The sequence below is a fragment of the Pseudomonas frederiksbergensis genome (genome assembly GCF_000802155.2).
Classification (GTDB): Bacteria; Pseudomonadota; Gammaproteobacteria; order Pseudomonadales; family Pseudomonadaceae; genus Aquipseudomonas; species Aquipseudomonas frederiksbergensis_A.
The window spans coordinates 57,672-104,044 of sequence record NZ_JQGJ02000019.1; the positions used below are offsets into that span (position 1 = coordinate 57,672).

Here is a 46,373-nt window from a genome sequence, read left to right on the forward strand (position 1 = left end):
AGGGCATGCCAAAGGAGTTGATCGATGATCGGTGCCGAGTTGCTCTCGCCGCAAACCCTGGCGGTTGGCTGGCTGATCTATGTGCCGGCGATAGCCTGGGCGGTGGCGCGCGCGCCGTGGGTCGAGCTGTTTACCGACAGCCGCCGTCAGCACCTGCTGTTTGGTACGGTGTTCGCCCTGTTCATGTTGTGGCTGGTACGACGCGACTTCGACACTGGCGTCTCGTATCACTTCATCGGCCTGACCGCCGTCACCTTGCTGCTGGACTGGCCGCTGGCGATTCTTGGCGGGCTTATCGCCCAGCTTGCGCTGGTGCTGTTGGGGCGCCAGGACTTGATAGCCGTTGGCATCAATGGCGCGCTGTTGATTCTCTTGCCGGTGCTGATCACCGAATGCTGCGCAATCCTGGTGGAGCGTGCCCAACCGCGCAATTTGTTTGTGTATATCTTCTGTTCCGGTTTCCTGGCGGCCGCGCTTTCGGCGCTGGTGTGCCTGCTGCTGGGGCTGGGCCTGCTCTGGCATGACGGCATTTTCGTCATGCCTTACTGGCTGGAGGATTTCATTGGCTACCTCTGGCTGATCATCTTCCCCGAGGCCTTCATCAACGGCATGGTGGTCAGCGCATTGGTGGTGTTCAGCCCAGAATGGCTCGAGACTTTCAACCGCACGCGCTATCTGTCGGCGCCCTGGAACGATGACGACAAGCCTTGATTCACGTCAAGGCTGCGCCGCCTGCCGCCCTTCATGCTTTGGAAAACTTTCAGGAGTGCCAACATGAGTGTTTATGAGTGGGCGAGGCAGGAAATCCGGCGTAGCCACGATGCAGCGATGGAAATCGGATTCGATCCGGGCTTGAGCCTGCGGGCCTTGCTCAGTGCCATCGTGCAGCAGAGCAAGACCGTCCGCAGTGTGGATGACCTGGCCGATGAGCTGAGTTTCCTGGCGGAGAATCTCGACGATAACCAGGATTACGGTTTCATGCGGCCCTGAGGAATCAATGGTGGGAGCGAGGATTGAAGTCTTCGCTGAACAACTCATCCTCGGCATCCGTGGCCACGGGAATCTTGTGTTCTTCCGACGCCCAGGCGCCCAGGTCGATCAGCTTGCAGCGATCTGAACAGAACGGCCGGAATTTGTTCTCAGGGGTCCATTCAACCGGGGCGCCACAGGTTGGGCAATCGACGATTGGGGGTTGGCTCATGGTTGGCCTCCACGCAAGGTAAGGTAAAAGTGATGCAGGCGTTCGACCTCGCTGTGCAGCCAGGCAAGGTCGCGGTCGTTGACCAGCACATCGTCGGCATGGCTCAGGCGGTCCTGGCGGCTGGATTGGGCCTTGAGGATTGCCTGGACCTGCTGTTCGCTGGTCTGGTCGCGCTGCAAGGTGCGTTCGACCTGCAGTCGTTCAGGCGCGTCGATCACCAGGATCCTCTGGGTCATCGCGTATTGTCCCGACTCGATCAACAGCGGTGATACCAGGATCGCATAGGGTGATTTTGCCTGGCCCAGGTGATGGGCGATTTCGTCGGCGATCAGCGGATGCAGCAGCGTTTCGAGCCAACGGCGCTCATCGGCATCCTCGAAGATCAGCGTGCGCAGCGCCGACCGATCCAGCGTGCCGTCTGCCTGCAACACGCCAGGACCGAAGTGCTCGGCAATCTTTTCCAGTGCCGGACGTCCAGGTTCGACCACCCAGCGCGCCGCATGGTCGGCATCGACCGTGTGCACGCCCAGGTCGATAAAGTGCTGGGCTGCCGCGCTCTTGCCGCTGCCGATGCCACCGGTCAGGCCGAGAATCCAGGGTTTTTTCAAAGGGCTGCTCATTAGAAACCGACTGACTGCCAATAGAAGTCGGTTATTTGACCACCCCAGAGCAACGCAATCCAGCCGGCAATCGCCAGATAGGGGCCGAAGGGGATCTGTGTCGATGTCGGGGCGTCCCGCATGCGCAGCACAATGACGCCGACGACAGCGCCCACCAGCGAAGACAGCAGCAGTGTCAGCGGCAGGATTTGCCAGCCACCCCAGGCGCCCAGCATCGCCAGCAGCTTGAAATCGCCGTAGCCCATGCCTTCCTTGCCGGTGATCAGCTTGAACACCCAGAACACCGACCACAGCGCCAGATAACCCGCCACCGCGCCCCACAATGCCTGGTGCAGCGAGACGAACAGCTCGAAGCTGTTGACGATCAGCCCCAGCCACAACAACGGCAAGACCAGGGAGTCGGGCAGCAGTTGGTGCTCGGCGTCGATCAGGCTCATGGACAGCAGGCCCCAACTCAGCACCATCGCCATCGCGGCGTGCCAGCCGAAGCCGAAATGCCAGGCAAGGAACGCCGACAGCGCGCCGCAGGCCAGTTCGGTCAGGGGGTAACGCTTGCCGATGGGCGCGGCGCAACTTGAACAGCGGCCGCGCAGCATCAGGTAGCTCAACAGCGGGATATTTTCCCAGGCCCGGATACGGTGACCGCAATGGGGACATTGGGAATGGGGCAGCATCAGGTTGTAGACCGGACCAGGGGCTTGCGCCGGCAGGCCCAGCAGGTCCTGGGCTTGCAGGCGCCATTCGCGGTCGAGCATCTTCGGCAGGCGCCACACCAACACATTCAGGAAACTGCCGATGATCAGCCCAAGCAGCAGTGCGGTGAGCACGAACGCCAAGGGGTAAAGCACGAAGAATTCGCTCAAGGGCATGTCAGATCGCAGAGCCGAGTTGGAAGATGGGCATGTACATGGCAACCACCAGGCCGCCGACGACCACCCCCAGGATGACCATGATGAAGGGTTCCATCAGGCTGGTGAGGTTGTCCACCAGATTATCCACTTCGGCTTCATAAAAACTTGCCACCTTGTCGAGCATGTCGTCCAGCGCGCCGGATTCTTCGCCGATGGCGGTCATCTGGATTGCCAGGTTCGGGAAAATGCCGGACGTACGCATCGAGAAATTCAACTGCATGCCGGTCGAGACATCCTGTCGAATGCGTTGCACGGCACGCTTGAACACCACGTTGCCAGTGGCGCCCGACACAGAGTCGAGGGCTTCGACCAGTGGCACGCCGGCGGCGAACGTCGTCGACAGCGTACGGGCGTAGCGAGCCACGGCGGACTTGTACATCAAGGCGCCGACCAAGGGCAGCTTGAGCAGCCATTTGTCTCGCCAATCACGAAAGGCCTGGGAGCGCTTGAGCGCCTGCTTGACACCGAAAAATCCCCCCACCAGCCCGCCCAGCAATACCCACCACCATTCTTGCAGGAACTCCGACAGGCCGATGACCATCAGCGTGAAAGCCGGTAGTTTTGCGCCAAAGCCTGAGAAGACCGACTCGAACTGCGGCACGACCTTGATCAGCAGGATGCTCGTGACCACCGCCGCGACAGCGATCACCGCGGCAGGATAGGTCATGGCTTTCTTGATCTTGGCCTTGAGGGCTTCGCTTTTTTCCTTGTAGGTCGCGACGCGGTCCAGCAGCGTGTCCAGGGCGCCGGCTTGCTCGCCGGCGTCCACCAGGTTGCAATACAACTCATCGAAATACTGTGGGCATTTGCGCAGGGAGGCGGCGAAGCTGTTGCCGGCGGCGACTTCCTGTTTCACCTCGTCCACCAATTTGCGCATATTCGGATTGTCGAAGCCCTCGCCAATGATGTCGAACGCCTGCAACAGCGGCACGCCCGCCTTGAGCATCGTCGCCATCTGGCGGGTGAACAGCGCGATGTCCAGCGGCTTGATGCGCTTGCCCTTGCTGAATATCGACGTGGATTTCTTGCGAACCTTGCCCGGGTTGATGCCTTGTTTACGCAGCTGTGCCTTGACCAGTGCCGGGCTCTGGCCGGTCAGTTCGCCGGACATTTTCGTGCCTTTGCGGTCTTTGCCTTCCCACGTATAGACGTCGGTTTTTACTGCCTTGACCGCCATGTTCAATCCTTGGTGACCCGGTTGATTTCTTCGAGGCTGGTGATGCCTTGCATCACTTTGAACAGCCCCGAGGTGCGCAAGTCGTTGAAGCCGTCCTTGCGCATTTGCAGATCGATTTCCAGGGAGTTGCCTTCGGCCATGATCAGCCGTTGCAGCTCAGGCGTGTTCTTCACCACTTCGTATACCCCCACGCGACCCTTGTAGCCGTTGTTGCACTGTTCGCAACCGACCGGCTCATAGATCGTGAATGAGCCGATGCGTTCCCGGGGGAAACCTTCCTTGAGCAGGGTTTCCTCGGGAATCTCGATGGCTCTTTTGCACTGGGCACACAGCTTGCGCGCCAGGCGCTGGGCAATGATCAAGTGCACCGCCGTGGCGATGTTAAAGCCAGGGATGCCCATGTTCTGCAGGCGGATCAGTGTTTCGGCGGCGCTGTTGGTGTGCAGGGTGGACAACACCAGGTGCCCGGTCTGTGCGGCCTTGATGGCTATCTCGGCAGTTTCCAGGTCGCGGATCTCACCGACCATGATCACGTCCGGGTCCTGGCGCAGGAACGAGCGCAGGGCATGGGCGAAATCCAGGCCCTGGCGCGGATTCACGTTGACCTGGTTGATGCCCTCCATGTTGATCTCCACCGGGTCCTCGGCGGTCGAGATGTTGATATCCACGGTATTGAGGATGTTCAGGCCGGTATAGAGCGACACGGTCTTGCCCGAGCCGGTCGGCCCGGTCACCAGGATCAGCCCTTGCGGTTGCTTGAGGGCCGCCATGTACAGGTCTTTCTGCTCCGGTTCGTAGCCCAGGGCGTCGATGCCCATTTGCGCGCTGGAGGGATCGAGAATCCGGATGACCACTTTTTCGCCCCAGAGCGTGGGCAGGGTATTGACCCGGAAATCGATGGACTTGGTTTTCGACAGGCGCATCTTCAACCGACCGTCCTGGGGCTTGCGTCGCTCGGAAATGTCCAGGCTTGCCATGACTTTCAGGCGCGCGGCAATGCGGTTGGCCAGTTGGATGGGGGGCTTGGCGACCTCCCGCAGCATGCCGTCGGTACGCACCCGCACCCGGTAGGTTTTTTCATAGGGCTCGAAGTGCAAATCGGAAGAGCCGCCCTTGATGGCATCCAACAGCATCTTGTTGACGAAGCGCACCACGGGCGCATCGTCGCCGTCCTGGCCGGCGATGGTGTCCTGCTTGCGGTCGTCGATCGACTCGATGTCCAGGCCGTCGAGATCGACATCCGTCATGCCCTCCAGCCCGGTGCTGCTGGATTCGAAGAATTTCTCGATGGCGTCGCTGAGCTTGTCGTCTTCCACCAGGATGGCTTCGGTGGTGAGGCCGGTGCTGAACTGGATGTCGTTGATGGCTTGATGATTGGTGGGGTCGGAAATACCTACGTACAGCTTGTTGCCGCGCCGCCATAGCGGTAGCGCGTGGTGCTGGCGCACCAGTTTTTCGCTGACCAGGCCGGTGGGCTGGTTGTCCTTGTCGAGGCTGTTGAGGTCCAGCAGGGCGATACCGAAATGCTCCGAGGCAATTTCCGCCACCTGGCGACTCTGGATCATTTTGTTTTGCACCAGGTAACTGACCAGGGGCACTCGATTGCGCTGGGCCTGTTGAAAAGCCTGCTGCGCGCTTTGTTCGGTGATCAGTTCAGCCAACACCAATTGCTTGGCCAGGCCGCTGAGGGCGATGTCATTCATGGGGATACCGGACGCGGACTGTTCTTGATTTATAGCCTAGTCAAGCATCGGTGCCTGACCAGCGCACAGAGGTGACAAAAAGCGTCAGATAGTGCGGTTGTTGGGGTGCCACGTAGGTCTTTTGCAGACAGGAAAGCCTTGATTGGCGGGGCTTCCAGGGTTGGCATGCGCTCTGCAATGGCCGTTTCAGGTCATGAGATTTCGACTCATGCATGGGAGATGTCTATGAGAAAGCAAAAGGGTTTTACGCTGATCGAGCTGCTGATCGTGGTGGCGATCATTGGGATCCTGGCGACGTTTGCGTTGCCGCAGTATTCAAAGTATCAGGCGCGAGCGAAGGTGACGGTCGGGCTGGCGGAGGCTTCTTCGTTGAAGGTGCCGGTTGAAGACTTGCTGAATAAAGGTACAACACCAACCGCTACCAACACGGGCGTACCTGCATCAAGCAATAATTGCACAATGGCTGTCGCAGGTGATGCTGCTGCCGGGACCGCCACCATCACTTGCACCATCAAGGAAGCGCCTTCTTCCATCGTAGGTAAAACGATCACTCTCAGTCGTCTCGGGACGGGTGCCTGGAGTTGTGCTTCTAATGTTGCTGAAGAGTTCTTGCCAGCGGGCGGCTGCACCGTAGCGGCCGGCGGAGCCGGTTGATCGCTTAAGCGAGACCCAACCGAAGCCCCGCATCTGCGGGGCTTCGTCATATTACGGAACGAGCAATTCCCCTTCTTAAAATAAATCTCAGGAATTCATAAGCTTAGCAACCCACCGAAACCCGCAACTTGCATGTACTAAATCCCTCGGTCATGCAATTTGCATGATAATGAAAAAAGCCGCTTCGCTTAACTTACTGATTAATAACGTTTTTTACATTGTTTCAAAACTGGCACAGCCTTCGCACTACTCCTGACAACCTGCCGCGATGCACTTTCGGCAGTTTCTGAGAAAAACAGGAGTTACTCGTATGAAGAAGTTCGCTATCACTGCCGCTGCTGCCACTGCACTGACCCTGACCATGGCTAGCGCTTTCGCCGAGACCACTCAAGCAACTCAGGCCCCGATGATGCTGGCTGCGGGCGAAGTGACAGAGGCTAAGGAAGACGTTTCCGATACCTGGATCACCACCAAGGTCAAAGCCGACCTGGTCACCGAGAAAGGCATTCCAGGCTCCGACATCAAGGTTGAAACCAACAAGGGCGTCGTGTCCCTGTCTTCGACCACTGTCCTGAGCGATGCGCAGAAAGACACCGCCGTCGCGATCACCAAGAAAATCAAAGGCGTCAAAGCCGTATCGGCTGATGGCCTGAAATCCGAGTAAGGAAAGGCTTCTCGCCTGGACGGGAGAAGGCGCGGCAAGCGGGCTGGGTTATACGCTTGCCGTCGCTTTGGAGTTCATGCGAAAGGCCACACGGACGTGGCCATTACAGGCCCCCGGCATTCGTGCCGGGGCCTGTTCTATTCTGGGAAAGAAAAAGTGCGCCAGGCAGGGAAATCGCCGCTCCTTCCGCGAGCAGGTACTGTCAGCAGAGGCCTGCAGGGAATAGCCCAGTCACCGCCCACGGCTGCTGGTAATTTCCACCAGCCGATTCCTCTCGAAGCGCAAGTACTGGTACATCCCGCTATTGGGCCCGTAGGTCCATTCCTCCACCGGGTACTCTTCCCTGCGGTTGACGCTGCGTTTGTAGCCCAGGTCATCCCGCGCCGCCGGCTCGCCACATTTGCGCAACACCTCGCTCGAGCGATCGCCGACGCTGACCAGGTGGCTGCCACAGCGCAGTGTAGTGGCGGCCGAGGCATGGCCGGCGGCAAGCAACAAGCCCAGGCCGAGTCCGTACAGGTACTTCATTTCATTCCGCATCCAAATGCATTGGCGTGATGACGGTGCCGTCTTTTTCGGCCTGGCCGAGGCTGGCGTCGATGAAGTACACGCGGTCATCGGCCAGCTTGCCCTTGTCCACCAGGAAGTCCTTGATGCTGCTCGCCCGCTCCTGGCCCAGTTCGCGCAACAGCACATCACTGCCGCTCCAGAACTTGATGACGCCTTCACGGAGCTTGTCGGTGCGAGCCTTTTTATCCAGTTGCGTCCATTCAGCCGGTGGCTGGGTCTTCAGGCGAGTGCGATAGATGCCTTCCAGCAGCGGGGCCTTTTCATCTTCCGGTACTTGCAGCAAGGAAGCCTTGGCCGGCACTTTATCGCCACGGCGCTGCAGCATCTTGTAGTAGTTGTACTGGTATTCGCGCTCCAGGCGCTGGGCGGCGAGCAGCGGTCCGTCGCTGCTTTCGGCGGCGGTGCCTTCGATTTCCAGACGCAGTTCCGGACGTTTGCCCAAGGCTTCGGACAACTTGAGCAGCACGCTTTGGTTTTCCTGGCTCAGGTCGCTGGACCCCGGGGCGAATGCCACGCTGCCCAAGTCTTCCGAGCCGCCGCCGGCCACCAGCCCGCCGATCAGCTTGAAGGGCGCCTGGGCCGCGCGGACCACCAGGTTGCGCAGGGTTTGCCAGACAATCGGCATGACACTGAACTGCGGGTCATTGAGGTCGCCGGAAACCGGCAGCTCGATGGAAATCCTGCCCTCCGAATCCTTGAGCAGGGCGACGGCCAGTTTCAGCGGCAGGCTCACGGCGTCCGGGCTGTCGACTTTCTCACCCAACTGCAATTGCTCGACCACGACTTTGTTGTCAGCCTGGAGCTGGCCCTTGGTGATCCGGTAGTGCAGGTCGAGATTGAGACGGCCCTTGCGGATGCGATAGCCGGCGAACTTGCCGGAGTAGGGCGTCAGGGTCGTCAACTCGACCCGCTTGAAACTGGTGGCGATATCGAGGCTGGCCATCGGGTCGAAGGGGTTGACCGCGCCCTTGATGGTCACCGGTGCGTAGCGGTCGACCTTGCCTTTGACGTCCACGGTGGCGGGCTTGGCCTGGCGGCTGTCGATGGTGCCGATCTCACCGTTGAGTTGCTGGATGGCCGTGGCGAAGTTCGGCGTCAGGCTGAAGTCGGCGAAGTTGGCCGAGCCGTCGTTGATGGCAATGGCACCGACATGAATGCCCAAGGGCTTTTCCTTCGACGCCGGTTTGGCCGCGGTGTTCTTGGCAGGGCTGTCGGCGGGTTGCGCGATCAACAGGTCATCGACGTTGGTGGTGCGATCGTCATTGATCATGAAGCGCGCGTAGGGCTGGAACAGATTGACCTTGTCGATCGACAGGCTGTCGCCATGCTGGTAGTTGAGGCCTTGGAGTTCCAGGCGTTGCCATTTGAGGAAGTCGCGGGTCTTGAGTGTGTCGAGCGTATGCAACTGATCGACCTGGGCACGACCGGTGACGGCCAGTGCCAACGGCTCGGTGCTCTTGAGGTCCACCACCAGGTCGCTGCCGAGCATCCCGGAGCGAAGCTCCAGGCGAATGAACGGGTTGATGTAGGCCTGGGCGACTCGCAGGTCGATGTCCTGGGTCTTGACGTTGAGCTTCGCGGTGACCGGGTTGAGGTTGACTACGCCGTCGGCGAGGATCTTGCCCTGCTTGCCCAGCCCCGTATCCAGCTTGAGGTTGAAGGGCGAGCCATTGAGAGTGTCGTAGTTCTGCAGGTCGAGGTTCAGCGGGCCGACTTCCAGGGCCAAGGGCGGCTGGGCCTGGCGGTCGGCCAGGTGCACTTGGTAGTTGCGCAACTGCACGTCCTTCAGCAGTACTTGCCAAGGCTTGCTGGGTGCTGTCGGCTCAGGTTTGGGCGAGTCGGCGGCTGCCGGGGCCGAGGCCGGTTCTGCCTTCACTTGCGGTTTGGCTGGCTGGCTGGCGAAGAGCTTTTGCCAGTCCAATTGTCCGTCTGCTTCGCGAGCGGCCCAGGTTTCCAGCTTCTGGCTGCGGATCTTGCCGACGATGACCTGTTGCTTCGCCAGGTCCAACGAGGTTTCGCTCACGTCCAGGCGCTCCAGCCTTGCCAGCGGGCGGCCGTCAGGCGCCTTCATGGCGAAGGGCGCGACGCTGACGGCCGCGTTGCTCAGCAACAGTTCCGTGCCCTTGGCGAGGTTGAGCTTGTAGTCGGTGCTGAGGTCCAGCACGCCGTTTTCCAACACCAGCGGCACCGCGTCGCGTACATAGGGCCAAAAGGCTTTCATCTGGCCGCCTGTGATCTTGAGCGTGCCTTGGGACGATATCGGGGTGAGGCTGAAATTACCGGTCCAGTCGAGCTGACCGCCGTTGGGGCCTGCGGCCACCAAGGTCATGTCGGCGCTGTCATCGGGTAACGTGCTGAGGTTTTTCAGCTCGAAGTCGAGGGCGTCGTAGAGGAATTCAATGGGCTCGCTGGGGCGCAAATCCTGAAAGTGCACGTAGCCGCTGGCGAGCTTGATCCGATCCACTCGCAGGGGAAACGGCTTGGCCTGCGGGTCGGCCGGGGTTGGCTCGCTGGGCGGCAGCTTGAACAGGCCCAGCAGGTTCAACTGGCCGTCCTTGGCGAACACCACTTCGGTCTTGGGCTTGTCCAGTTCGATGTCCGCCAGGTGCAGGGCGCCGGTCCAGAGGCTGTCGGCTTGCAGGTTGGCGTAAAGGCGTTCGAAGCCGACCTGTTCCTTGCCCGGCTCGCCGATCATCAGCCCCCACAAGGTCAATTCAAGGCTGAAAGGGTTGAGTTCGATGCGCTGGATCTGGGCCGGCACCGTGGCATGGGCGGCCAGTTGCTGATTGACGATGCGCAGGGCAATGCCCGGCAAGATCAGGAAACCCAACAGGCTGTAGAGGGCCAGTGCGGTCAACAGGGCGCCGAAAGCGCGAATCAGTCCTTTGGGCATGTGTGGCTTCGTCTGGTATGAATCGGAGTGCCTTGGAGTATGGCATGCGTTTACGGTTCCGAAGCCACTGTGTTTTATCAGATTTGTCCGTTTTTTCCGTGGGATTGCCGAGGCGTGCTCAGAATTGAAGGATCAACGTTTTAAGGGGTGGTTGCTGATCCTGCGACGGGAAATCGTCGCCGGGTGCCAGCACGCTCCACTCGCGGACCGGGCGGCCAGCCTTCTGCGCGCAACGCAATACCTGTTCGCGCCATTCATCCATGGACACTTTCGCCAGGTTGTTGCAGCAGATCAGCACGCCATCGTCGGCGGTGGCAAGCAGCGCCGGCTTGAGCAGGCTTTGATAGTCGCGCAATAGATCGACGGTGCCGAATGCGCTCTTCGCCCATGCGGGTGGATCGAGCAATACCAGATCGTACTGACGCTGTTCCAGGCGTACGTAGCTTGGCAGTTTCTGTCCGCGCCGTTGGCTGATGGGCAAGCCGGCCAACTGGCGAATCGCTGGGAAATAATCCGATTGCACGAACTCCATCGCTGGTAGATCGGGATTGAGCAGGCCATTCTCGCGCCCCACCGCCAGGTTGCCTTCGGCGAAGTCCAGGTTGCAGACCTCCCGCGCGCCACCGGCCGCGGCGCTAAGGCCTACGCCACAGGTGTAGGCGAACAGGTTCAGCACGCTTTTGTCCCGGCTGTGCGCCTTGACCCAGCCGCGGGCGTTGCGCAGGTCGAGGAACAGCAACGGATCCTGGCCGGCATGGCGGCCGCGAACGCGGTAGTTCAAACCCCATTCATGCCCGACGAGGTCTTGCAGGGCGGCTTCGTCGGCCTGATAGACGCTGTCCTGGCGGTCGATACGCGAATTGCCCCGGGCGCGATCGTTGTAGACCAGCAGGGTGTCCAGGCCCAGGTATTCATTGACGATGCCGTGCAGTTGCAGCAAGGGGTCGAGTTCCAGCGACTGATGGAAACTCTGCACCAGCAGTTGCGGACCGTAGCGGTCGACGGTCAGGCCGGGCGCGCCTTCCTGGCTGCCGTGGAACAGGCGATAGCAGTCGGTGCCTTGCTGGTGCAGTTGGCCGAGCAGGGCCTGGCGCTGGTCGAGGGCGGCGCGCAGCGCCAGATTCAAGGAAGACATGCCGGGCGCGCCTTAGAGAAATGAGGCGCGGGAGTTTAGCAGCTATGAAGGATCGGGTTTGAGGTTGCACAAGGTTACGAGTCAGACACCGTCCTGTGGCGAGGGAGCAAGCTCCCTCGCCACAGGTTTTTGCATAGCCTCAGCGATTCAAGCGCTTGTCGATCAAGCCCTCCACCACGCTCGGGTCGGCCAGGGTCGAGGTGTCGCCGAGGCTGTCGAGCTCATTGCAGGCGATCTTGCGCAGGATCCGGCGCATGATCTTGCCCGAGCGGGTCTTCGGCAGGGCCGGCGCCCACTGGATCAGCTCCGGCTTGGCGAAACTGCCGATTTCCTTGCTGACATGGGCCAGCAATTCCTGCTTCAGCGCGTCGTTGGCCTCGACGCCGTCCATAGGCGTTACAAACGCGTAGATGCCCTGGCCCTTGAGGTCATGGGGGTAACCGACAACCGCCGCCTCGGCAATGTTGTCGTGCAGTACCAGCGCGCTTTCCACTTCGGCGGTGCCGATGCGGTGGCCCGAGACGTTGATCACGTCGTCGATGCGGCCGGTGATCCAGTAATCGCCATCTTCGTCGCGGCGGGCGCCGTCGCCGGTGAAGTAATAGCCGGGGTAGGGCTTGAAGTACGTATCGACCATGCGTTGGTGATCACCGTAGACGCTGCGAATCTGCGCCGGCCAACTGGATTTGATCGCCAAGACCCCGCTGCCCGGGCCGCTGATTTCCTTGCCGGCCTCATCCAGCAGCACCGGTTGCACGCCAAACATCGGCCGAGTGGCGCAGCCCGGCTTGAGCCGTGGCGCGCTCACCAAGGGGCTGAGCATGATGCCGCCGGTTTCGGTCTGCCACCAGGTATCGACAATCGGGCAGCGTTGCTCGCCGACGACGTTGAAGTACCATTCCCACGCCTCGGGGTTGATTGGCTCACCGACGCTGCCGAGCAGTCGCAGGCTCTTGCGAGACGTTTCCTGCAGGGGCTTGGCGCCTTCGCGCATCAGGGCGCGCAGAGCCGTCGGCGCGGTATAGAAAATGTTGACCTGGTGTTTGTCGATCACCTGCCAGAAGCGCGAGCTGCTTGGGTAGCTCGGCACGCCTTCGAAGATCAACGTGGTGGCGCCGTTGGCCAGAGGGCCATAGACAATGTAACTGTGGCCGGTGACCCAGCCGACGTCGGCGGTGCACCAGAAGACCTCGTTGTCGCGGTAGTCCAATACGTACTTGAAGGTCATCGCCGCTTGCAGCAAATAACCGCCGGTAGTGTGCAGCACCCCCTTGGGCTTGCCGGTGCTGCCGGAGGTGTAGAGGATGAACAACGGGTCTTCGGCGTCCATCGGCTCGGGCGGGCAGTCGTCGCTCATCTCATGCGTGGCCTGGTGATACCAGAGGTCGCGACCTTCGACCCAATCCACCTCGGCCTGGGTGCGCTCGACGACCAATACGGTGCTGACGTTCGGGCAGCTTTCCAGCGCCTTGTCGACATTGCGCTTGAGCGGTATGAAGCGCCCGCCGCGCACGCCCTCGTCGGCGGTGATGACGGTGCGGCAATCGGCGTCGAGAATCCGGTCGCGCAGCGAATCCGGTGAAAACCCGCCGAATACCACTGAATGCACCGCACCGATGCGGGTGCAGGCGAGCATGGCGTAGGCTGCTTCCGGGATCATCGGCATGTAGATACACACCCGGTCGCCTTTTTTCACCCCACGGCTTTTCAGCACATTGGCCAGTCGGCAAACGTGGTGGTGAAGTTTTTTGTAGGTGATCTGTGCGGATTCGGCGGGGTTGTCGCCTTCCCAGATGATCGCTACCTGGTCGCCGCGGGTCTCCAGGTGACGGTCGATGCAATTGGCGGTGACGTTCAGCTTGGCACCGGCAAACCAGCTGGCCTCGCCATTCTTGAGGTCATAGCGCTGGACGGTCTGCCACGGCGTCATCCAGTCGAGAAAGCGCGTGGCCTGCTCGGCCCAGAAGGCGCTGGGGTGTTCGATGGATTCCTTGTAGAGCCGCTTGTACTCGTCTTGACTCAGTTGCGCAGCCCGGCGGACGGCATCGGCTTGGGGGTACTGGCTGATATCGAACATGACGGTTCCTTATTCTTGTTTTGCGACAAGATATAAAGATGCGCCCAGTGAATATCGAGTTCAAGTTCTACATGGAACCAGTGTGGGAGCGAGCAGGCTCGCTCCCACAGGAGCAGCGGTGAGCTGTGGAGCGGCGATACGATCAGCCGCGATGACGCCCGCGGAAGTAGTTGATCAGGCCTTGGGTCGAGGCGTCTTCGGCCGCGGTTTCTTCGCTGCCCACCAGACGGTTGTAGACACCTTTGCCCAGCTCCTTGCCCAGCTCCACGCCCCACTGGTCAAAGGCGTTGATGCCCCAGACCACGCTTTGTACGAAGACCTTGTGCTCATACAGCGCGACCAGCGCACCGAGGCGGCGCGGGCTGATGCGTTCGACCACCAGGGTGTTGCTCGGACGGTTGCCCGGGATCACCTTGTGAGCGGCCAGTTTCTGGACTTCTGCTTCGCTGGCGCCCTTCTCGCGCAGCTCGGCCTCGGCTTCGGCGCGGGTCTTGCCAAGCATCAGGGCCTGGCTCTGGGACAGGCAGTTGGCGTACAGCCACTGGTGATGGTCGGCAACCGGGTTGAAGCTGACGATCGGTACGATGAAGTCGGCCGGGATCAGTTGGGTGCCTTGGTGGAGCAACTGGTGGTAGGCGTGCTGGCCGTTGCAGCCCACGCCGCCCCAGATGACCGGGCCGGTATCGGTGGAGACCGGCGTGCCGTCCTGGCGAACGCTCTTGCCATTGGACTCCATGTCCAGCTGTTGCAGGTGCTTGGTGATGTTTCGCAGGTAGTGGTCGTACGGCAGGATCGCGTGGCTCTGCGCACCCCAGAAGTTGCCGTACCACACGCCCAGCAATGCCAGCAGCACCGGCATGTTCTGTTCGAACGGCGCGCTCTGGAAATGCTGGTCCATGGAGTAGGCGCCGGACAACAATTCCTTGAAGTTCGACATGCCGATGGCCAGGGCGATCGGCAGGCCGATGGCCGACCACAGCGAGTAGCGCCCGCCGACCCAGTCCCACATCGGGAAGATGTTCTCTTCACGGATGCCGAATGCCACCGCGGCGGCGTTGTTGCTCGACACCGCGATGAAGTGGCGATACAGCTCCGCTTCCGAACCGCCCTGTGCCAGGTACCAGGCGCGTGCAGCCTGGGCGTTTTTCAAGGTCTCGAGGGTGTTGAACGATTTCGACGAGACAATAAACAGCGTGGTTTCAGCGCGCAGTTTCATCGTCAGCTCGTGGAACTCGCTGCCGTCGATGTTCGCCAGGTAATGGCAGCGAACGCCCTTGTGCGTGTAGGACAACAGCGCTTCGGATACCAACTGTGGCCCGAGGAACGAGCCACCGATGCCGATGTTCACCACGTCAGTGATCGGCTTCTCGGTGTAGCCGCGCCACAGGCCGTCGTGGATGCGGCCCACCAGGTCGGTGATCTGGTTCAGCACCTTGTGCACGTCCGGCATCACGTTGACGCCGTTGACCAACAGCTTGTCGCCGACCGGGCGACGCAGGGCGGTGTGCAGGGCGGGGCGGTTTTCCGAAGCGTTGACGATCTCGCCTTCGAACAGCGCCTTGATCGCGCCCTGGAGGTCTACTTCGTTCGCCAGGCCCACCAGCAGGTCGCGGGTCTGGGCGTTGATCAGGTTCTTCGAATAGTCGAGAAACAGGCCGCAGCTCGATAGAGTGAATTGGTTGAAACGCTGCGGATCGGCATTGAACGCTTCGCGCATGCTGAAATCCTGCATGGCTTTGCGGTGGTCATTCAGCGCTTGCCAGGCGGGCAGAGCGGTCACGTCTTGAGGAGTTCGGTAATACGCCATCGCTGCGGGTTTCCTTTTTACTTGAACGACCTTTTGTACACTAAAAATTCCGGCGCGGCTCGAAGCGGGCGTCCGGACAACTGCGTCGACATGATCGCCAGGCACAGGGCGACTACAGTAAACCTCGCGTTGCGATCTGTCTTGACTTTGTCTGACAGTTTCCCGGTACTTTTTTATACAACTTGAGCTGGAAGGGGCCGACAGACGGAGATAATCAACTGTGGGAACGAGCTTGCTCGCCCCCACGGGGGAGAAGGGGGAGCGGGTGTTCCGATCAGGCAACCTGGACCGCAATGGCGTTGCTGGTGTGGCTCAGTTCGTTGCCCGGCGCCATATACAGCATGCGCGGCTTGAAGTTGAGCAGCTCGGCTTCGCTGTAATGAGCGTAGGCGCAGATGATGACGCGATCGCCGACCTTGGCCTTGTGCGCGGCGGCGCCGTTGACGGAAATCATCCGTGAGCCTTCCTCGCCACGGATAGCGTAGGTGGTGAAACGCTCGCCGTTGTCGACGTTATAGATCTGGATCTGTTCGTATTCGCGGATGCCCGACAGGTCCAGCCACTCACCGTCAATGGCGCAGGAGCCTTCGTAATCGAGCACGGCGTGAGTGACTTCGGCGCGGTGCAGCTTGGCCTTGAGCATGATGGCGTGCATGGGTGTTTCCTCTGGTCGGGTCCAAACGGCGGGCAGTTTGCCCGAAGGCAGCCGAAGCGGCAATAACACCGCTTGATCCCTGCGGGAGCGAGCTTGCTCGCAATGGCGGCGCGTCAGTTGGCATGGATGTCGCCTGGCGAATCGCTATCGCGAGCAAGGTTTTGGGATATCAGGCGGGACCGTCGAGATCCAGGTGCAGGTTGTCGATCAACCGTGTCGTGCCCAGGAAAGCGGCGGCCAGGATGACCAGGTCGCGATCCTCGCTCACAGCCGGGCGCAAGGTCTTGGCGTGGCGGATTTCCAGGTAGTCGGGGCGCAGGCCGGCCGCTTCGAGTTGCTTGAGGTGCTCGCCGATCAAGGCCGGATAATCTCGATGACCTTGCTGGATAGCTTCGGCGATCTGGCTCAGGACGCGGTAGACCACTGGCGCGACGGCGCGCTGCTCAGGGCTGAGGAAGCCGTTGCGCGACGACAGCGCCAGGCCGTCTTCGGCGCGAACGGTCGGCTCGCCGATGATCTGGATCGGCATGTTCAGGTCATGGACCAGGGCGCGGATCACCGCCAGTTGCTGGAAGTCTTTCTGGCCGAACACTGCCAGGTCCGGCTGGACCATGTTGAACAACTTGCTGACCACCGTTGCCACACCCTCGAAATGCCCCGGACGGCTGGCGCCGCAGAGGCCTTCGGACAACTGCGGCACGCTGACCCGAGTCTGTCCGGCCATGCCGTCGGGATACATCTCCTCGACACTGGGCGCGAACAGCAGGTGGCACCCGGCCTGGAGCAGTTTTTCCTGGTCGGCGGCGAGGGTACGGGGATATTTGTCCAGGTCTTCGCCCGCGCCGAATTGCAGCGGGTTGACGAAGATACTCGCCACGACGAAATCGGCTCGCTGCGAGGCTTTGGTCACCAGGGCCATGTGCCCGCTGTGCAGGTTGCCCATGGTCGGGACGAAGGCGATGCGCTTGCCCTCGCCGCGGGCGCGGGCCACGGCGGCCCGGAGTTCGCGTACGGTCTTGACGGTGTTCATGCGGAGAATCCGTGTTCTGCGCCCGGGAAGGATGCGGCCTTCACTTCGGCGACATAGGCTTGCAGGGCTGCCTGGATAGAAGGTTGTCCAGCCATGAAGTTTTTCACGAATTTCGGCACGCGACCGGTGATCGACAGCCCGAGCATGTCGTGGAGCACCAGCACTTGGCCGTCGGTGGCGTTGCCGGCGCCGATGCCGATCACCGGGATGTTCACCGCCTGGGTAATTTCCTGGGCCAACTCGCTTGGCACGCATTCGAGCAGCAGCATGGCCGCCCCGGCCTGTTCCAGCGCAATTGCATCGGCACGCATCTGCCGCGCCTGGTTTTCGCTGCGGCCCTGGACTTTGTAGCCCCCGAGGATATTCACCGCCTGGGGAGTAAGGCCCAGGTGCGCGCACACCGGGATACCACGCTCGGCCAGCAGGCGGATCGAGTCGGCCAGCCACAACGCGCCTTCGATCTTGACCATGTGCGCGCCGGCCTGCATCAGCATGGCGCTGTTGGTCATGGTTTGTTCGAGGGTGGCGTAGGCCATGAAGGGCAGGTCGGCGAGGATCAGCGCATCGGTGTTACCGCGTTTGACGGCGGCTACGTGATAGGCCATCTCGGCGGTTGTCACCGGCAAGGTGCTGTCGTGACCTTGCAGCACCATGCCGAGGGAATCGCCCACCAGCAACACTTCGACACCGGCCTCGTTGCAGGCATGGGCGAAGGTGGCGTCATAGCAGGTCAGCATGGTGATTTTTTCACCTTTTTGCTTGAGACCTTGCAGCGTGGTCAGGGTAATAGCTGGCATGAAAAAGTCCTCATTAGGCGCTCGAATACAGGCGCACCTTCTAAGCGTGGTGCTTGTAAGGCCTGGATTGCGCCCATTAGCGCCGCGTTGGCGGCGACGGGACGCCTATAGTCGTGAGGAGTACCGGGGAAGTCAATTGGATGTGTTACCGCCGGGTGTTACCGTGGTTACTGATGCGTTTCAGCGTCGAGGGGCGTTCCGGATCTGACTGCCTGGTCCCGGATCCCATAGGTGGATCTGTGTCAGTTCGGGGCTAGGCGTTCCAGTCCTGCGAATGGGCACGCTGCAAGGAGGTCCCGTAGCAGGCGTCCATCAGCCAGGCGCAGGTCGGCGGGCGCCAACTCTGCCAGGGGATAAAGTACGAAGGCCCGGGCTTGCATGTGGTAGTGCGGGACCTTGAGGCGGGGTTCGTCGATCAGCCGATCACCAAACAGCAGGATATCCAGGTCCAGCGTCCTCGGACCCCAGCGCTCCAGGCGCTCGCGACCCTGTCCGGTTTCGATCGCTTGCAGCGCATCGAGCAGGTCCAGCGGTGCCAGGCGGCTGTCCAGCGCCGCCACCGCGTTGGTGTAGCGCGGCTGGCCGGGCAGTAGGGAATCGCTTTGATAAAACGCCGAAACCCCAACCAGTTGGGTGTCAGGCAATTGCGCCAGTGCCTGGATGGCGCTGCGCAATTGTTCGGTGGGCTCGGCCAGGTTGCTGCCCATGCCGATGTAGATGCGTTCCATCGCTTATTCGCCCGAGGCGCTCGGTACACCGGCACGCTTGCGCTTGGCACCGCTGCTGCGACGGCGCTTGCGCGGGCCACTGGTGCCGTCATCCTTGCCGCTGAGCTCACGGATCATGTCGCGGCGTTCGCTTTCATTGGCGTCCTGGTAATCGGTCCACCACTCGCCCAGGCCATCGGTCTGTTCGCCGGCGCTTTCGCGCAGCAGAAGGAAGTCGTAGCCGGCGCGGAAACGTGGATTGTCCAGCAGCAGGTCGGCACGTTTGCCGCTGCGCCGGGGCAGGCGTTCCTGCATGTCCCAGATCTCGCGGATCGGCATCGTGAAGCGTTTTGGAATGGCAATGCGCTGGCACTGTTCGGCGATCAGCTCGTGAGCGGCTTCCTGCATCGCCGGGATCGGCGGCATGCCGCGTTCCTGCAGCCGCAAAACGCGGGCGGGAAGGGCCGGCCAGAGCAAGGCGGCGAACAGGAACGCCGGGGTTACCGGCTTGTTCTGCTTGATGCGCAGGTCGGTGTTGATCAGTGCTTCGCTGATCAAGGTGTGGGTGTAGGTCGGGTTGTATTCCAGCGCCTCGGCACTGGCCGGGAACAGCGGGTCGAACAGTTGCAGGTCGACGAGCATCTCGAAGGTGTCTGCGGCGTTGCCCGAAAGGAACAGCTTGAGCACTTCTTCGAACAGGCGCGCCGAGGGAATTTCCCTGAGCATGGGGGCCAGGTCGCGAATCGGCAGGGCGCTGTGCTTCTCGATGCCGAAATCCAGCTTGGCGGCAAAGCGCACGGCCCGCAGCATGCGCACTGGGTCTTCCTGGTAGCGCTGCTTGGGGTCGCCGATCAGGCGAATGAGCCGATTCCGGATGTCGTGTACGCCGTTGGCGTAATCGAGGATGCGCTCGCTGACCGGATCGTAATACAAGGCGTTGATGGTGAAGTCACGGCGTTGCGCGTCTTCTTCCAGCGTGCCGTAGACGTTATCGCGCAGGATGCGTCCGCTTTCGTTGCGAGAAGACTGGTTGCTGTCTTCGTCTTCATCACTCTGCGGATGGTTGGCACGGAACGTCGCCACTTCGATGATTTCGCGGCCGAAGTGGATGTGCACCAGCTTGAAGCGGCGCCCGATGATTCGCGCGTTGCGGAATTCGGCGCGTATCTGCTCAGGAGTGGCGCTGGTGGCGACGTCGAAATCCTTGGGGGTGATGTTGAGCAGCATGTCGCGCACGCACCCACCGACCAGATAAGCCTGGTAGCCGGCGTTCTGCAGGCGTTCGACGATGTTCACCGCGTAACGGCTGAATTGTGCCTTTTGCAACGAATGCTGGCCGCTATTGAGCACTTCAGGCGTGCTGCGTATGTGTTGCGTACGACGCAAGGGAGAACGGAATGACTGGAACAGCTTCTTCAGCATGGGATGCACTGTTTGAAGGAATATTCGGCCATAAACGAAGAATGGCCGCATGATGGGCGGGGATTCTAGCATTTAGTCGAGGGATGGTGTAGGACACAGGAGTTTTGAGTTGCAAGCTTCGAGCGACAAGCTTGTAGGACGCGGGGAAGGCGGAACGACAGAAACCACAAGGGGAGCCGAAGCTCCCCCAGAATTAGTTGCGTGCTCTGTTTTTATTATTGGTTTCGGGCTTCTTGTTTTTGTTGAGTGCCCGCGCCACGAGGTTTTCCCTTCGTGACCCTCCCAATCGGGAGCCAAGAGCAAACGGATTGCTTTGGTCGCTGTGTTGCAGTGATCAATCGATCCAACCAGTTCAGGCACCTGTCTTGAGACAGTTTTTATTGTTCTCGGCCTGGTTGTGGGGCAAGCCCCAAATACAACGCCTCTCCAAAAGAATCAGTTAGCTACGCCTCTCGCCGTCTTGTTTTTATTGTGCGTGAGTCGATTCGTCTTATTTTTATTGTCTTGTGCATTGCTTGTTGTTGTTCTTGTACCAAAGCTATAGCAGGGTGCGTGCCAACTTTTGCAAGGCCCCGCGAAACCGGGGGTTCCGTGGTCATGTCGCGTTTTTCGGGGCGAAAAAAAGCCGGGGTTTCGTTACCGTAAACCCCGGCTTTTGTTACGTGAAAAAGCTGAGGTAACAGTTTTTTCACATCCAGCGGTGTTACCTGGGCACCTCAGCTTTCGCTGGTAGCCCCGGTCTTGCGCCGTGGAATCCCCAGGCGCTGACGGCGTTCCCACAGGCATTTTCGGCTTACGCCCAGCTTGCGTGCCAGTTCCGTCTCGGTCATGTGGTCCTGGTGCTCCAGGACGAAATGCTGGAAGTAGTCTTCCAGTGACAGGTCCTCGGTGGGCTCATGGCTGGTGTTGTTCGCGCCGTTCTGTTGCGGCGCCAGCCCGATGAACTCTTCATCGTCCAGGTCGCTCAGCTCGATATCGATGCCCAGCAGGTCGGCAGAGATTTCCGGGCTCTCGCACAGGATCACCGCGCGCTCCACGGCGTTTTCCAGCTCCCGCACGTTACCGGGCCAGGCGTAATGACGAATCGCCTGCTCGGCGTCCGGGGCAAACTTGAGGTCGGTGCGGTTGACCCGCGCGCTCTGGCGGGCAAGGAACGCATTGGCGATTTCATTGACGTCCGCACCACGTTCGCGCAGGGGCGGCAACTTCAGCGCGATGACGTGCAGGCGATAATATAAGTCTTCGCGGAACTGACCGATCTTCGCCAGGTTTTTGAGGTCCCGATGGGTCGCCGCGATCAGGCGCACATCGACCTTCTGCGATTGCACGGAGCCGACTCGACGAATCTCGCCTTCCTGCAGCACGCGTAGCAGCCGCGCCTGGGCTTCCAGGGGGAGCTCGCCGATCTCATCGAGAAACAACGTGCCGCCGTCCGCCGCTTCAACGAGGCCGGCGCGTCCGGCGCTGGCGCCTGTGAACGCACCTTTTTCATGGCCGAACAGCTCGGACTCGATCAGGCTTTCCGGAATGGCTGCGCAGTTCACCGAGATCATCGGGGCCTTGGCTCGGCGGGACAGGTTGTGCAGCGCCCTGGCCACCAGTTCCTTCCCGGTACCGGACTCACCCTGGATCAGCACGTTGGAGTCGGTCGGTGCCACTTTTCGGATCTTGCCGTAGAGGTCCTGCATTGGCGGGCAAGAGCCGATGATGCCGATTTCGCCGTTACTGTTGCTGGCGCCCACTTTACCGGACGCCACGGCTTTGCCGTTCGTCGCGTCCGTAGGTTGGCTGCTCGCCGTCTGTCGGTCTCGCAGTATTCGGGCCACGGCCTGGAGCATCTCGTCGTGATCGAAAGGCTTGGCGATGTAATCCACCGCGCCCATCTTCATCGAATCGACCGCCGAGCGAAGGCTGGCGTAACTGGTCATGATCAGCACGGGCGTGCCCTGGCCGAGCTTGATCAGCTCGGTACCCGGGGCGCCAGGCAGGCGCAAGTCACTGACGATGAGGTCAAACGTCGGAATACTGAAGCGTTCTTGTGCTTCCTGCACGGAACCGGCTTCGCTGACCTGGTACTGGTTGCGTTCCAGCAGGCGGCGCAAGGCGGAGCGGATAATTGTTTCGTCTTCGACGATCAAAATGTGCGGCATTGATTCGATTCTCTCGACGGTCTCAGTTCACAGCGGACGTCGCTTCGACATGACGCGGCAAGGTCACCCGGATACGGGTGCCGCGTTGGCTCTGAACATCGGCCGGGCTGTCGATGGTGATTTGTCCATAATGCTCTTCAACGATGGAATAGACCAGTGCAAGGCCCAGACCGGTGCCTTCGCCAGGATCCTTGGTGGTGAAGAAGGGTTCGAACAATCGGTCCATGATGTTCTGTGGAATACCGCTGCCTTCGTCTTCGACGATCAGATCGACGGTGTGTTCGAAAGCCTCGCTCTTGACCCGTACCGCGCTGCCGGCCGGTGAGGCGTCGCGCGCGTTGGACAGCAGGTTGATCAGCACCTGGGCGAGCCGTTGGGGGTCGCCGTCGACCCAGTGTTCCGGGTCGCACAGGTTGAAGAACTGGACTTCAAAGTTGCGCCGGTTGAGCGCCAGCAGGCCGATGGCGTCCTGGGCCACTTCGGCCAGGCATACCGGCTCGTCGTTGTGCTGGTGACCGCCGGCATGGGCGAAGCTCATCAGCGATTGGACGATGCGCGACACGCGCTTGGTCTGCTCGAGGATCTGGCCGCTGATTTCCGTCAGTTCGCCGTCGTCCTCGCGCTCTTCGCGCAGGTTTTGCGCCAGGCAGGCGATGCCGGTGATCGGGTTGCCGATTTCGTGGGCCACTCCGGCGGCCAGTCGACCGATACTGGCCAGGCGCTCGGAGTGGACCAGCTTGTCTTCGAGCATCTGAGTGTCGGTCAGGTCTTCCACCAGCAGCACCAGGCCGCTGTTGCCTGGTGCCAACGGCTCGTCGATTGCTGCCTTGTGCAGGTTCAGCCAGCGGGTCTGGCCGTCCAGGGCAAGGTGCTGTTTGTGCAGGTGCTCGTCCGGCAGGTCAATGAAACCCTGCAGCAAGCCTTTCCATGGCTCGCCCAGCGTGCTCAGGCGCGAGCCGACCACCCGCTGGGCGGCGATTCCGGTCAGCTCTTCCATGGCCCGGTTCCACATCAGGATCTCCTGATCCTTGGCCAGGGAACACACGCCCATCGGCAGTTCCTGCAAGGTCTGGCGGTGGTAACGGCGCAAGGCGTCCAGTTCGGCGGCCAGGCCGGTGAGGCGCGAGTGGTAATCCTCCAGGCGGCTCTCGATGAAATGAATGTCTTCGGTGACATAGTTCTCGCCGCCGGCCTTGTAGGGCAGGAACGTCTCGACCATGTCCTGGGCCACGCTGGGGCCCATCAGGCCGGACAGGTTGGCTTCGATCCGGTCCCGCAGGCGACGCAAGGCATACGGGCGACGTTCATCGAAGGGCAGGTAGAGATCGCGCAGAGCCTGCTCGACTTCTTTTTGCGCGGCCTTGGCGCCGAGGGGCTTGGCCAGTTGGGTGGCGAATTCCTGGGGCGAGGCCGCGTGCAGTTCGCGGCGTTGCGGGCGTCGCACGTTATCCACCGCGCAGGCTTCGGCGGCGCTGGCTTCTTCGCTGCTGGCGTTGGTGAACAGTGAAATCAGGGTGAACATCAACACGTTTGCCGCCAGCGAGGCGATGGCCGCCATGTGCCAACTGGTGTCGTCGAGCACATAGATCATGTTCAGCAGGGGGATATAGAAGCCCTGCAGGTTGCCCATCAATGGCAGCAGCATCGCCACCAGCCAGACCAGGATTCCCGCCAGCAATCCGGCGATGAAGCCGCGCCGGTTGGCGGTCGGCCAATACAGCACCGACAACACGCCGGGCAGGAATTGCAGGGTAGCGACGAACGCGACGATGCCCAGGTTCGCCAGGTCCTGCCCGTCACCTAGCATGAGGTAGAACCCGTAGCCGGCCATGATGATCGCGACGATCAGCGCACGGCGGGTCCATTTCAGCCAGCGGTAGATGTTTCCTTCCGCAGGTGGCTGGTAGAGCGGCAGCACCAGGTGGTTGAGGGCCATGCCCGACAGCGCCAGCGTGGTCACGATGATCAGGCCACTGGCTGCTGAAAGGCCGCCGACATAGGCCAGCAAGGCCAGCGCCTCGTTATTGGCTGCAATGCCGATGCCGAGGGTGAAGTACTCCGGATTGGTGCTGGCGCCCAGCTTCAGTCCCGCCCAGAGGATCAGCGGCACCGCCAGGCTCATCAACAGCAGGAACAACGGCAGGCCCCAACTGGCGCTGACCAGCGAGCGCGGATTGAGATTCTCCGTGAAGGTCATGTGGTACATGTGCGGCATCACGATCGCCGAGGCGAAGAACACCAGCAGCAGCGTGCGCCACGGGCCTTCTTGCAGCGGTGTATGCAAGGCGGCAAGGGCGGTCTGGTTCTGCAGCAGCCAAAGCTCGAGCTGCTGCGGGCCATCGAACACGCCATACAGGGCATAGAGCCCAACGCCGCCGATGGCGATCAGCTTGATCACCGACTCAAAGGCGATCGCAAAGACCAGGCCTTCATGTTTCTCCCGGGTGGCGATGTGCCGCGAGCCGAAGAAAATCGTGAACAGGATGATCAGGACGCAGAAACTCAAGGCGACGCGGTGTTGCACCGGTTCACGGGTCAGGATACTGATGGAATCGGCGACGGCTTGCATTTGCAGCGCCAGCAAGGGCAACACGCCGACCAGCATGAAGATCGTCGTCAGCGCGCCAGCCCAGGTACTGCGGAAACGAAAGGCGAACAGGTCGGCCAACGAAGACAGTTGGTAGGTGCGAGTGATTTTCAGGATCGGATAGAGCAACACCGGCGCCAACAGGAACGCGCCGGACACCCCGAGGTAACTGGACAGGAAACCATAGCCGTACTGGTACGCCAGGCCGACAGTGCCATAGAACGCCCATGCACTGGCATAGACACCCAGCGACAGGGTATAGGTCAGCGGGTGGCGAATGATCGCGCGCGGGATCATGCCTCGTTCGCTGATCCAGGCCACGCCGAACAGCACTGCCAGGTAGGCGGCGCTGATCAGGATCATCTGGGTCAGGCTAAAGCTCATCGGCATCTTTTTGGCTCTGCAGGATGAAGGTCACGACGATCAGGATCAGCCAGAGCAGATACGGTCGATACCAGGCACCCGTGGCATCGATCCACCAATCCATGATGGCCGGGGAGAACAGGTAAATCCCCACTACCAGGAGCAGGACCAAGCGATAGATGTACATCCCGGCCTCTCTTTTTTAAGCACGTGCCCGAAAACGTGCGGCGATGGTAACGGATGGGCGCCAAGCTGCAAGGGCCGTCAACGTATTTGCGCTTCGGGCATGCTCAGCGTGCGAGGGATCTTGCCCGCATCCCAATGAAGAATGCCCCAGGCCAGCAACTCCTGTGGGCTGGCATCGACCAGTTCCGGCGCCGGTTGCTGGCCGAGTGCGCGTAGCGCCCTTAGCAGCAGTGGTGTTGCCTGATCGGCCGTCAGGGGTGGCGAGCGATAGGATTTGCCGAGTTTGTGCCCGTCCGGCTGGGTGATGAGCGGCACATGCAGATAACGCGGTTGTGGCAACCCCAGCAGTTCCTGCAAGTACAGTTGGCGCGGCGTGGAGTCCAGCAGGTCGGCGCCGCGGACAATATCGGTGACACCTTGCCAGGCGTCATCCAGGACCACCGCCAATTGGTAGGCATAGAGCCCGTCGCGACGACGAATCACGAAGTCGCCGGCCTCGCGGCCCAAATGTTGGCGAAATTCGCCTTGGACGCGATCGACGAAGTGGTATTGGAGTTCGGGAACACGCAGCCGGATCGCGGCGTCCCCAGTATCGTGACCGGCGTTGCGGCACAGTCCCGGATAAATACCTTGGTACGGTTCCAGTTGCTTGCGCGAGCAGGTGCAGGCGTAGGCCAGGCCTTGGCTGAGCAACCGATCGATAACCTGCTGGTAGGCGTCGTGGCGCTCGCTCTGGCGCACCATTTCGCCGTCCCACTCAAATCCGTAGCTTTCCAGCGCCTTGAGAATCGCTACTTGCGCGCCGGGCTCTTCCCGGGGCGGGTCGAGGTCTTCCATGCGCAACAACCAGCGTCCGCCCACGGCCCGGGCGTCGAGGTACGATGCCAGCGCGGCGACCAGCGAGCCGAAATGCAGGTGACCGCTGGGGGTGGGTGCGAAGCGTCCGATGTAGTCAGTCATAGGGCGAATGTTACTGGGTGCGGGCGGTAGGCATGCAATTTGGACAACGAAGCATATTCCCTTGTGGGGGCGGGCTCACCAGGCTTGGGGAAAGCATCGCAAACAAAAAACGGAGCGTATGAACGCTCCGTTTCGATGACAGCCCCGGCGATTACTTGCCGACCTGTTTTTCCTTGATTTCCGCGAGGGTCTTGCAGTCGACGCACATATCGGCGGTCGGACGCGCTTCCAGTCGCTTGACGCCAATCTCGACGCCGCAGGACTCGCACCAGCCGTATTCTTCGTCTTCGATCAGTTGCAGCGTCTTGTCAATTTTCTTGATCAGCTTGCGTTCACGGTCGCGGGCACGCAGTTCCAGGCTGAATTCTTCTTCCTGGCTGGCACGGTCGGCCGGGTCAGGGAAGTTGGCAGCGTCGTCCTTCATATGGTCAACCGTGCGGTCGACTTCCTGCATCAAGTCCTGTTTCCACTTGTTCAGGATCTTGGTGAAGTGCGCGCGCATGGGGGCGCCCATGTACTCCTCGCCCTCTTTCGGGACATACGACTCGAACCCGCTGAGCGATTGATTTTGATTCTGCTTTGCTTGGGTGGGCATGAATGGACCGCCTCTACTCTTGTAATCCACTACGCAGGATTGCTCCATCACCGACACCTGCCGGCCCTGCGGCTGCAAGCGGGCGAACTTACCAGATCAAATCAGCCCGCGCTACTCCCGGTTGTCGAGCCTGGAGCGGCTGGGGCCTGCAAACCGTGGCCGGCTCCGGTCCGGTGGGGTTGCAAACCTGCTCAGTACTTGATTTTAGTCAAGCCTGGGTTTAACGCTGGACTGATTTCCAGCGATCTACGGGCTAGGACCGTTTTAGCTTTGCGCTCGTTCCCGCACCCGTTCCGGAGTTGGGTAGAATCGGTTCTTTTTTCGCGAAGGACGGCCCAATGGCCCAGCCCTACAGCGCACGCAGTCGTGCCATCGAACCTTTCCATGTGATGGCGCTGCTGGCGCGTGCCAACGAATTGCAGGCCGCCGGGCACGACGTCATTCACCTGGAGATCGGCGAGCCGGACTTCACCACCGCCGAACCGATCATCCAGGCCGGCCAGGCTGCCCTGGCGGCGGGCAAGACCCGCTACACCGCGGCCCGGGGCATTCCGGAGTTGCGCGAGGCCATCTCCGGTTTCTATGCGCAACGCTACGGTGTGGACATCGATCCCCGGCGCATCCTGGTTACGCCGGGCGGTTCCGGTGCCTTGCTACTGGCCAGTGCCTTGCTGGTGGACCCGGGCAAGCACTGGCTGTTGGCCGACCCTGGCTACCCGTGCAACCGCCATTTCCTGCGGCTGATCGAAGGCGCGGCGCAATTGGTGCCGGTGGGACCGGACGTGCGTTACCAACTGACGCCGGATCTCGTGAATCGCCATTGGGACCATGACAGCGTCGGCGCCCTGGTAGCTTCCCCGGCCAACCCGACCGGGACGATTCTCTCCCGCGATGAATTGGCTGGCCTGTCCAAGACGATCAAGAGCCACAACGGCCATTTGGTGGTCGACGAGATCTATCACGGCCTGACCTATGGCACCGACGCCGCCAGCGTGCTGGAAGTCGATGACGATGCGTTCGTCCTCAATAGCTTTTCAAAATATTTCGGCATGACCGGTTGGCGGCTCGGCTGGCTGGTGGCACCTCCGGCGGCCGTCGGTGAGTTGGAGAAGCTCGCGCAAAACCTCTACATCAGTGCTCCAAGCATGGCGCAATACGCGGCGCTGGCCTGTTTCGAGCCCGCGACCATCGAGATTTTCGAGCAACGTCGCGCCGAGTTCGCGTTGCGTCGCGACTTCCTTTTGCCGGCCTTGCGCGAGTTGGGGTTTGGTATTGCGGTAGAGCCGCAAGGCGCGTTCTACCTTTATGCCGACATCAGCGCTTTCGGCGGCGATGCCTTCGCGTTCTGCCAGCACTTTCTTGAAACCGAACACGTGGCGTTCACGCCCGGGCTGGATTTCGGTCGCCATCAGGCCGGGCACCACGTGCGGTTCGCCTATACCCAAAGCCTGCCACGGCTTCAAGAAGCGGTGGAGCGAATTGAACGCGGACTGCGGAGTTGGCAAGGCTGATGCTATTTTTCCCAGCGTTGGAAGAGGGGCGTCTGATTCGGCGTTACAAGCGTTTTCTCGCCGATATCGAGACCGTTCACGGCGAATTGCTGACGATTCATTGTCCCAACACCGGCTCGATGCTCAATTGCATGGCCGAGGGCGCGCGCGTCTGGTTCAGTCGTTCCAACGACCCCAAGCGCAAGTTGCCGGGCACTTGGGAAATAGGCGAAACCCCTCAGGGTCGCTTGGCCTGTATCAATACCGCGCGGGCCAATTCGCTGATCGAGGAGGCGCTGCGGGCCGGCGTCATCGGTGAACTGAACGGCTTCATCGGGCTCAAGCGCGAGGTGGCCTACGGCATGGAGAACAGCCGTATCGACTTTCGACTCGATTACCCGGATCGCAGCTCGGCCTGGGTTGAGGTGAAGAGCGTCACGCTGGGTTTCGGCGGGACGAATGTGGCGGCGTTTCCCGACGCGGTGACCCTGCGCGGCGCCAAGCACCTGCGAGAACTGGCCTGCCTGGCGCGTGAAGGTGTGCGCGCGGTGCAGCTGTATTGCGTGAACCTGAGCGGTATCGAGGCGGTGCGCCCGGCGCAGGAAATCGATCCGGTGTATGCCGCGGCGTTGCGCGAGGCGGTGGCCGCGGGGGTGGAAGTGCTGGCCTATGGTGCCACGCTGACGCCGGAGCAGATGTGGATCGATCGCCCGCTGCCGGTGTTGCTAGAACTCGACCCAGATGCCTTGGTCGTCCTCCCGGCTGTCTAGCGCTGTGAGGAACTGTCCCGCGCAAGGGCCGGCGACGCATTCGCCGCTTTCGATCAGGAACAGTGCGCCATGGGTCGCACATTGGATGAGACTGGCGCTGGCGTCGAGAAACTGGTCGGGTTGCCATTCCAGCGGCACGCCACGATGCGGGCAACGGTTGAGATAGACGTAGGCTTGGCCTGCGCGCCGCACAGCCAGCAACTTGCGCCCATCCATGTCGAAACCGCGACTGCCGCTTTCAGGCAGCTCGGCGGTGGTACAAAGAAATTTCATGTGTGTCTCTAAATGTCATGAGGATGGGCTCTTTGTGGGAACGGCCTGCGTGCGAATGCTGCGTGTCGGTGTTCTTGGTGTGGGCTGGCCCACTGCATTCGGGAGCAGCCTCGCTCCCACAGGGCTACGTCCATCAAGTTCGATGCTTGACGGTCAAATGAAAACAATTATCAAATGGCGCCTCCTTCGCAGGTGGCATTGAGGATACTTGTCCAAGCCCGATCCTGTGGAAAACTTCTTTGAGGAAGCTGCCCGATGCGCCTGAATCTCCGCGTTGCTGCGCTCTGTGTCGTCTTGCTGGTAAGCCAGGGCGCGTTGGCGGCTGATCTGCCGCAGCGCTGGGTGAGCGCTGGCGGTGCCTTGTCCGAGTGGGCCTGTGCGTTGGGTGGTGAATCAAAATTGGTCGGAGTGGACACGACCAGTCAGCATCCCGATTCGCTGCGAGCGTTGCCCGGTATCGGCTATCAACGGCAACTGTCGGCGGAGGGCGTGCTGAGTTTGCGTCCGCAGATCCTGGTGGGGACCGAGGAAATGGGGCCGCCTCCAGTGCTGGCGCAGATTCGGGCCGCCGGGGTGCAGGTCGAATTGTTTTCGGCGGCGCCAAACCTGACCGCGCTCCAGGACAATTTGCGCCATTTGGGCCAGCTGTTGGGAACCGAGGACAGGGCACGAGCGATGTTCGAGGATTATCAGATGCGCCTTTCCCAGCACGGCGCCCGCGTAAATGAAGCCCGGCTCAAGCAGAAGGCGCCGGGCGTGTTGCTGTTGGTGGGCAGCGCCGGCGGCAAGCCGCTGATTGCGGGCAAGGACACCGCTGCGGATTGGCTGTTGCAACAGGCTGGCGGCCACAACCTGGCGACCCATAGTGGTTATAAACCTTTCTCCGTGGAAACCCTGGCGAGCCTGAATCCCGAGGTGCTGATCTTCGCCGATCGTGCCTTGCGTGGCGAAGAGGCGCGTGTGGCGCTGTTCAAGGAGAATCCGATCCTGTCCTCCACGCGCGCCGCCAGGGATGGGCGCGTCATCGAGCTGGACCCGACGCTGTTAGTGGGCGGGCTGGGCCCACGTTTGCCGCAAAGCCTGGTGACGCTGACCAACGCGTTCTATCCGGTCCAGGTGCCATGACGGCGCTGGTCAGGCCGCGCACTTTGTTTATAGGGCTGGGCCTGCTGTGTCTGCTGGCGTCCTGGCTGTCCCTGGCGTTGGGGCCGGTGAGCTTGCCACTGTTCGATACGTTGCGCGCCGCCCTGCGCCTGTTGGGTTTGCCGGTGGCCGGGGATGGCCTGGAGCAGGCCGAGCTGATCCTTGGCCAGATTCGTCTGCCACGGACCCTGCTGGGGTTGGCGGTGGGCGGGGTGTTGGCGTTGTCCGGCGTGGCGATGCAGGGGTTGTTTCGCAACCCGTTGGCTGACCCGGGGTTGGTGGGCGTTTCCAGTGGTGCAGCGTTGGGTGCAGCGTTTGCCATCGTCGCTGGTTCAGCGCTGGGCGGTGTGCCCGAAGCGTTGGGCCCCTACGTATTGTCCTTGTGCGCGTTTCTGGGCGGGCTCGGGGTTACGGCGCTGGTCTATCGCCTTGGCCGGCACAACGGCCGGACGCATGTCGCTACCATGCTCTTGGCCGGTATCGCCTTGACCGCGCTGTCCGGTTCGGCGGTGGGCTTGTTCACCTACCTGGCGGACGACGCAACCTTGCGCACCCTGACGTTCTGGAACCTGGGCAGCCTCAACGGTGCCAGCTACGCACGGTTGTGGCCCTTGCTGCTGGTCAGCGCCGGCGTGGCGGTCTGGCTGCCACGTCGAGCCCGCGAGCTCAATGCCCTGCTGCTCGGCGAGTCGGAAGCCGCCCACCTGGGCATCGATGTCGAACGGCTCAAGCGTGAGCTAGTGTTCTGCACCGCCCTCGGCGTCGGAGCCGCAGTTGCGGCAGCAGGCATGATCGGTTTTGTCGGGCTGGTGGTGCCGCACCTGGTGCGGTTGATGGCGGGGCCGGACCATCGCGTCCTGCTGCCTGCGTCGGTGCTGGCGGGGGCGAGCCTCTTGCTGTTCGCCGATTTGGTGGCGCGTCTGGCGCTGGCCCCGGCGGAACTGCCAATCGGTATCGTCACGGCTTTTATCGGCGCGCCGTTCTTTCTTTATCTGTTGCTGCGGGGACGCGCCTGATGTTGCGAGCGCTAAACCTGCACATTCGCCGCGGACATGAAACCGTGCTGGCGGAAATTGATCTCCAGCTCAATCCTGGCGAAGTGTTGGGCGTGCTCGGTCCCAACGGGGCGGGTAAAAGCACCTTGCTCGCAGGTTTGTGTGGAGAAATGCGCCCGGCGCTGGGAGAGGTCTGGCTCGATGATCGACCGTTGACGCAGTGGAACGGCAGCGAGCGCGCCCGTCGCCTGGCGGTGCTGCCACAGGTCTCGACGCTGGATTTCGCATTCCGAGTCGAAGAGGTGGTCGGCATGGGACGGCTACCCCACCAGAGCGGTCGGATACGTGACGGGCAAATCGTCGAGTTGGCGTTGCAGGCTGCCGATGCAGCGTATTTGCAAGGTCGCAATTATCTGAGCCTGTCCGGCGGTGAGCGACAGCGGGTCCACCTGGCCAGGGTGCTGGCCCAATTGTGGCCGGGCGAGGCGGGGCAAAACCTGCTGCTGGACGAACCCACTTCGATGCTCGATCCGTTGCACCAGCACACCATCCTGCAAGCGGTGCGCGAATTTGCCGGTCGCGGCGCGGCGGTGTTGGTGATCCTGCATGACCTGAACCTGGCGGCGCGCTACTGTGATCGCCTGTTGTTGCTGGCGGCTGGCCGGCCGGTGGCCCTCGATACGCCTCGGCAAGTGTTGCGCCCGGAGCCGCTCAAGGCGGTGTTTGGCCTGGACGTGCTGGTGCAATCCCATCCGGAGCGCGACCATCCCTTGATCATTGCCCGCTGACACTCGCTGGAGGATACCGACGTGCGCTTGATCCTTATCCTGGCATTGGCAATGTTGAGCGCTTGCCAGAGCATTGCGCCACCTCCGCTTGGCGGACGGATTCGTGATTTGCACACCGGTCAGTCAGTCACGCCCCAGACATTGGTCGAGCGCCTGGCGGACGCGCAGCGGGTCGTCGTCGGGGAGCAACACGACAATCGCGATCACCACGCACTGCAACGTTGGCTGCTCCAGGCCTTGGCCGACCGGCGAGCCCAAGGCAGCGTGCTGCTGGAGATGTTTACGCCGCAGCAGCAGCCACGGGTCGATGCGGTTCGCCAGTTGCCGGCCTTGCCGAAAGATTTGCCCACGGCTTTGGACTGGTTGCCGGGTTGGGATTGGAGTCTCTACGGGCCTGTGGTCGAATTCGCCCTGAGGCAATCTTATCCGGTGTTGGCAGCCAACCTGGACAGCGCGCAAATCCAGCGCATTTATCGCCAGGCTCCCGCCACGGAGGGTGCCCATGCCAATTCGGACGTTGTGAGGGACGTGCTACTGAAGCAGATTCGCGAATCCCACTGCGGGCTTCTACCGGAGTCGCAGATGCCGGCGATGTTGGCCGTGCAGCAGCAGCGCGACCGGCGCATGGCCGAGCGATTGCTCCAGGCTCCCGCGCCGGCGTTGTTATTGGCTGGCGCCTGGCATGGCCGCAAGGATGTGGGTGTGCCGCTGCATGCGTTGGACCTCGGTGCCAACAATATGCCGATCGTGCTGATGTTGGCGGAAGAGGGCGCCAACGTGACATCGGCCATGGCGGATTACGTGTGGTACACCCCGGCAATGCCGCCGCAGGACTACTGCGCGCAAATGCGTGGAGGCGATGCGAAGTAATCTTCCAGGCAAAAAAAGACCCGGCAAGAGCCGGGTCAAATAACCGTGATTAGCCTGATGAGGAGATATCTGAGAGTCCGAACCAAGGGCTTTTCAAATATCGACCAGTCTCGCGACCGGATGTGGTAATCATAGCGATTCTCATTTCCAAGTCAAACATTGTTTTTCGATTGCCCGGTATTTCTCGGCGAGAGCGAGTGGGCGTGGGCAAAAAGCGTTGTCAGGCCTTGTGACGCGCTGAGATGGCATCCAGCTGCTTGTTGAGGGCTTCCTTTCGCTCAGCGGGAATATCATTCCAATGCATGTCCATCAGCGCGCCCTCTATGGCATACAGCAATACCTTGGACGCACGGAACCCGCGAGTGCGAACGGCACGGTACGCGTCCACCGCGCCGAGCCGCCGCAGATCAGAGGCGCTGTGGATGCCCACGGCATGGAGCCACTGGGCCGATGTCTTGCCCAGATTCTTCAGGTGTTGCAGTTCATCATTCATCGAGCCTCCTTGCGACGGCCGACTGGTGCAGTGGGCAAGCTTTTCAGGAGTGTAGCGCTCAGTAGGAAAAGCGTGATTCTTTGGTCGGAATCGACGAAAAAGCTTCTAAGGCATTACGCACGATGAATGGAAATGCAGGTCATCCAGCGCAGGCGGGGGCGCTGGAGATTGTCTGGTGTCGCACGCAGGTGCTGTTGTTTCAGCGAGTGCGGTAACGCAGGCGAGTACCGAAATTCATCGACATCAAGATTTCGTCGGCAGACAGCTCCGGCGGGAAATAGGTGCCCGAGATTTGCGCATGCGCCAGGCTCGCGCCTTCCAGCGACGACTTGCGGAAATCAATTCCGCGCAAATCGGCGGAGCGGAAGTAGGCGTCCGTGAAGTCGATGTCGTCGGCGTCCAGTTCACGAAGGTCCAGGCCTCGAAAATCGCCGCCGCGCATGTCGATGGGACCTTGAGGACGTTCGGTGTTGAAGCCGGCAATGTCATCTTTGCGCAACAAGGCATAAAGAGGGGAATCGAGAAGCTTTGGGTGGCTCATGGCATGTCACCTGATGGTTTTATGACGCCAGTATAGTGCCACTATTTGGCGGCCGTGAAGCCGGGCGTCGCTTCACGGCCGAAATAGTTTTACAGGCCTGGCAAGCGCTGGCGGATCTGCGCAACCACGACATCCAGCGTGCCGCTTTCGTTGGTTTGAACGCGTTTGCTGCACAGTATTTCAGCCGGCGACAGTGCTTCGCGACTGGCCTGCTGCGCTGCGATGACGGCCAGGTTGGCGTCGGAAGGGTCCTTTTGGTCGGCTTGGCGCTGGGCCAGCCGGCTTTCGATCACCGCTTGCGGCGCATCGCAATCGAGGATCAGGAAAGGAGCGCCCGTGCCCTCGGCGATCTTGGCCGCGGCGTCGCGCTGGTCATGCTTGAGATAGGTGGCGTCGATTACCACCGGGAACCCCGCGTGGAGGATCGCGTCGGCGATCTGGTGCAGGCGGGCGTAAGTGGCGCTGCTGGCGTCGCTGTTATAGATGCCGGCTTGCGGGTCGTTCGGCACTTGCTGTTCGCCGAACAGGCGCTTGCGTTCCACGTCCGAGCGCAGGCGAATCGCACCAAGCGCTTCCACCAGGCGCATGGCCACGTGGCTTTTGCCAACGGCGGAAACGCCATGGGTAATAGCAAGGAAGCGCGAAGGTATCGTGCTGTAGCTTTCCGCCAGGTTGGCATAGTTGCGGTATTGGCGCAGGGTCGTTGCACGCTGCACCGGGTCGGCTTCGGCGGGCATGCTGAACAGCGCGACCTTGGCGCGGACCAGGGCGCGATAGGCCTTGTAGAAATTCAGCAGTTCCAGGCCGTCGTAGTCGCCGGTCAGCTCCAGGTATTGGCTGATGAAACGTCGCGCCAGGGACTTGAGACCCCGGTCTTCAAGATCCATCGCCAGGAAGCCCGTGTCGGCGTAGACGTCGGTGAAACGGAATGGCTCGTTGAACTCGATGCAATCGAAAATCACCACCTTGCCGTCGATCACGGTGGCGTTGCCCAGATGGATGTCGCCATGGCATTCGCGAATGAAACCGTCGGCCTTGCGTTGCGTAAACAACGGCTTGAGGCGTTCGAAGCTGGTTTGCGCCCAGGCCTGGAGCGCCTCGAGCTGAAGCAGGTCAGCCTTGTCACTGAGGAATGGGCGGATTTGTTCGAAGTTCTGCCGCACCGGCGCCATGACGCTGTCTGGTGTGCCCGCCGGATTGTCGGCAGGTACTTTTGGCGTGGAGAGGTGGAACTGGGCGATTTGCGCGGCCATTTCATCGATGTGCGCGGTGGTCAATTCGCCATTGGCCTGTAGCGTGCTGAGCAGCTCGCTCTGGGGGAACTGGCGCATCTTCAGGGCGTACTCGATGGCGGGGCCGTCGCCGCCAAGGATTGGTTCTTCGTCGCTGCCGGTAATCGGCAGCACTTCCAGGTACAGATCCTGGGTCAGGCGCTGGTTCAGGCGCAATTCCTCGGCACAAAAGTGTTTGCGCGCGTCGAGGCTGGTGAAGTCGAGGAAGCCGAAATTCACCGGCTTCTTGAACTTGTAGGCGTAGGGACCGGTGAGCAATACCCATGAGATGTGGGTTTCGATGACCTGGAACCCTTCGACGGGGTGCGGGTAAAGGGCCGGGTTTTGCAGGGCAGCGATCAGTGATTGGCTCACGGGCGATCCTTCAGAGACTGGAAAATTCAAGGCGGTCATTATGGCCGCAAGCCGCGCTAACGCAAACCTCGGCGGACTCATGTTGAACCACGACAAAGTGCGTATAATCCGCCGCCATGACTCGTACCCGATCCCCCCGCACCCCCAAGAAACCACCCGCCAGCCGCCTGCGGCCCTGGTTGGGCTGGGCCCTTAAACTGAGCCTGGTAGGCCTTGTCGTGCTTGCCGGTTTTGCCGTCTACCTCGATGCCATCGTCCAGGAGAAGTTCTCTGGCAAGCGCTGGACTATCCCGGCGAAGGTCTACGCACGGCCGTTGGAGCTGTTCGTCGGACAAAAGCTGAGCAAGGTTGATTTCCTGACTGAGCTCGACGCCTTGGGTTATCGCCGCGAAAGCGTAGCCAATGGTCCGGGTGCGGCCTCGGTGAACGGCAACACCATCGACCTCAACACCCGTGGCTTCCAGTTCTATGAAGGCATGGAACAGGCGCAACCGGTGCGGGTGCGCTTTTCCGGCGACTATGTTGCCGCGCTGACCGGTGCCAACAACGCGAGCCTGTCGGTGGTGCGCCTCGAGCCGCTGCTGATCGGTGGCCTTTATCCGAAGAATCTCGAAGACCGGATCCTGATCAAGATCGACCAGGTGCCGCCGTTCCTGCTGGAAACGCTGATCGCTGTCGAGGACCGTGACTTCTACCATCACTTCGGTGTCTCGCCCAAGTCCATTGCCCGTGCCGTTTGGGTCAACACTTCGTCGGGGCACATGCGCCAGGGCGGCAGTACCTTGACCCAACAGTTGGTCAAGAACTTCTACCTGACCAACGAGCGCAGCCTGACCCGCAAGCTGACCGAAGCCATGATGGCGTTGTTGCTGGAGCTGCACTACGACAAGCGGGAGATTCTGGAGGCGTACCTCAACGAGGTCTTCGTCGGCCAGGACGGCCAGCGTGCGGTGCACGGTTTCGGCCTGGCCAGCCAGTTTTTCTTCAGCCAGCCGCTGTCCGAACTCAAGCTGCATCAGGTGGCGTTGTTGGTGGGGATGGTCAAGGGACCGTCGTCCTACAACCCGCGTCGTAATCCGGAGCGTGCCCTGGAGCGGCGCAACCTGGTACTCGACCTGCTGCAACAACAAGGTGTGGCCACGGCCGAGCAAGTCGAGGCGGCGAAAAAAATGCCGTTGGGCGTGACCAAGCGTGGCAGCCTGGCGGACAGCTCGTTCCCCGGTTTCATGGACCTGGTCAAGCGTCAGCTGCGGCAAGACTACCGCGACGAAGACTTGACCGAAGAGGGCCTGCGCATCTTCACCAGCTTCGACCCGATCCTGCAGATGAAGGCCGAAGCATCGGTCAATGACACCTTCAAGCGATTGGCGGGGCGCAAGGGTTCGGACGAAGTCGAAGCGGCCATGGTCGTGACCAATCCGGAAACCGGTGAAGTCCAGGCGATGATCGGCAGCCGCCAGGCCAGCTTTGCAGGGTTTAACCGGGCCCTGGACGCGGTGCGGCCGATCGGCTCGCTGATCAAGCCGGCGGTTTATCTTACGGCGTTGGAAAAGCCGAGCCAGTACACGCTGACGAGCTGGCTGTCCGACGAGTCGTTTTCGATAAAGGGCGCGGACGGCCAGGTGTGGACGCCGCAGAACTATGACCGTCGTCCCCACGGCACGGTGTTCCTGTACCAGGGGCTGGCGCACTCCTACAACCTGTCGACGGCTCGCCTCGGGCTGGAAGTCGGCGTGCCGAATGTGCTCAAGACCTTGGCGCGCCTGGGAGTAAACCGCGAGTTTCCGGCATTCCCGTCGATGCTGCTGGGCGCCGGTGGCCTGACGCCGATCGAAGTCGCGGCCATGTACCAGACGTTGGCCAACGGTGGCTTCAATACGCCGATGCGCGGTATCCGCAGCGTGCTGACTGCCGACGGTGAACCGCTCAAGCGCTATCCGTTCCAGATCCAGCAACGCTTCGACCCGGCTTCCATATATCTGATCCAGAGCGCCATGCAGCGGGTCATGCGCGAAGGTACCGGCAGTTCGGTCTATAACGTGCTTCCGCGGACGTTGACCCTGGCGGGCAAGACCGGCACCAGCAACGATTCGCGCGACAGCTGGTTCGCCGGTTTCAGCCAGGACCTGCTGGCGGTGGTCTGGCTCGGACGTGATGACAACGGCAAGACACCGTTCACCGGCGCCACCGGTGCGTTGCAGGTCTGGACCAGCTTCATGCGCAAGGCCGACCCGTTGCCGCTGGACATGCCGCAACCGGACAACATCGTCCAGGCCTGGGTTGATTCGCGCACGGGCCAGGGTTCCGATGCCAATTGCCCGGGCGCCGTGCAGATGCCGTATATTCGCGGCAGCGAACCGCCGCCTGGTGCAGCCTGCGGCGGCACGAATCCCGCCGAATCGGTGATGGATTGGGTCAAGGACTGGATGAATTAAGCAAAGAGGGTTTCAAGTGAACAAGTGGTTGATTCCAGCGGTAACCGCCGTGGCTTTGCTCAGCGGCTGTTCTACCGTACAGCGCGGTTCGATTCCGGTTGTCGACTCCGGTACGGCCGTCTCCAATAGCGAGCGGGTTTCGGCCAATGGTGGTTTCCGTCAAACGACGGTGAAGCGGCCGGTGCAGGGCCAGGCCCAGGCGATCCCGCAAGGCGACACCGGTGTGGTGGTGATGGTGCCCGGAGGTGGCGCGACAACTTCGGCACCGATCAGCAGCACGCCGATCACCCCAGGCCCAATCACACCGGGGCCTATTGAAACCTCGCCGATCAATCAGGGCAGCTACAGCATGCCGTCGACACCGAGCAGTATTCCGTCGGCCAGCGCTGGAGGCTTGTCCGCCGATGAGCAACTGGACGGCCCGGTATTGGCGCTGTTGACCACGGCGCAACAGCAGCAGGCCGGTGGCGACCTCAACGGCGCTTCCTCAAGCCTCGAGCGGGCGCAGCGTGTCGCGCCGCGTGAGCCGCAGGTTCTGTATCGACTGGCCCAAGTGCGCATGGCCCAAGGCGATGCGCCACAAGCTGAACAGCTTGCCCGTCGCGGCCTGACATTTTCCAGCGGTCGTCCGGCACTCCAGGCGAGCCTGTGGGAGTTGATCGCCCAGGCGCGTGAGAAACAAGGCGATTCGGCGGGCGCCGCACTGGCCCGTCAGAAGGCAAAGGTTTCCCTCTGATGGATGGACGTTTTCCAAAGATCGCCGACCAGTTGCTGCTTATCGAGCGGGAACTGCGGGTTCAGGGCTGGTGGAGCGATGTTCCCCCCTCGGCCGAGGCGCTGGCGAGTGTCGAGCCGTTCGCGGTCGACACCCTGGACTTCGAGCAGTGGCTGCAATGGATTTTCCTGCCGCGGATGAAGGCCATCCTCGAGCAGAATCTTCCATTGCCGAATGCCTCAGGGATTCAGGATATGGCTGAAATGGTCTTCGCTGCTCGCGATGTACGGGGCAGGGATCGGCAACTGCAGGTCCTGCTAAAAGAGTTCGACCAGTTGATCAGCGCCGCCAGATGACTGTCTTCACTGGCAGTTCTCTTCAATTTGCGCGCGGGTTTCATCGATGCGCTGGCGCCGCTCTTCATCAGTTAGGCGGCGCATTTCACCTTCCACCTCTTCCCGTACCCTGGGGTTGTTCTGTAGCTGCGCGAGGTTGGTCCGGGCCTGTTCGCAGAAAGCCTTTAACTGAGCCTCCTGCTCGGCCACCTGTTGTTTGACCTGCTGGTCGATGGCTTTCTGATCGCCAACGACTCCTCCCGAAGCTGGCGCCGCCGGTTTGGGCGCGGGCGTTGCGGATTTGCCCACGGTGGTCGCGTCTACGCCTTCGGGCGGTTGGGCGCCGAAATGGGTCACACCTTGGGCGTCGACCCATTTGTAGATCTGGCCGGCCATGCTCATCGGGCTCAGGCCTAGCAGCAGGGTGGCGGTCAATAACATCGTTCGCATGCTGTTTCCTTGTCCTGGGTTGCGCAATCGAAGCTAACAGAGTAGCCGTTTAAAGGTTTTTTCTTGCGTTCTCATGTGCTTACTTCAATAAAGCACATTGACGACTTGACTTGCAGAGGGCGAAACAGAAGAATCCAAAGTCCGCTGTAGAGGGACTGCCAGAAGCAGACCCACTCGGCAGATCATGAGGCGCACATCCGCGCCGACCTGTTACACCCGCAACGCGTTACCTCGCGCTGGGTGGGAAAGGCCCGCAACACTTGGGACGATCCCAATACTTGCTCAGTCAGTGCTGACGTAGTCGGCGACCACCGTCGCTCATGCTCTGCCGAGAAGTAAACCTATTAAGACCCGTCCCCTTTTCGTGGGTCGGTATTCTGGCGTTTTAGAGGTGAACAACGTGGAGCTTTTATCTGGCGGTGAGATGCTCGTCCGCTTCTTGCGTGACGAAGGCGTCAAATATATCTACGGGTACCCCGGTGGTGCTCTTCTTCATGTCTATGATGCCCTGTTCAAAGAACCGGAAGTGACCCACATCCTGGTTCGCCACGAACAAGCGGCCACCCACATGGCTGACGGCTATGCCCGCGCCACCGGCAAGGCCGGCGTGGTCCTGGTGACATCCGGCCCTGGCGCCACGAACGCCATCACCGGTATCGCCACGGCCTACATGGACTCCATCCCAATGGTGATCATCTCTGGCCAGGTGCCCAGCACCATGGTCGGTACCGATGCGTTCCAGGAAACCGACATGATCGGTATCTCCCGGCCGATCGTGAAGCACAGCTTCATGATCAAGCACGCTTCGGAAATCCCGGAGGTCATGAAGAAGGCTTTCTACCTGGCCGAATCCGGTCGTCCGGGCCCGGTCGTGGTCGACGTGCCGAAAGACATGACCAACCCGGCCGAGAAATTCGAATACATCTACCCGAAAAAAGCCAAGCTGCGCTCCTACAGCCCGGCTGTGCGCGGTCACTCGGGGCAGATCCGCAAGGCCGCGGAAATGCTGCTGGCGGCCAAGCGCCCCGTGCTTTACTCCGGCGGTGGCGTGATTCTCGGCGGAGGGTCTGCGCCGCTGACCGAATTGGCGAAGATGCTCAACCTGCCGGTCACCAATACGCTGATGGGCCTCGGTGCCTATCCAGGCACTGATCGCCAGTTCATCGGCATGCTCGGCATGCACGGCAGCTACACCGCCAACCTTGCGATGCACCATGCCGACGTCATCCTGGCGGTCGGTGCGCGTTTCGACGACCGTGTCATCAACGGCCCGGCGAAATTCTGCCCGAATGCCAAGATCATCCACATCGACATCGATCCGGCGTCGATCTCCAAGACCATCAAGGCCGACGTGCCGATTGTCGGTCCTGTAGAAAGCGTGCTGACCGAAATGGTCGCGATCCTCAAGGAAATAGGCGAGGCTCCGAACAAGGATTCCGTCGCCAGTTGGTGGAAGCAGGTCGATGAATGGCGCGGTGATCGTGGCCTGTTCCCCTACGACAAGGGCGACGGCAGCGTGATCAAGCCGCAGACCGTCATCGAGACGTTGTGCGAAGTGACCAACGGCGATGCCTTCGTGACGTCGGACGTGGGCCAGCACCAGATGTTCGCGGCGCAGTACTACAAGTTCAACAAACCCAACCGCTGGATCAACTCCGGTGGCCTGGGCACCATGGGCTTCGGATTCCCGGCGGCCATGGGCGTCAAGTTGAGCTTCCCGGACAACGATGTTGCCTGCGTGACTGGCGAAGGCAGTATCCAGATGAACATCCAGGAACTGTCGACCTGCCTGCAATACGGTCTGCCGGTGAAAATCGTCAACCTGAACAACGGTGTACTGGGCATGGTTCGCCAGTGGCAGGACATGAGCTACGGCAGCCGTCACTCGCATTCCTACATGGAATCGTTGCCGGACTTCGTCAAGCTGGTCGAGGCCTATGGTCACGTCGGCATCCGCATCACTGACCTGAAGGACTTGAAGTCCGGGCTCGAAGAAGCCTTCGCGATGAAGGATCGACTGGTGTTCCTCGACATCCAGGTCGATACCAGCGAGCACGTCTACCCGATGCAGATCAAAGACGGCTCCATGCGCGACATGTGGCTGAGCAAGACGGAGCGTACCTAATCATGCGACACATTATTTCCTTGCTTCTGGAAAACGAACCGGGTGCTCTGTCTCGCGTAGTGGGCCTGTTCTCGCAGCGCAACTACAACATCGAAAGCCTGACCGTGGCGCCAACCGAGGACCCGACCCTGTCGCGTCTGACGCTGACCACCGTGGGCCACGATGAAATCATCGAGCAGATCACCAAGAACCTGAACAAGCTGATCGAGGTGGTCAAGCTGGTGGACCTGTCGGAAAGCGCTCACATCGAGCGCGAACTGATGCTGGTCAAGGTCAAGGCCACCGGTGCCCAGCGCGCCGAGATCAAGCGCACTACCGATATTTATCGTGGGCAGATCGTCGATGTCAGCGCCAGCGTCTATACCGTTCAGTTGACCGGTACCAGCGACAAGCTCGACAGCTTCATTCAATCGATCGGCACTGCCTCGATTCTGGAAACCGTACGCAGTGGTGTCACCGGGATTGCCCGTGGCGACAAAGTACTGAGCATCTAAACCAAATTAGCGAATGGCCTGAATGGCCGGATATAGGGGAAATTCATGAAAGTTTTCTACGATAAAGATTGCGACCTGTCGATCATCCAGGGCAAGAAAGTCGCCATCATCGGCTACGGTTCCCAAGGCCACGCCCAGGCGTGCAACCTGAAAGACTCCGGCGTTGACGTCACTGTTGGCCTGCGTAAAGGCTCGGCCACCGTTGCCAAGGCCGAGGCCCATGGCCTGAAAGTGACCGACGTGGCTTCCGCCGTTGCCGCTGCCGACCTGGTCATGATCCTGACCCCGGACGAGTTCCAGTCGGCGCTCTACAAGAACGAAATCGAGCCGAACATCAAGAAAGGCGCCACCCTGGCCTTCTCCCACGGCTTCGCGATCCACTACAACCAAGTCGTGCCTCGCGCCGACCTCGACGTGATCATGATCGCGCCGAAAGCCCCAGGCCACACCGTACGTTCCGAGTTCGTGAAGGGCGGCGGTATTCCTGACCTGATCGCGATCTACCAAGACGCCTCCGGCAACGCCAAGAACGTCGCCCTTTCCTACGCTGCTGGCGTGGGTGGTGGTCGTACCGGCATCATCGAAACCACCTTCAAGGACGAGACCGAAACCGACCTGTTCGGCGAGCAAGCCGTTCTGTGTGGCGGTACCGTCGAGCTGGTCAAGGCCGGTTTCGAAACCCTGGTTGAAGCCGGCTACGCGCCAGAAATGGCTTACTTCGAATGCCTGCACGAACTGAAGCTGATCGTTGACCTCATGTACGAAGGCGGTATCGCCAACATGAACTACTCGATCTCCAACAACGCCGAATACGGCGAGTACGTGACCGGTCCGGAAGTCATCAACGCCGAGTCCCGCCAGGCCATGCGCAATGCCCTGAAACGCATTCAGGATGGCGAGTACGCCAAGATGTTCATCAGCGAAGGCGCCACCGGCTATCCTTCGATGACCGCCAAGCGTCGTAACAACGCCGCGCACGGTATCGAAATCATCGGCGAGCAACTGCGCTCCATGATGCCGTGGATCGGTGCCAACAAGATCGTCGACAAAGCCAAGAACTGAGTCGCGAGCTTGATCGGAAAACGCGGCCCAGGCCGCGTTTTTTCGTTTGAGCGTCGGCTTCTGGTATAAAGCTGCATCGTTTGGGGTAGAACCGTCGTCCCAGGCACCTGTCGAATTTTTTCACACCGTTGCAAGGTATTGTCCATGAGCGAACGTCCCGACGAGTCGAATCAGGCTCCTGACGCCGAAAGCCTGTTGCCCATCGATGAGCATGTCGAAGAGGGCCATGACGCTGAAGGCCGCAAGGTCCGGCATCGTGGCATCTATCTGCTGCCGAACCTGTTCACCACTGCGAACCTTTTCGCCGGGTTTTATTCCATCATCAGTTCCATGAGTGCCCAGGCCGCATTGAGTGCTGGTGACAGTGCCGGGGCGAGTCGTTACTTTGCGTTCGCCGCGATTGCGATTTTCGTCGCCATGGTGCTCGATGGGCTGGACGGGCGCGTGGCCCGCATGACCAACACCCAAAGCGCATTCGGAGCCGAATACGATTCGCTGTCGGACATGGTTGCGTTCGGTGTCGCTCCTGCGTTGCTGGCGTTCGGCTGGGCGCTGGGGGACATGGGCAAGGTCGGTTGGATGGTTGCCTTCATCTATGTAGCGGGTGCCGCGTTACGCCTGGCGCGTTTCAATACCCAGGTTGGCACTGCCGACAAGCGCTACTTCATCGGCCTCGCCAGTCCAGCGGCGGCTGGTGTCGTAGCGGGGGTGGTCTGGGCGTTCAGCGACTACGGAATCCAGGGTTCGAAGATGTCCTTCCTGGTTGCGCTACTGGTTGCGGCGGCCGGGATGCTTATGGTCAGTAACATCAAGTACAACAGTTTCAAGGAGCTGGACCTGAAGGGGCGCGTGCCGTTCGTTGCAATCCTGGCCGTGGTGCTGGTGTTTGCCGTGGTCTTCAGTGATCCGCCACGTATTCTGCTGCTGGTATTCCTCGCGTACGCCGCTTCTGGCCCGGTGCAATATTTGTTGCGTCTGCGCCGACGCTAAATGTTGCCTTAATCTAATTTCCCCCATACTCCGCAGTCTATTGGTGCATCTCCCCCCAATACTGCGGAGTCGTCATGCTGATCAAGATCCCCAAGTCGTCCGATTGCCATGAGTCGGACGTCACGCCAGAATCCCTTTATCTATCCCGTCGCCAGATGCTTGGGGCTACCATGGCTGGCCTCGCCATTGGCGGTTTGCCGCGCTGGGCCGGTGCCGTCGACGCGGTGCGTTATCCTGATGTGGAGCCCGGCAAGGCGCCGTCCTGGTTTGTCGAAAAACTGCCTTCCGTCCAATGGGGGGCGGTCACGGTCAAGAACGAGTCCGTTACGCCGTTCAAGGACGCCACCCATTACAACAACTTCTATGAGTTCGGGACCGACAAGGGAGATCCGGCGGCAAATGCTGGCTCCTTGAAAACCGAACCCTGGAGTGTGGTAGTGGACGGGGAGGTGGGCAAGCCGGGGCGCTATGGCCTGGAAGACTTCATGAAACCTTACCAATTGGAGGAGCGAATTTATCGACTGCGCTGCGTCGAGGCCTGGTCTATGGTCATCCCCTGGATTGGTTTCCCCATAGCCGCATTGCTCAAGCAAGTCGAGCCGACGTCCAAGGCCAAATACATTCGTTTTGAAACGTTGCAGGACCCCAAGACCATGCCTGGGCAACGTTCAGGTTTTGCGCTGATCGACTGGCCCTACGTGGAGGGCTTGCGGATGGACGAGGCCATGAACCCGCTGGCCATCCTGGCGGTTGGCATGTATGGGCGTGAGCTGCCTAACCAGAATGGTGCTCCGTTACGGTTGGTGGTGCCGTGGAAATATGGCTTCAAGAGCGTGAAATCCATCGTGCGCATCAGCCTGGTGAGTGAGCAGCCCAAGACCACTTGGCAAAGCATCGCATCCGATGAGTACGGCTTTTACGCAAACGTCAATCCGACCGTTGACCATCCGCGCTGGACCCAGGCTCGGGAGCGTCGTTTACCGAGCGGCCTGTTCAGTCCTAATGTGCGCGATACGTTGATGTTCAACGGATACCAGGATGAAGTTGCTTCCTTATATGCAGGAATGGATCTGAGGAAAGACTACTGATGCGTTTCCTGGCATGGCGGCTCAGCGTTTTCGTCGCAGCGGCGATATGGCCTTTGCTGTGGCTTTACGAAGCGTTGGTGAATTCGTTGGGGCCAGATCCGGGCAAGGTGCTGGTGGATCGACTCGGGTTGGGAACGCTGGTTTTACTGCTGATCACCCTGAGTATGACGCCGTTGCAGAAATTGACGGGGTGGGCCGGGTGGATAGCGGTAAGGCGCCAGTTGGGGTTGTGGTGTTTTGCTTATGTCGTGCTGCATTTGAGCGGCTATGCGGCGTTCATCCTCGGGTTCGATTGGTCGCAGTTGGGCGTCGAGTTGAGCAAGCGCCCCTACATCATTGTCGGGGCGCTGGGCTTTCTTGGCTTGCTGGCCTTGGCAGCAACGTCCAATCGATACAGTCAGCGGCGACTCGGACCTCGCTGGAAAAAACTGCATCGCCTGGCATACCTAATCCTCGGGCTTGGTTTGCTGCATATGTTGTGGATCGTGCGGGCGGATCTCAAGGAGTGGTCCATATATGCCTCTATAGGTGGGCTGCTGTTGGTGCTGAGAATTGGGCCAGTTGCGCGGCGAATCCCTCGTTTAACGGGGAAGAAGATCCCTTCGGTAATAAAAACGAAATAAAGGGTTGACGGCAAATTCTGGATGTCTATAATTCGCCCCACTTCCGGCGCAGTCGAAACGGAAAACTCCTTGAGTTTCAATGAGTTAGATGGTTTCGGCAAGCCAGGCGCTCCAGTTCATCGAAGCGCTGAAGGAGTTGATAGGGCGGTGTTGTTTGGCTCTATCGGCGATTCGATCTTCTCG

General features: G+C 60.8%; 44 protein-coding genes. 19 read left to right on the forward strand and 25 right to left on the reverse strand.

Translation table 11 applies throughout. The features are described from left to right. The first annotated feature begins 24 nt into the window (after positions 1-24). Together JZ00_RS24650 and JZ00_RS24655 are read left to right on the forward strand one after the other, a co-directional pair. Positions 25-711 (forward strand): energy-coupling factor ABC transporter permease, encoded by a 687-nt coding sequence (locus JZ00_RS24650; protein ID WP_039593875.1) that lies wholly within the window; start codon positions 25-27, stop codon positions 709-711. A gap of 63 nt (positions 712-774) precedes the next feature. Further along, positions 775-990 carry a hypothetical protein gene (locus JZ00_RS24655; protein ID WP_039593874.1) on the forward strand — a complete coding sequence of 72 codons (216 nt, stop codon included), beginning with the start codon at positions 775-777 and terminating at the stop codon, positions 988-990. A gap of 4 nt (positions 991-994) precedes the next feature. Here JZ00_RS24655 and yacG read toward each other — a convergent pair whose 3' ends face one another. The 5 genes from yacG to pilB are packed head-to-tail and all read right to left on the reverse strand — an operon-like array spanning position 995 to position 5,612. Next, positions 995-1,201: a DNA gyrase inhibitor YacG gene (yacG, locus tag JZ00_RS24660; RefSeq protein WP_039593873.1), complete on the reverse strand. Its 207-nt coding sequence runs from the start codon at positions 1,199-1,201 to the stop codon at positions 995-997. Continuing rightward, positions 1,198-1,821 carry a dephospho-CoA kinase gene (coaE, locus tag JZ00_RS24665; protein WP_039593872.1) on the reverse strand — a complete coding sequence of 208 codons (624 nt, stop codon included), beginning with the start codon at positions 1,819-1,821 and terminating at the stop codon, positions 1,198-1,200. The genes yacG and coaE overlap by 4 nt, the downstream gene beginning before the upstream one ends. Further along, a complete protein-coding gene (locus tag JZ00_RS24670) occupies positions 1,821-2,690 on the reverse strand; it encodes a prepilin peptidase (RefSeq protein ID WP_039593871.1) in 870 nt (289 codons plus the stop codon). The genes coaE and JZ00_RS24670 overlap by 1 nt, the downstream gene beginning before the upstream one ends. A 1-nt stretch (position 2,691) precedes the next feature. After that, positions 2,692-3,909, reverse strand: coding sequence for a type II secretion system F family protein (locus JZ00_RS24675; protein ID WP_039593870.1), 1,218 nt, complete (start codon positions 3,907-3,909; stop codon positions 2,692-2,694). Between the two features lie 2 nt (positions 3,910-3,911). Beyond that, positions 3,912-5,612: a type IV-A pilus assembly ATPase PilB gene (gene pilB / locus JZ00_RS24680; protein WP_039593869.1), complete on the reverse strand. Its 1,701-nt coding sequence runs from the start codon at positions 5,610-5,612 to the stop codon at positions 3,912-3,914. Between the two features lie 225 nt (positions 5,613-5,837). On the opposite strand from pilB, the gene JZ00_RS24685 reads away from it, so the two are divergent. Both JZ00_RS24685 and JZ00_RS24690 read left to right on the forward strand, forming a co-directional pair. Continuing rightward, positions 5,838-6,266: a pilin gene (locus JZ00_RS24685; protein ID WP_039593918.1), complete on the forward strand. Its 429-nt coding sequence runs from the start codon at positions 5,838-5,840 to the stop codon at positions 6,264-6,266. A gap of 310 nt (positions 6,267-6,576) precedes the next feature. Continuing rightward, positions 6,577-6,930 (forward strand): BON domain-containing protein, encoded by a 354-nt coding sequence (locus JZ00_RS24690; RefSeq protein ID WP_030140250.1) that lies wholly within the window; start codon positions 6,577-6,579, stop codon positions 6,928-6,930. A gap of 231 nt (positions 6,931-7,161) precedes the next feature. Here the strand turns inward: JZ00_RS24690 and JZ00_RS24695 are convergent, their stop codons facing one another. The 15 genes from JZ00_RS24695 to dksA form a co-directional block, all read right to left on the reverse strand. Next, positions 7,162-7,458 (reverse strand): DUF2845 domain-containing protein, encoded by a 297-nt coding sequence (locus tag JZ00_RS24695; protein WP_039593868.1) that lies wholly within the window; start codon positions 7,456-7,458, stop codon positions 7,162-7,164. Between the two features lies 1 nt (position 7,459). Beyond that, positions 7,460-10,393: a DUF748 domain-containing protein gene (locus JZ00_RS24700; protein ID WP_039593867.1), complete on the reverse strand. Its 2,934-nt coding sequence runs from the start codon at positions 10,391-10,393 to the stop codon at positions 7,460-7,462. A 118-nt stretch (positions 10,394-10,511) separates the two neighbouring features. After that, positions 10,512-11,528 (reverse strand): class I SAM-dependent rRNA methyltransferase, encoded by a 1,017-nt coding sequence (locus JZ00_RS24705; RefSeq protein WP_039593866.1) that lies wholly within the window; start codon positions 11,526-11,528, stop codon positions 10,512-10,514. Positions 11,529-11,667: 139 nt separating this feature from the next. Beyond that, positions 11,668-13,605, reverse strand: coding sequence for an acetate--CoA ligase (gene acs / locus JZ00_RS24710; RefSeq protein ID WP_039593865.1), 1,938 nt, complete (start codon positions 13,603-13,605; stop codon positions 11,668-11,670). Between the two features lie 142 nt (positions 13,606-13,747). Then, the gene (gene pgi, locus JZ00_RS24715; protein ID WP_039593864.1) at positions 13,748-15,412 is read right to left on the reverse strand and encodes a glucose-6-phosphate isomerase; all 1,665 of its coding nucleotides are present in this window, start codon (positions 15,410-15,412) and stop codon (positions 13,748-13,750) included. Between the two features lie 274 nt (positions 15,413-15,686). Next, positions 15,687-16,067 carry an aspartate 1-decarboxylase gene (gene panD, locus JZ00_RS24720; RefSeq protein WP_039593863.1) on the reverse strand — a complete coding sequence of 127 codons (381 nt, stop codon included), beginning with the start codon at positions 16,065-16,067 and terminating at the stop codon, positions 15,687-15,689. 169 nt (positions 16,068-16,236) lie between these two features. Next, on the reverse strand, positions 16,237-17,097 hold the full coding sequence (gene panC / locus JZ00_RS24725) for a pantoate--beta-alanine ligase (protein WP_039593862.1): 861 nt from the start codon (positions 17,095-17,097) through the stop codon (positions 16,237-16,239). Further along, positions 17,094-17,894, reverse strand: coding sequence for a 3-methyl-2-oxobutanoate hydroxymethyltransferase (gene panB, locus JZ00_RS24730; protein ID WP_039593861.1), 801 nt, complete (start codon positions 17,892-17,894; stop codon positions 17,094-17,096). Before panB ends, panC begins: the two co-directional genes overlap by 4 nt. A gap of 242 nt (positions 17,895-18,136) precedes the next feature. Continuing rightward, positions 18,137-18,622, reverse strand: a complete 486-nt coding sequence (gene folK, locus JZ00_RS24735) for a 2-amino-4-hydroxy-6-hydroxymethyldihydropteridine diphosphokinase (protein ID WP_039593860.1) — start codon at positions 18,620-18,622, stop codon at positions 18,137-18,139. A gap of 3 nt (positions 18,623-18,625) precedes the next feature. Then, positions 18,626-20,023: a polynucleotide adenylyltransferase PcnB gene (locus JZ00_RS24740; RefSeq protein WP_039593859.1), complete on the reverse strand. Its 1,398-nt coding sequence runs from the start codon at positions 20,021-20,023 to the stop codon at positions 18,626-18,628. 716 nt (positions 20,024-20,739) lie between these two features. Beyond that, on the reverse strand, positions 20,740-22,173 hold the full coding sequence (locus JZ00_RS24745; protein WP_039593858.1) for a sigma-54-dependent transcriptional regulator: 1,434 nt from the start codon (positions 22,171-22,173) through the stop codon (positions 20,740-20,742). 22 nt (positions 22,174-22,195) lie between these two features. Further along, complete coding sequence (locus tag JZ00_RS24750) at positions 22,196-25,150, reverse strand: sensor histidine kinase (protein ID WP_162488976.1); 2,955 nt, start codon at positions 25,148-25,150, stop codon at positions 22,196-22,198. Continuing rightward, positions 25,134-25,310 carry a hypothetical protein gene (locus JZ00_RS30980; protein WP_003176118.1) on the reverse strand — a complete coding sequence of 59 codons (177 nt, stop codon included), beginning with the start codon at positions 25,308-25,310 and terminating at the stop codon, positions 25,134-25,136. The genes JZ00_RS24750 and JZ00_RS30980 overlap by 17 nt, the downstream gene beginning before the upstream one ends. Positions 25,311-25,387: 77 nt before the next feature. Continuing rightward, a complete protein-coding gene (gluQRS, locus tag JZ00_RS24760; RefSeq protein WP_039593856.1) occupies positions 25,388-26,269 on the reverse strand; it encodes a tRNA glutamyl-Q(34) synthetase GluQRS in 882 nt (293 codons plus the stop codon). Between the two features lie 151 nt (positions 26,270-26,420). Next, a complete protein-coding gene (gene dksA / locus JZ00_RS24765) occupies positions 26,421-26,864 on the reverse strand; it encodes an RNA polymerase-binding protein DksA (RefSeq protein WP_039593855.1) in 444 nt (147 codons plus the stop codon). 338 nt (positions 26,865-27,202) lie between these two features. On the opposite strand from dksA, the gene JZ00_RS24770 reads away from it, so the two are divergent. Further along, positions 27,203-28,375, forward strand: a complete 1,173-nt coding sequence (locus JZ00_RS24770; RefSeq protein WP_039593854.1) for a pyridoxal phosphate-dependent aminotransferase — start codon at positions 27,203-27,205, stop codon at positions 28,373-28,375. After that, a complete protein-coding gene (gene sfsA, locus JZ00_RS24775) occupies positions 28,375-29,124 on the forward strand; it encodes a DNA/RNA nuclease SfsA (protein WP_039593853.1) in 750 nt (249 codons plus the stop codon). The genes JZ00_RS24770 and sfsA overlap by 1 nt, the downstream gene beginning before the upstream one ends. Here sfsA and JZ00_RS24780 read toward each other — a convergent pair. Then, complete coding sequence (locus tag JZ00_RS24780) at positions 29,080-29,397, reverse strand: Rieske (2Fe-2S) protein (RefSeq protein ID WP_039593852.1); 318 nt, start codon at positions 29,395-29,397, stop codon at positions 29,080-29,082. The genes sfsA and JZ00_RS24780 overlap by 45 nt on opposite strands. Before the next feature lie 255 nt (positions 29,398-29,652). Between JZ00_RS24780 and JZ00_RS24785 the strand changes: the two genes are divergently transcribed. Genes JZ00_RS24785 through JZ00_RS24800 form a run of 4 tightly spaced genes read left to right on the forward strand, consistent with a single transcriptional unit; the run spans position 29,653 to position 33,193 of the window. After that, positions 29,653-30,522, forward strand: coding sequence for a heme/hemin ABC transporter substrate-binding protein (locus JZ00_RS24785; protein WP_039593851.1), 870 nt, complete (start codon positions 29,653-29,655; stop codon positions 30,520-30,522). A 50-nt stretch (positions 30,523-30,572) separates the two neighbouring features. Next, positions 30,573-31,556: a FecCD family ABC transporter permease gene (locus tag JZ00_RS24790; RefSeq protein WP_162488977.1), complete on the forward strand. Its 984-nt coding sequence runs from the start codon at positions 30,573-30,575 to the stop codon at positions 31,554-31,556. Continuing rightward, complete coding sequence (locus tag JZ00_RS24795; protein WP_039593849.1) at positions 31,556-32,323, forward strand: heme ABC transporter ATP-binding protein; 768 nt, start codon at positions 31,556-31,558, stop codon at positions 32,321-32,323. The genes JZ00_RS24790 and JZ00_RS24795 overlap by 1 nt, the downstream gene beginning before the upstream one ends. Before the next feature lie 21 nt (positions 32,324-32,344). Further along, entirely contained in the window at positions 32,345-33,193 is an 849-nt protein-coding gene (locus JZ00_RS24800; RefSeq protein ID WP_039593848.1) for a ChaN family lipoprotein, read from the forward strand. A 220-nt stretch (positions 33,194-33,413) separates the two neighbouring features. Here JZ00_RS24800 and JZ00_RS24805 read toward each other — a convergent pair whose 3' ends face one another. The 3 genes from JZ00_RS24805 to JZ00_RS24815 all read right to left on the reverse strand — a co-directional run bounded on the left by JZ00_RS24805 (position 33,414) and on the right by JZ00_RS24815 (position 35,873). Then, positions 33,414-33,686: a TfoX/Sxy family protein gene (locus tag JZ00_RS24805; protein ID WP_039593847.1), complete on the reverse strand. Its 273-nt coding sequence runs from the start codon at positions 33,684-33,686 to the stop codon at positions 33,414-33,416. A gap of 199 nt (positions 33,687-33,885) precedes the next feature. Beyond that, positions 33,886-34,227, reverse strand: coding sequence for a pentapeptide repeat-containing protein (locus tag JZ00_RS24810; RefSeq protein WP_039593846.1), 342 nt, complete (start codon positions 34,225-34,227; stop codon positions 33,886-33,888). Positions 34,228-34,316: 89 nt separating this feature from the next. Next, positions 34,317-35,873, reverse strand: a complete 1,557-nt coding sequence (locus JZ00_RS24815) for a bifunctional aminoglycoside phosphotransferase/ATP-binding protein (protein WP_039593845.1) — start codon at positions 35,871-35,873, stop codon at positions 34,317-34,319. A gap of 116 nt (positions 35,874-35,989) precedes the next feature. Between JZ00_RS24815 and mrcB the strand changes: the two genes are divergently transcribed. From mrcB to JZ00_RS24830, 3 genes are read left to right on the forward strand one after another with little or no spacing between them, the layout of a single operon-like run. Further along, positions 35,990-38,308, forward strand: coding sequence for a penicillin-binding protein 1B (mrcB, locus tag JZ00_RS24820; RefSeq protein ID WP_039593844.1), 2,319 nt, complete (start codon positions 35,990-35,992; stop codon positions 38,306-38,308). A 16-nt stretch (positions 38,309-38,324) separates the two neighbouring features. Continuing rightward, positions 38,325-39,044, forward strand: coding sequence for a tetratricopeptide repeat protein (locus JZ00_RS24825; RefSeq protein ID WP_039593843.1), 720 nt, complete (start codon positions 38,325-38,327; stop codon positions 39,042-39,044). Continuing rightward, positions 39,044-39,379, forward strand: coding sequence for a YqcC family protein (locus JZ00_RS24830; RefSeq protein ID WP_039593842.1), 336 nt, complete (start codon positions 39,044-39,046; stop codon positions 39,377-39,379). The genes JZ00_RS24825 and JZ00_RS24830 overlap by 1 nt, the downstream gene beginning before the upstream one ends. 6 nt (positions 39,380-39,385) lie before the next feature. Here JZ00_RS24830 and JZ00_RS24835 read toward each other — a convergent pair whose 3' ends face one another. Beyond that, complete coding sequence (locus tag JZ00_RS24835; protein WP_039593841.1) at positions 39,386-39,808, reverse strand: DUF4124 domain-containing protein; 423 nt, start codon at positions 39,806-39,808, stop codon at positions 39,386-39,388. Positions 39,809-40,208: 400 nt separating this feature from the next. Here JZ00_RS24835 and JZ00_RS24840 point away from each other — a divergent pair, with 400 nt between their 5' ends. The 6 genes from JZ00_RS24840 to msrQ all read left to right on the forward strand — a co-directional run bounded on the left by JZ00_RS24840 (position 40,209) and on the right by msrQ (position 46,190). After that, positions 40,209-41,933, forward strand: a complete 1,725-nt coding sequence (locus JZ00_RS24840) for an acetolactate synthase 3 large subunit (protein WP_039593917.1) — start codon at positions 40,209-40,211, stop codon at positions 41,931-41,933. A 2-nt stretch (positions 41,934-41,935) separates the two neighbouring features. Next, positions 41,936-42,427 (forward strand): acetolactate synthase small subunit, encoded by a 492-nt coding sequence (gene ilvN / locus JZ00_RS24845; RefSeq protein ID WP_003205610.1) that lies wholly within the window; start codon positions 41,936-41,938, stop codon positions 42,425-42,427. A 45-nt stretch (positions 42,428-42,472) separates the two neighbouring features. Next, positions 42,473-43,489: a ketol-acid reductoisomerase gene (gene ilvC / locus JZ00_RS24850; protein ID WP_003185459.1), complete on the forward strand. Its 1,017-nt coding sequence runs from the start codon at positions 42,473-42,475 to the stop codon at positions 43,487-43,489. Between the two features lie 144 nt (positions 43,490-43,633). Next, positions 43,634-44,479 (forward strand): CDP-diacylglycerol--serine O-phosphatidyltransferase, encoded by an 846-nt coding sequence (gene pssA / locus JZ00_RS24855; protein WP_039593840.1) that lies wholly within the window; start codon positions 43,634-43,636, stop codon positions 44,477-44,479. A gap of 74 nt (positions 44,480-44,553) precedes the next feature. Further along, positions 44,554-45,567 carry a protein-methionine-sulfoxide reductase catalytic subunit MsrP gene (msrP, locus tag JZ00_RS24860; protein ID WP_039593839.1) on the forward strand — a complete coding sequence of 338 codons (1,014 nt, stop codon included), beginning with the start codon at positions 44,554-44,556 and terminating at the stop codon, positions 45,565-45,567. Next, positions 45,567-46,190, forward strand: coding sequence for a protein-methionine-sulfoxide reductase heme-binding subunit MsrQ (msrQ, locus tag JZ00_RS24865; RefSeq protein WP_039593838.1), 624 nt, complete (start codon positions 45,567-45,569; stop codon positions 46,188-46,190). Before msrP ends, msrQ begins: the two co-directional genes overlap by 1 nt. The last annotated feature ends 183 nt before the right edge of the window (positions 46,191-46,373 follow it).

Coding starts and splice junctions, on each gene's coding strand:
- JZ00_RS24650 (WP_039593875.1), top strand. CDS start 25: ATGATCGGTGCCGAGTTGCTCTCGCCGCAAACCCTGGCGGTTGGCTGG.
- JZ00_RS24655 (WP_039593874.1), top strand. CDS start 775: ATGAGTGTTTATGAGTGGGCGAGGCAGGAAATCCGGCGTAGCCACGAT.
- yacG (WP_039593873.1), bottom strand. CDS start 1,201: ATGAGCCAACCCCCAATCGTCGATTGCCCAACCTGTGGCGCCCCGGTT.
- coaE (WP_039593872.1), bottom strand. CDS start 1,821: ATGAGCAGCCCTTTGAAAAAACCCTGGATTCTCGGCCTGACCGGTGGC.
- JZ00_RS24670 (WP_039593871.1), bottom strand. CDS start 2,690: ATGCCCTTGAGCGAATTCTTCGTGCTTTACCCCTTGGCGTTCGTGCTC.
- JZ00_RS24675 (WP_039593870.1), bottom strand. CDS start 3,909: ATGGCGGTCAAGGCAGTAAAAACCGACGTCTATACGTGGGAAGGCAAA.
- pilB (WP_039593869.1), bottom strand. CDS start 5,612: ATGAATGACATCGCCCTCAGCGGCCTGGCCAAGCAATTGGTGTTGGCT.
- JZ00_RS24685 (WP_039593918.1), top strand. CDS start 5,838: ATGAGAAAGCAAAAGGGTTTTACGCTGATCGAGCTGCTGATCGTGGTG.
- JZ00_RS24690 (WP_030140250.1), top strand. CDS start 6,577: ATGAAGAAGTTCGCTATCACTGCCGCTGCTGCCACTGCACTGACCCTG.
- JZ00_RS24695 (WP_039593868.1), bottom strand. CDS start 7,458: ATGAAGTACCTGTACGGACTCGGCCTGGGCTTGTTGCTTGCCGCCGGC.
- JZ00_RS24700 (WP_039593867.1), bottom strand. CDS start 10,393: ATGCCCAAAGGACTGATTCGCGCTTTCGGCGCCCTGTTGACCGCACTG.
- JZ00_RS24705 (WP_039593866.1), bottom strand. CDS start 11,528: ATGTCTTCCTTGAATCTGGCGCTGCGCGCCGCCCTCGACCAGCGCCAG.
- acs (WP_039593865.1), bottom strand. CDS start 13,605: ATGTTCGATATCAGCCAGTACCCCCAAGCCGATGCCGTCCGCCGGGCT.
- pgi (WP_039593864.1), bottom strand. CDS start 15,412: ATGGCGTATTACCGAACTCCTCAAGACGTGACCGCTCTGCCCGCCTGG.
- panD (WP_039593863.1), bottom strand. CDS start 16,067: ATGCACGCCATCATGCTCAAGGCCAAGCTGCACCGCGCCGAAGTCACT.
- panC (WP_039593862.1), bottom strand. CDS start 17,097: ATGAACACCGTCAAGACCGTACGCGAACTCCGGGCCGCCGTGGCCCGC.
- panB (WP_039593861.1), bottom strand. CDS start 17,894: ATGCCAGCTATTACCCTGACCACGCTGCAAGGTCTCAAGCAAAAAGGT.
- folK (WP_039593860.1), bottom strand. CDS start 18,622: ATGGAACGCATCTACATCGGCATGGGCAGCAACCTGGCCGAGCCCACC.
- JZ00_RS24740 (WP_039593859.1), bottom strand. CDS start 20,023: ATGCTGAAGAAGCTGTTCCAGTCATTCCGTTCTCCCTTGCGTCGTACG.
- JZ00_RS24745 (WP_039593858.1), bottom strand. CDS start 22,173: ATGCCGCACATTTTGATCGTCGAAGACGAAACAATTATCCGCTCCGCC.
- JZ00_RS24750 (WP_162488976.1), bottom strand. CDS start 25,150: ATGCCGATGAGCTTTAGCCTGACCCAGATGATCCTGATCAGCGCCGCC.
- JZ00_RS30980 (WP_003176118.1), bottom strand. CDS start 25,310: ATGTACATCTATCGCTTGGTCCTGCTCCTGGTAGTGGGGATTTACCTG.
- gluQRS (WP_039593856.1), bottom strand. CDS start 26,269: ATGACTGACTACATCGGACGCTTCGCACCCACCCCCAGCGGTCACCTG.
- dksA (WP_039593855.1), bottom strand. CDS start 26,864: ATGCCCACCCAAGCAAAGCAGAATCAAAATCAATCGCTCAGCGGGTTC.
- JZ00_RS24770 (WP_039593854.1), top strand. CDS start 27,203: ATGGCCCAGCCCTACAGCGCACGCAGTCGTGCCATCGAACCTTTCCAT.
- sfsA (WP_039593853.1), top strand. CDS start 28,375: ATGCTATTTTTCCCAGCGTTGGAAGAGGGGCGTCTGATTCGGCGTTAC.
- JZ00_RS24780 (WP_039593852.1), bottom strand. CDS start 29,397: ATGAAATTTCTTTGTACCACCGCCGAGCTGCCTGAAAGCGGCAGTCGC.
- JZ00_RS24785 (WP_039593851.1), top strand. CDS start 29,653: ATGCGCCTGAATCTCCGCGTTGCTGCGCTCTGTGTCGTCTTGCTGGTA.
- JZ00_RS24795 (WP_039593849.1), top strand. CDS start 31,556: ATGTTGCGAGCGCTAAACCTGCACATTCGCCGCGGACATGAAACCGTG.
- JZ00_RS24805 (WP_039593847.1), bottom strand. CDS start 33,686: ATGAATGATGAACTGCAACACCTGAAGAATCTGGGCAAGACATCGGCC.
- JZ00_RS24810 (WP_039593846.1), bottom strand. CDS start 34,227: ATGAGCCACCCAAAGCTTCTCGATTCCCCTCTTTATGCCTTGTTGCGC.
- mrcB (WP_039593844.1), top strand. CDS start 35,990: ATGACTCGTACCCGATCCCCCCGCACCCCCAAGAAACCACCCGCCAGC.
- JZ00_RS24830 (WP_039593842.1), top strand. CDS start 39,044: ATGGATGGACGTTTTCCAAAGATCGCCGACCAGTTGCTGCTTATCGAG.
- JZ00_RS24835 (WP_039593841.1), bottom strand. CDS start 39,808: ATGCGAACGATGTTATTGACCGCCACCCTGCTGCTAGGCCTGAGCCCG.
- ilvN (WP_003205610.1), top strand. CDS start 41,936: ATGCGACACATTATTTCCTTGCTTCTGGAAAACGAACCGGGTGCTCTG.
- ilvC (WP_003185459.1), top strand. CDS start 42,473: ATGAAAGTTTTCTACGATAAAGATTGCGACCTGTCGATCATCCAGGGC.
- pssA (WP_039593840.1), top strand. CDS start 43,634: ATGAGCGAACGTCCCGACGAGTCGAATCAGGCTCCTGACGCCGAAAGC.
- msrP (WP_039593839.1), top strand. CDS start 44,554: ATGCTGATCAAGATCCCCAAGTCGTCCGATTGCCATGAGTCGGACGTC.
- msrQ (WP_039593838.1), top strand. CDS start 45,567: ATGCGTTTCCTGGCATGGCGGCTCAGCGTTTTCGTCGCAGCGGCGATA.